The 57,671-nt window shown below is 43.3% G+C and carries 56 protein-coding genes and 1 pseudogene (1 of these 57 running past the window's edge); 8 read left to right on the top strand and 49 right to left on the bottom strand.

What is annotated here, in order from left to right; translation table 11 throughout:
* Positions 1–143: 143 nt before the first annotated feature.
* On the bottom strand, positions 144–950 hold the full coding sequence (locus G5B12_RS03935; RefSeq protein ID WP_174087777.1) for an alpha/beta hydrolase: 807 nt from the start codon (positions 948–950) through the stop codon (positions 144–146).
* Positions 951–1,220: 270 nt separating this feature from the next.
* Between G5B12_RS03935 and G5B12_RS03940 the strand changes: the two genes are divergently transcribed.
* The gene (locus tag G5B12_RS03940) at positions 1,221–1,700 is read left to right on the top strand and encodes a cyanase (RefSeq protein ID WP_021978103.1); all 480 of its coding nucleotides are present in this window, start codon (positions 1,221–1,223) and stop codon (positions 1,698–1,700) included.
* Between the two features lie 54 nt (positions 1,701–1,754).
* On the opposite strand, the gene G5B12_RS03945 is transcribed toward G5B12_RS03940, so the two are convergent.
* From G5B12_RS03945 to G5B12_RS17390, 12 genes are all read right to left on the bottom strand, one after another.
* Positions 1,755–3,563, bottom strand: a complete 1,809-nt coding sequence (locus G5B12_RS03945; protein ID WP_021978104.1) for a Na/Pi cotransporter family protein — start codon at positions 3,561–3,563, stop codon at positions 1,755–1,757.
* 323 nt (positions 3,564–3,886) lie between these two features.
* Positions 3,887–4,498 carry a hypothetical protein gene (locus G5B12_RS03950; RefSeq protein WP_021978105.1) on the bottom strand — a complete coding sequence of 204 codons (612 nt, stop codon included), beginning with the start codon at positions 4,496–4,498 and terminating at the stop codon, positions 3,887–3,889.
* Positions 4,499–4,593: 95 nt separating this feature from the next.
* A complete protein-coding gene (locus tag G5B12_RS03955) occupies positions 4,594–5,619 on the bottom strand; it encodes an LCP family protein (protein ID WP_118064506.1) in 1,026 nt (341 codons plus the stop codon).
* Between the two features lie 58 nt (positions 5,620–5,677).
* A complete protein-coding gene (locus G5B12_RS03960) occupies positions 5,678–6,700 on the bottom strand; it encodes a hypothetical protein (protein ID WP_330597608.1) in 1,023 nt (340 codons plus the stop codon).
* A 19-nt stretch (positions 6,701–6,719) separates the two neighbouring features.
* Complete coding sequence (locus G5B12_RS03965; RefSeq protein WP_021978108.1) at positions 6,720–7,424, bottom strand: polysaccharide biosynthesis tyrosine autokinase; 705 nt, start codon at positions 7,422–7,424, stop codon at positions 6,720–6,722.
* 22 nt (positions 7,425–7,446) lie between these two features.
* Entirely contained in the window at positions 7,447–8,229 is a 783-nt protein-coding gene (locus G5B12_RS03970; protein WP_021978109.1) for a YveK family protein, read from the bottom strand.
* A gap of 476 nt (positions 8,230–8,705) precedes the next feature.
* Positions 8,706–9,284: a hypothetical protein gene (locus tag G5B12_RS03975; protein WP_021978110.1), complete on the bottom strand. Its 579-nt coding sequence runs from the start codon at positions 9,282–9,284 to the stop codon at positions 8,706–8,708.
* Between the two features lie 121 nt (positions 9,285–9,405).
* The gene (locus G5B12_RS03980; RefSeq protein WP_021978111.1) at positions 9,406–9,792 is read right to left on the bottom strand and encodes a hypothetical protein; all 387 of its coding nucleotides are present in this window, start codon (positions 9,790–9,792) and stop codon (positions 9,406–9,408) included.
* Between the two features lie 174 nt (positions 9,793–9,966).
* The gene (locus G5B12_RS03985) at positions 9,967–10,275 is read right to left on the bottom strand and encodes a hypothetical protein (protein WP_021978112.1); all 309 of its coding nucleotides are present in this window, start codon (positions 10,273–10,275) and stop codon (positions 9,967–9,969) included.
* Positions 10,276–10,874: 599 nt separating this feature from the next.
* Entirely contained in the window at positions 10,875–11,021 is a 147-nt protein-coding gene (locus tag G5B12_RS03990; protein ID WP_174087779.1) for a hypothetical protein, read from the bottom strand.
* Between the two features lie 624 nt (positions 11,022–11,645).
* Complete coding sequence (locus tag G5B12_RS03995; protein ID WP_244096036.1) at positions 11,646–12,476, bottom strand: zinc ribbon domain-containing protein; 831 nt, start codon at positions 12,474–12,476, stop codon at positions 11,646–11,648.
* A complete protein-coding gene (locus tag G5B12_RS17390; RefSeq protein ID WP_244096037.1) occupies positions 12,446–12,829 on the bottom strand; it encodes a hypothetical protein in 384 nt (127 codons plus the stop codon). The genes G5B12_RS03995 and G5B12_RS17390 overlap by 31 nt, the downstream gene beginning before the upstream one ends.
* Before the next feature lie 519 nt (positions 12,830–13,348).
* Here G5B12_RS17390 and G5B12_RS04000 point away from each other — a divergent pair.
* Positions 13,349–14,263 (top strand): RluA family pseudouridine synthase, encoded by a 915-nt coding sequence (locus G5B12_RS04000; RefSeq protein ID WP_174087780.1) that lies wholly within the window; start codon positions 13,349–13,351, stop codon positions 14,261–14,263.
* 82 nt (positions 14,264–14,345) lie between these two features.
* Here the strand turns inward: G5B12_RS04000 and G5B12_RS04005 are convergent, their stop codons facing one another.
* The 4 genes from G5B12_RS04005 to G5B12_RS04020 form a co-directional block, all read right to left on the bottom strand.
* Complete coding sequence (locus G5B12_RS04005; protein WP_021978116.1) at positions 14,346–15,110, bottom strand: type III pantothenate kinase; 765 nt, start codon at positions 15,108–15,110, stop codon at positions 14,346–14,348.
* Positions 15,111–15,150: 40 nt separating this feature from the next.
* The gene (locus G5B12_RS04010; RefSeq protein WP_021978117.1) at positions 15,151–15,792 is read right to left on the bottom strand and encodes an ECF transporter S component; all 642 of its coding nucleotides are present in this window, start codon (positions 15,790–15,792) and stop codon (positions 15,151–15,153) included.
* A 170-nt stretch (positions 15,793–15,962) separates the two neighbouring features.
* A complete protein-coding gene (coaBC, locus tag G5B12_RS04015; RefSeq protein ID WP_119247904.1) occupies positions 15,963–17,174 on the bottom strand; it encodes a bifunctional phosphopantothenoylcysteine decarboxylase/phosphopantothenate--cysteine ligase CoaBC in 1,212 nt (403 codons plus the stop codon).
* A 14-nt stretch (positions 17,175–17,188) separates the two neighbouring features.
* Complete coding sequence (locus tag G5B12_RS04020) at positions 17,189–17,788, bottom strand: peptidylprolyl isomerase (protein ID WP_118064474.1); 600 nt, start codon at positions 17,786–17,788, stop codon at positions 17,189–17,191.
* Positions 17,789–18,316: 528 nt separating this feature from the next.
* Here G5B12_RS04020 and G5B12_RS04025 point away from each other — a divergent pair.
* Positions 18,317–18,796: an S-ribosylhomocysteine lyase gene (locus tag G5B12_RS04025; protein WP_021978120.1), complete on the top strand. Its 480-nt coding sequence runs from the start codon at positions 18,317–18,319 to the stop codon at positions 18,794–18,796.
* A gap of 119 nt (positions 18,797–18,915) precedes the next feature.
* Here G5B12_RS04025 and G5B12_RS04030 read toward each other — a convergent pair whose 3' ends face one another.
* From G5B12_RS04030 to G5B12_RS04040, 3 genes are all read right to left on the bottom strand, one after another.
* Positions 18,916–19,413, bottom strand: coding sequence for an SH3 domain-containing protein (locus G5B12_RS04030; protein WP_021978121.1), 498 nt, complete (start codon positions 19,411–19,413; stop codon positions 18,916–18,918).
* A 122-nt stretch (positions 19,414–19,535) separates the two neighbouring features.
* Positions 19,536–20,540: an XdhC family protein gene (locus tag G5B12_RS04035; RefSeq protein ID WP_174087781.1), complete on the bottom strand. Its 1,005-nt coding sequence runs from the start codon at positions 20,538–20,540 to the stop codon at positions 19,536–19,538.
* Positions 20,541–20,558: 18 nt separating this feature from the next.
* The gene (locus G5B12_RS04040) at positions 20,559–21,713 is read right to left on the bottom strand and encodes an aminotransferase class V-fold PLP-dependent enzyme (RefSeq protein WP_021978123.1); all 1,155 of its coding nucleotides are present in this window, start codon (positions 21,711–21,713) and stop codon (positions 20,559–20,561) included.
* Between the two features lie 81 nt (positions 21,714–21,794).
* Here G5B12_RS04040 and G5B12_RS04045 point away from each other — a divergent pair, with 81 nt between their 5' ends.
* Positions 21,795–23,015, top strand: a complete 1,221-nt coding sequence (locus tag G5B12_RS04045; protein WP_021978124.1) for a dicarboxylate/amino acid:cation symporter — start codon at positions 21,795–21,797, stop codon at positions 23,013–23,015.
* A 112-nt stretch (positions 23,016–23,127) separates the two neighbouring features.
* On the opposite strand, the gene yedF is transcribed toward G5B12_RS04045, so the two are convergent.
* From yedF to G5B12_RS04075, 6 genes are all read right to left on the bottom strand, one after another.
* Complete coding sequence (gene yedF / locus G5B12_RS04050) at positions 23,128–23,739, bottom strand: sulfurtransferase-like selenium metabolism protein YedF (RefSeq protein WP_021978125.1); 612 nt, start codon at positions 23,737–23,739, stop codon at positions 23,128–23,130.
* Positions 23,740–23,805: 66 nt separating this feature from the next.
* A complete protein-coding gene (locus G5B12_RS04055) occupies positions 23,806–23,997 on the bottom strand; it encodes a hypothetical protein (protein ID WP_021978126.1) in 192 nt (63 codons plus the stop codon).
* A gap of 2 nt (positions 23,998–23,999) precedes the next feature.
* Positions 24,000–24,644, bottom strand: coding sequence for a GTP pyrophosphokinase (locus G5B12_RS04060; protein WP_118064454.1), 645 nt, complete (start codon positions 24,642–24,644; stop codon positions 24,000–24,002).
* 123 nt (positions 24,645–24,767) lie between these two features.
* The gene (locus G5B12_RS04065) at positions 24,768–26,015 is read right to left on the bottom strand and encodes a DUF1015 domain-containing protein (protein WP_174087782.1); all 1,248 of its coding nucleotides are present in this window, start codon (positions 26,013–26,015) and stop codon (positions 24,768–24,770) included.
* Positions 26,016–26,105: 90 nt separating this feature from the next.
* Positions 26,106–27,080, bottom strand: coding sequence for a choloylglycine hydrolase (bsh, locus tag G5B12_RS04070; protein WP_174087783.1), 975 nt, complete (start codon positions 27,078–27,080; stop codon positions 26,106–26,108).
* 46 nt (positions 27,081–27,126) lie between these two features.
* Positions 27,127–28,500: an MATE family efflux transporter gene (locus G5B12_RS04075; protein WP_021978130.1), complete on the bottom strand. Its 1,374-nt coding sequence runs from the start codon at positions 28,498–28,500 to the stop codon at positions 27,127–27,129.
* A gap of 362 nt (positions 28,501–28,862) precedes the next feature.
* Here G5B12_RS04075 and G5B12_RS04080 point away from each other — a divergent pair, with 362 nt between their 5' ends.
* Both G5B12_RS04080 and G5B12_RS04085 read left to right on the top strand, forming a co-directional pair.
* On the top strand, positions 28,863–29,162 hold the full coding sequence (locus tag G5B12_RS04080) for a BMC domain-containing protein (RefSeq protein WP_021978140.1): 300 nt from the start codon (positions 28,863–28,865) through the stop codon (positions 29,160–29,162).
* Positions 29,163–29,178: 16 nt separating this feature from the next.
* Positions 29,179–29,469 (top strand): BMC domain-containing protein, encoded by a 291-nt coding sequence (locus tag G5B12_RS04085; RefSeq protein WP_021978141.1) that lies wholly within the window; start codon positions 29,179–29,181, stop codon positions 29,467–29,469.
* Positions 29,470–29,728: 259 nt separating this feature from the next.
* On the opposite strand, the gene G5B12_RS04090 is transcribed toward G5B12_RS04085, so the two are convergent.
* From G5B12_RS04090 to G5B12_RS04155, 14 genes are all read right to left on the bottom strand, one after another.
* The gene (locus G5B12_RS04090; RefSeq protein WP_118064443.1) at positions 29,729–30,313 is read right to left on the bottom strand and encodes a nucleotidyltransferase family protein; all 585 of its coding nucleotides are present in this window, start codon (positions 30,311–30,313) and stop codon (positions 29,729–29,731) included.
* A 3-nt stretch (positions 30,314–30,316) separates the two neighbouring features.
* A complete protein-coding gene (yqeC, locus tag G5B12_RS04095) occupies positions 30,317–31,051 on the bottom strand; it encodes a selenium cofactor biosynthesis protein YqeC (RefSeq protein WP_174087784.1) in 735 nt (244 codons plus the stop codon).
* Positions 31,052–31,069: 18 nt separating this feature from the next.
* Positions 31,070–31,900 (bottom strand): selenium-dependent molybdenum cofactor biosynthesis protein YqeB, encoded by an 831-nt coding sequence (yqeB, locus tag G5B12_RS04100; RefSeq protein WP_118064472.1) that lies wholly within the window; start codon positions 31,898–31,900, stop codon positions 31,070–31,072.
* Positions 31,893–32,714: a DUF975 family protein gene (locus tag G5B12_RS04105; protein ID WP_021978145.1), complete on the bottom strand. Its 822-nt coding sequence runs from the start codon at positions 32,712–32,714 to the stop codon at positions 31,893–31,895. The genes yqeB and G5B12_RS04105 overlap by 8 nt, the downstream gene beginning before the upstream one ends.
* A gap of 3 nt (positions 32,715–32,717) precedes the next feature.
* Positions 32,718–33,317 (bottom strand): histidine phosphatase family protein, encoded by a 600-nt coding sequence (locus G5B12_RS04110; RefSeq protein ID WP_174087785.1) that lies wholly within the window; start codon positions 33,315–33,317, stop codon positions 32,718–32,720.
* On the bottom strand, positions 33,310–33,690 hold the full coding sequence (locus G5B12_RS04115; protein ID WP_174087786.1) for a bifunctional adenosylcobinamide kinase/adenosylcobinamide-phosphate guanylyltransferase: 381 nt from the start codon (positions 33,688–33,690) through the stop codon (positions 33,310–33,312). The genes G5B12_RS04110 and G5B12_RS04115 overlap by 8 nt, the downstream gene beginning before the upstream one ends.
* Positions 33,691–33,717: 27 nt before the next feature.
* On the bottom strand, positions 33,718–34,494 hold the full coding sequence (gene cobS, locus G5B12_RS04120; RefSeq protein WP_174087787.1) for an adenosylcobinamide-GDP ribazoletransferase: 777 nt from the start codon (positions 34,492–34,494) through the stop codon (positions 33,718–33,720).
* The gene (locus G5B12_RS04125) at positions 34,491–35,018 is read right to left on the bottom strand and encodes a bifunctional adenosylcobinamide kinase/adenosylcobinamide-phosphate guanylyltransferase (RefSeq protein ID WP_118064437.1); all 528 of its coding nucleotides are present in this window, start codon (positions 35,016–35,018) and stop codon (positions 34,491–34,493) included. Before G5B12_RS04125 ends, cobS begins: the two co-directional genes overlap by 4 nt.
* 1 nt (position 35,019) lies before the next feature.
* A complete protein-coding gene (gene cobT / locus G5B12_RS04130; RefSeq protein WP_118064468.1) occupies positions 35,020–36,072 on the bottom strand; it encodes a nicotinate-nucleotide--dimethylbenzimidazole phosphoribosyltransferase in 1,053 nt (350 codons plus the stop codon).
* A complete protein-coding gene (locus G5B12_RS04135; RefSeq protein ID WP_021978151.1) occupies positions 36,072–36,500 on the bottom strand; it encodes a GtrA family protein in 429 nt (142 codons plus the stop codon). Before G5B12_RS04135 ends, cobT begins: the two co-directional genes overlap by 1 nt.
* Complete coding sequence (locus G5B12_RS04140; protein ID WP_118070121.1) at positions 36,481–37,428, bottom strand: glycosyltransferase family 2 protein; 948 nt, start codon at positions 37,426–37,428, stop codon at positions 36,481–36,483. The genes G5B12_RS04135 and G5B12_RS04140 overlap by 20 nt, the downstream gene beginning before the upstream one ends.
* The gene (locus G5B12_RS04145) at positions 37,425–40,199 is read right to left on the bottom strand and encodes a YfhO family protein (protein WP_174087788.1); all 2,775 of its coding nucleotides are present in this window, start codon (positions 40,197–40,199) and stop codon (positions 37,425–37,427) included. The genes G5B12_RS04140 and G5B12_RS04145 overlap by 4 nt, the downstream gene beginning before the upstream one ends.
* A gap of 115 nt (positions 40,200–40,314) precedes the next feature.
* On the bottom strand, positions 40,315–43,860 hold the full coding sequence (nifJ, locus tag G5B12_RS04150; RefSeq protein WP_118070123.1) for a pyruvate:ferredoxin (flavodoxin) oxidoreductase: 3,546 nt from the start codon (positions 43,858–43,860) through the stop codon (positions 40,315–40,317).
* Positions 43,861–44,110: 250 nt separating this feature from the next.
* Positions 44,111–44,524 carry an RrF2 family transcriptional regulator gene (locus G5B12_RS04155; RefSeq protein ID WP_021978155.1) on the bottom strand — a complete coding sequence of 138 codons (414 nt, stop codon included), beginning with the start codon at positions 44,522–44,524 and terminating at the stop codon, positions 44,111–44,113.
* A gap of 335 nt (positions 44,525–44,859) precedes the next feature.
* Between G5B12_RS04155 and G5B12_RS04160 the strand changes: the two genes are divergently transcribed.
* Positions 44,860–46,500 (top strand): ABC-F family ATP-binding cassette domain-containing protein, encoded by a 1,641-nt coding sequence (locus G5B12_RS04160; protein WP_174087789.1) that lies wholly within the window; start codon positions 44,860–44,862, stop codon positions 46,498–46,500.
* Between the two features lie 144 nt (positions 46,501–46,644).
* Here the strand turns inward: G5B12_RS04160 and ybaK are convergent, their stop codons facing one another.
* The 8 genes and pseudogenes from ybaK to G5B12_RS04200 all read right to left on the bottom strand — a co-directional run.
* Positions 46,645–47,124 (bottom strand): Cys-tRNA(Pro) deacylase, encoded by a 480-nt coding sequence (gene ybaK, locus G5B12_RS04165; RefSeq protein WP_021978157.1) that lies wholly within the window; start codon positions 47,122–47,124, stop codon positions 46,645–46,647.
* 24 nt (positions 47,125–47,148) lie between these two features.
* On the bottom strand, positions 47,149–48,387 hold the full coding sequence (locus tag G5B12_RS04170) for a TM7S3/TM198-like domain-containing protein (RefSeq protein ID WP_174087790.1): 1,239 nt from the start codon (positions 48,385–48,387) through the stop codon (positions 47,149–47,151).
* Between the two features lie 123 nt (positions 48,388–48,510).
* Entirely contained in the window at positions 48,511–49,719 is a 1,209-nt protein-coding gene (locus tag G5B12_RS04175; protein ID WP_021978159.1) for a transglutaminase domain-containing protein, read from the bottom strand.
* Positions 49,720–49,802: 83 nt separating this feature from the next.
* On the bottom strand, positions 49,803–51,704 hold the full coding sequence (locus G5B12_RS04180; protein WP_174087791.1) for an NlpC/P60 family protein: 1,902 nt from the start codon (positions 51,702–51,704) through the stop codon (positions 49,803–49,805).
* A gap of 258 nt (positions 51,705–51,962) precedes the next feature.
* Positions 51,963–52,559 (bottom strand): zinc dependent phospholipase C family protein, encoded by a 597-nt coding sequence (locus tag G5B12_RS04185; protein ID WP_118064427.1) that lies wholly within the window; start codon positions 52,557–52,559, stop codon positions 51,963–51,965.
* A gap of 203 nt (positions 52,560–52,762) precedes the next feature.
* On the bottom strand, positions 52,763–53,695 hold the full coding sequence (gene metA / locus G5B12_RS04190; protein WP_021978174.1) for a homoserine O-acetyltransferase MetA: 933 nt from the start codon (positions 53,693–53,695) through the stop codon (positions 52,763–52,765).
* A gap of 120 nt (positions 53,696–53,815) precedes the next feature.
* A complete protein-coding gene (ligA, locus tag G5B12_RS04195) occupies positions 53,816–55,777 on the bottom strand; it encodes an NAD-dependent DNA ligase LigA (protein WP_118168547.1) in 1,962 nt (653 codons plus the stop codon).
* A gap of 85 nt (positions 55,778–55,862) precedes the next feature.
* A pseudogene (locus G5B12_RS04200) lies at positions 55,863–56,513 on the bottom strand (pseudouridine synthase); the annotation flags it as partial.
* Between the two features lie 108 nt (positions 56,514–56,621).
* Between G5B12_RS04200 and G5B12_RS04205 the strand changes: the two are divergent.
* Positions 56,622–57,158: an N-acetylmuramoyl-L-alanine amidase family protein gene (locus G5B12_RS04205; protein WP_174087792.1), complete on the top strand. Its 537-nt coding sequence runs from the start codon at positions 56,622–56,624 to the stop codon at positions 57,156–57,158.
* A 59-nt stretch (positions 57,159–57,217) separates the two neighbouring features.
* On the opposite strand, the gene G5B12_RS04210 is transcribed toward G5B12_RS04205, so the two are convergent.
* Positions 57,218–57,671: the 3' end of an SH3 domain-containing protein gene (locus tag G5B12_RS04210; protein WP_021978177.1), read on the bottom strand. The gene runs 467 nt beyond the window's last position; only the last 454 of its 921 coding nucleotides appear in the window; its start codon lies beyond the right edge, outside the window — the gene reads right to left on this strand; the stop codon is at positions 57,218–57,220.

Genomic DNA, 57,671 nt, shown 5'->3' on the forward strand with positions numbered 1-57,671 from the left:
TAATAATTCCTGCATAAATAACACCCCTTTTTCTTTTATTTTACTAGAAAAGGGGTGTGTTCACAATTTATTTACTCATGCGTTTGTCGTATATTTAACCCCACCTGGCTTTGCTATTACATATAAAACAGTTTGTTTCTTTTTCAGATCCGTACTTCCATCCACCGGATCATATCCCCGATCACTTCGTCTTTACAGTATTCATTCAAAATCTCATGGAAAAGTCCGCCGTAGATCTTCATCTGTTTATCTTTTGATCCTGCTTCTTTAAAGAAATCATAGGTATCCTGTACACTTACCAGACCGTCTTTCTCACCGTGTGTCATAAGAACCGGATAATGAAACTCTGCTTTTTTCTCCTTGAACCAGTCAAGTCCGTCACAGATCGCATAGCATAAGCCTGCTGTAAAAGACTGTTTATTATATGGATCTTTTCCGTACCAGTCTACCACTTCCTGTACAGAGCATACACCGGAGCCCAGCTGATTGGTAAGACGTGTATGTACATCCATTCCTCCCGGCACTCCACGGATCAGATTTCCGTTATCTGCAGTCAGTGCACCGCTGGTAATGATTCCCCGGAGCTTTTTGTCCGGATATTTGGCTCCATACAGAGAAACGGTAAATCCTCCCATGCTGTGTCCGAGAAGGAACACCGGAATATCCGGATTTTCTTCAATGGCCATATCCACCACTACATTGGTATCATCCAGAAGTTCATTAAAATCCGAATAAAAAGTCTCCTCACCTTCGGATCGTCCATGTCCTCTGTGATCAAAACGGTAGGTACCGATTCCTACTTCATGAAGCTTCTCCGCAAAATAATCGTACCTGCCCTGATGCTCACAGAGACCGTGAACGATCACGATCACAGCCTTATTATCTGCTGCCGTTTCCTTTTTCAGATACAGTTTCGTTCCGTCAAACGATGTGATCATATTCTCACCCATAGTAAAAACCTCCTTTTTCCTGCTGTAAGATACGCATCCCCATTATACGTCTCACGCTGTCTCATAGATTTATCATACCATGAAATCTGTATTTTGATAACCCCTGATTCCAATTATCAGCAATTATATATTTTTTATGGTAAATAGTAATAAATAAAGCATTGACACATTCTGTTCTCTGAACTATAATTGTTTTGTACAGCGAGGTACCTTTTTAAGGCATCTCGTTTTTTTGTTATATACAATTATTTATTTAAGGAGGAATCTATTATGACACCAATGAATAACGCTGATTATCTTACCCGACTGGAACATGCTGACGAACTGGAAGCTTTAAAAGCAGCAAAAAAAGCTTCCGGGCTGACTTACGAACAATTAGCCGAACTCATAGGAGTCAATAAAGTATGGCTCGCTTCTGTATTTGAAGGACAGCAGTATGTTCCGGAAGAATATACCCTGAAACTTGCAGAAGCGCTTAAAATCAGTCCATCCGCTACTGCATTTCTCAACAGCCATCCGTATAAAGGAAATACTGATCCGATTCTTTACCGGCTTCATGAAGTCATTGATACTTACGGTCCCGCTATCAAAGATATCATTCATGAACAGGGCGGAAACGCCATCATGAGTGCCATTGATTTCGGTCTGGATGTAGATGTGACCGAAGACGCGGAAGGAAATCACCGTGTTATCATTAAATTCGATGGTAAACTTCTTCCTTATGCTAAAAAGGGAAAATATCCGTGGTAGGAACAAAAACGCCAGTTTCGAGTTAATTTGAAACTGGCGTTTTTTTGCAAATCTTTATTCTACTTCTTCCGGCTCCATGCTGAGCACATGACCTTCCTGATTTTCGATATCGTATTTCTGTCCGTACTCCTTGAAGTACTGATAATATTCCACACTGTTGGTCGGATAAATCTTGGAATCATGGATATGAAGATCCGAACCGGTTTCTCCACTCTTCATAAGCGCAACCATAGCACTTGCACAGTGCGTTGCGATACGGCCAAAACTGTTCAGGATATCACTGAACACCGTTCCTTCTTCCAGTCCGCATTTGCCCTGGCTCAGGCGCTCTGCGTGGCGCATTTTCAGCATATCACAAAGTCCTGTGATCACAGCTCCCAGAGGTGCTACTCTCTGTGCCATTTCCTTATCATCTTTCATAAAAGCATTGCAGGTTATGTTGATATCCTCACGGACCGCTTCCATAACAACATTCAGCTCATCCCAGGCTTCCTGAGAAAAATTCGTGTGATTATCATGCATCTCGCTGGACATATGTGCAATATAAGAAGCATGATCACCAATACGCTCAAAGTCATTGATCGTATGCAGATACAGAGAAGTCTGTCTTGTCTGTGCAGAATTCATCTCTCTCTTGGTCAGCTGGATCAGATATTCTCCAAGACGACTTTCATACTTGTCGATCAGATCCTCTTTTCGCTGAACCTTATCGTATTTATCCTGCTGATAGTCATTCAGAAGGTTCATAGCTCTGTTGACATTTTTGCGGAGTTTCTTGGACATTCCGTTCATTACACGGTGGCACTGTGCGATGGCAAGGGCCGGGTAATTCAGAAGACGCTCCTCCAGAAGATCAAAGTCCGCCTCATCTTCCAAGTCCTCTTTGTTATCCTTCACAAGCCAGCATACCAGCTTCTCGATCTTTGGAATGAACGGGAACAGCACGATAACTGTTGCCAGACGGAAGACTGTGTTCAGAAGGGCGATCGCTACCGGTGTCATCGTCATATCCATAAATGTAAAATGTACAAATGCATTCACTGTGTAGAAGATCACAGACCACATGATAAGACCAAACAGATCATTGATCAGATACACAAGAGCAGTTCTCTTACCGTTCTTATTTGCACCAATCGCAGAAATAAGGACCGGACATGCAGCACCGACACCAATACCAAGAACGATTGGAAACGCACTTGCAAATGTCAGGATTCCGGTTACAGACAGCGCCTGAAGTACACCGACTGTTGCAGATGCGCTCTGCAGTACCGCGGTAAATGCAATACCAACCAGGATACCTGCGATCGGATTGGAAAACATAGTCAGCATCTTGATAAATACCGGGCTCTCACGCAGTGGGGATACCGCACCACTCATCATCTGCATACCTGTCATCAGGATTGCAAAACCAAGCATGATATTTCCTACATTCTTATGTAAGGTTCGCTTACAGAACATGCGGAAAATAATGCCAACAACTGCCACAACAGCTGAAATTGTTGCTGTGGAAAGAATACTTGCGATACCATTGGATCCTTCGATATAAGAAAGACATAAGATCCAGCCGGTGATACTGGTTCCGATATTCGCTCCCATGATGATACCGATCGCCTGTTTCAGCTTCATCATACCGGAGTTTACAAAACCGATTACCATAACTGTCGTCGCGGAAGACGACTGGATCACACTGGTAACACCAGTGCCAAGTGCGACACCCTTCAGTGGAGTATTGGTCATCTTATAGAGAAACGCTTCGAGCTTATTTCCAGCTGCCAACTTCAGACCATCGCCCATTAAGGACATTCCAAACAAAAATAATGATACTCCACACAACAAAGATAAGATCATTGAAAAAATTGCCATAATTTTCTCCTTTGTCATACTCGCTTCCTGTCAGCATCTGCCAGGAGCCGTGTTATCCCGAAAATGTAATTTTACATTTCCTTAATCTGGATTTTTCTTATTTTTAACATTTTCCCATTTATTATGCCACATCGCTTCCCATATTACAACAACTGATTTATTTCAAAAATAAAAAAAATTTGAAGACTGTCCTTTGATTTTCAAAAGTCAGCCTTCAATCTGAGTATTTTTGAGTAATTATTCACAAAATTTATGCCATATAGAAAAAACAGCTCCACGATATTTGTTCCATATCGCAAAGCTGTTTTTATTATTTTTGAGAATTATTTTGTTGTGTCTGCTTTCGCATCGGCAATAACTGAGAAGTAGCAAAGATCATCTAATGCAACTTTGAGTGTTTTATTCTCTTTATCAACACTGATCGGATCTACAACTGACCACTCATTTTTCTCTGCGTTATAGCATAACAACTGAATGTTCTCCATGTCATCTGTGATGCTTGGGATAGAAATTTCAACCTCATATTTGCCATCTGCATTCTTTTCAGCTCTGGTAGCATCAAGAACTTTAAACTGTGTAAAGCCTGTAACGAAATCTTTTCCGTCAAGTTTCTCGATTACTTCCTCAAGTTTTGCTTTCAGAGTTTCATCTTTCTCATCTGTTGCAAGAGCCTTCAGAACATCGATGAATTCAGGCATATCCATTTTGCCTTCTCCAACTTTCTGGAATGCTTCTGCAATTGTCGGATACTTCTGCTGAAGATCCTTAACTCCTTCTGTATCTTCGATCTTCTGAATGATCTCATAGATCTGAGACTGCTCCTGGCTTACCGTAACATCCTTAGTACGACTTCCGTCTGCGCTGACACAAAAAGCACATCCTACACTGAGAACTGCTGCTAACGCAAGTGCCATGAATTTCTTTGCAATTTTCATAATGCACCTCTCCTTTTGAGTGAAATATTTAGATAATAGCACTTTCTGTACTATCAATCTCTTAGATATAAGAATAAATCAAACTGAAAAAAATATCAATCATTTTTCTCATAAAACATGGAAATAATCATTTCTGTCAATGCATCTTCATCAATATGATATTCATCAAAATTCTCTCCTTCAGTTCCCTGTCCCGGAACTGTCTGAGTATCGGAAATACCATTCTGTGAAGCAACGAGAAGTTTTGCAAAAACATCATTTCCCATACTGGTTACTGTATAATCTTTAATACTGCTGTAAAGATCAGCAACGAATCCGGCATTTTGACTCGCCTCATCCTGGCATTTTTTCAACAGAGCCTGAATATAAGTTTTCTGACGTTCCTGTCTTACAAGTGCACTCTGACTCTTTTTTGTATCACGATAGTGTACAAACTGCTCTGCATTTTCACCTGTCAATGTTACGGTTGAACCTTCTTTAAAATCCGGATTCACATCCTCAAGACTGCTATCTGGTACTGTAATCTCCACACCACCTACAAAATCTGTCAGAGCCGCAATTCCGTCCATATTCATAGAACAGTATCCCTGGATCGGGACACCATCCAGCATATTGGAAACTGCTGTTTTCATAAGCTCACAGCTTTTCTGTTTTCCATCGCCATACGCATACTGGATATTAATATGATCGGTAGTCATACCAAGACTTTTTCCACTTGGATTGAATACTTCAATTTTTGTCATGGAATCTCTTGGAATAAACAGAACTTTCAGTTGCTCTGTTGCTCTGTCCATGGAAACCAGAAAAATGGAATCCGCCTGACCGGCATCTTTCTGAGATTCATATGTATCAACATTTTCTCTGGTATCAATTCCCATAAACAGGTAGTTACTCAAATGGTCATTATATTTGTAAGTGCTTCCCTGATACTCTATGGTATCTGCGTCATTCTGTGTCTGACTTCGTTCTGCCTGACCGGAAACTTTCATTTCGGATTCTGTTTTTGTCTGTTTCCAAAGATAATATACGCCGACGAAAACAGCTGCCAGAATAATTATTATGATCAGCACAGTCAGATATATTTTTCTCTGATGTGCAGTGTTTCTTCCTGAATTCTTCATTTCCTATCCTTCAGTCTTATTCCATGGATATCCATAAAACAAATTCTTCGCCTGTATCTTAATTTTTGCTGATATAATTTAATTCTTCCAGTTTTTGGAGGATTGCCTCAGCCATTGCCTGCTGTGCTTCCTTTGTGGATGCAGGCTGTGGTGTCACAGATGCCAGGCTGATATAATGTTCTCCCCATTTCTGACTGAGCACCTGATCCAAAGCATCTGATGTCACAGTGCCATCCATTGGTCTGGTTCCCACTACAAGGAATTCTTCCTTATCCTGGAATGTATTCAGAATATTCTCCTGCTGCTCTGCAAGTTCGGCCGGGTCATGATTCCAGCCACCATAATATCCCATAAAAATAACCGGGATACAGTCCAAATCATTTCTGGTTGTCTCTTCTTCTGTCAGGTCACGGATTCCAGTTTCTGTTACATTCAGCTGTGCACCATTAGCAGCCTGCTGATGTTTGGTGATATATCCCTGGATCGTATCGTCACTTACTCCCGCCATTTTCATCATGGAAAGAGTTCCACCACCCTGAAGCGTTTTATTGATCACGGTAAGGTTGCTGTATCCATTCTCTGTGAGAAGTTTCTGAAGTACTGCCATATAGGAATAGGTATTTGATTCCTCTCCATTGATCAGATCATCTCCCCAGCACACAATACCTGAAATTTCTTTTTTTGTGTCTGCGGTATCAGCTGCTGTTTCATCCGTGCTGTCTGTACTATCCGCAGATTCTGTTGTATCAGAATCAGTTGCTGCATTTGCTTTTTTGTCATCTGCCTTATCGCTGCTGTCTGCTGAATCCGCATCGGACTTAGCATCTACACTGTCAGAAGACTTTGAACTATCATCTGCCGCCCCGTCTTCTTTCTCCAGCTGTGAAGCGTGTTCTTTTACAGTCTCATAATCTTCAATACCCTTCTGCTCACTTCCGGCAAGCTTTTCCAGACGGTGTGCTTCCGCTTTTTCAGATTCACGGCTCATCATAAAAATAGAGCCAAGAACTCCGATCAGCAAAATACAGATGATTGCCAACAGTATATTAAGTTTTTTACTGTTTCTTTTATTTCCGTTCACTTTTTCCCAGCTTTCTTTTTTATTTATTCTCTTCTTCCGCCCGACGGTAATATTCTCCATAATGTTTGTAATAGAAGGAATAATATTTATCCGCTTTCGTGTCGATCTTATTCATAACTGCACCAAGAATCTGACAGCCGCTTCTTTCAAGCTGTGAAAGTGCTCTCTGTGCATCTTTATATCTGACATTTCCCGGCTCGATCAGGAAAACAGCACCATCACAATATCTTCCGATCACTGCCGCATCAACAACAGTTCCAATTGGCGGAGTGTCGATCAATATGTAACTGTAGTATTCACGGACCTTCTTCAGAAAAACCTGAAAGACATTTTCACTGAGTAAGCCTGACGGGTTCGGTGCAGAAGGACCACCAAAAATGATATCCATATTCTCAAAATTGGTTTCATAAATAATATCATTGATATTTGCCTGTCCACTTAAGAACTGAGAAAGGCCCCGTACCTCTTCTTCAACCCCGAGACGGCCTACATAAGCGGTTTTACGGATATCCGCATCCAGAAGAAGTACCTTCTTTCCGATACTTCCAAGTTCCTGTGCAAGACTTAAAACAACATCACTCTTTCCCTCATTTGGAAAACAGCTTGTGATCAGAATTGTCTTTATGCTCTGGCCGGACAGCTGAATATTCGTACGCAGCGTTTTGATCGCTTCATTATAGTAATAATTATTTTTACGTTTATCTGTTAACGTGATTTTCTTCATTGTTCAGATTCCTCCATTTGCTTTAGCGATGACTTTTTTTCTTATTCTTTTTACTTTTTACATTTACAAAGTCTTTTCTGTCAGGAACCTTTGCAAGTACGGAAATTCCCAGATATTTCTCAATATCCTCTTCTGTCTTGATCGTATCATCCATTATCGTAAGAACTACAACAATCGCCGCACATGCTACAAATCCGAGAAGGAAACCGATTTCTGCATTTTTCTTCACGCTTGGTGATGTTCTGATCGTAGCAATCTTACCAACCTCGATGATCTTAGGCGGAACAACTTCCATTTTGTCTCCGATAAAGGAAGATGAAACATTGGCAACTTCATCTACGATTTCCTTTGCAAGAGCGGAATCCGCATTATTTACTGTGATCTCCAGAATACGAGTATCTGTTGGATTGTTAATGGAAATCGTCTTTCTCAGATCTTCTGCTGTCATATCCAGTTTCAGATTCTCGATAACTTGTTCCAGAACCGGTGTACTGGTAATCAGTACCGTATAATCGCTGGTCAGGCTAGCTCCCAGCTGCAGATCCGCCAGAGAAGTCAATGTAGTTTCCTTGGAAAGTACCAACATACTGGATGTGGAACTATAAATTGGTGTCATCATAAACTGCGTATATGCTCCGGCACCACATCCACCGATCAACGCTACCATCAGAATCAGCAGGATTTTTCTCTTCAGAGCCTGAAGAATCTCTCTTAAATCAATTTCCACTTCATCATCATTGACATCTGATGCAACTACCGCAGGTATTTTACTGTTTTCTAATTTACCGTCCAAATTGTTCACCATTGTAATTTCCTTTTCCTTCTTTAATAATGTAATACTTCGTTACTGACAATTCTTCACAGTAACATATTTTTTGATAAACCGAATATATTCTACCGTAGGATGCCCCAAAAGTCAATTGTATGATCCGATTTTCACGTCAGATTTTCGTGTTTGAAAGAAATTCGATCAGACGGGACTAATAAAATATTCCACAAAATATAAAGCTCTATGAATATGTTCAAACACCATGGTCTGTTGTCTGAAATTCATTTTATCAAAGCATAAATTGCGTTTATTTATCACAAATAAAAAATATTACCCCGAAATTGTATGTGATTAGTCAAGCGGATATTCGCAATCCGCTTCGCTACTTGCTCATAACCAAATAACTGCTCCGCAGTTTATCAGGAAGAGCTTGCACTCCTCCTGATACAAGCAAGTCCCCACCCACTGCTTATTGCTTTTCGCAATTGAAGCAGGGGACTTACTTGATTTGGTTAAAGTTTTCTGTCGTCTTTTTCCTTGTGGATACTTCTGACAAATTCTTTAATTTTTCTGAGCCAGCCCGGTGTCCTCTCAGGATTCTTACTTCTATTGTTCATCTCCTCTTTATGGATATACTCCATAAATGCCTCAAGATCATTGACATACCTGCCATTATGATTTCTTGAAGTTAATAGTACTGCCGGCGTGCATTCTGTTCCAGGTACTAATTGTTCTATTTCATCAAATAATTCTTTAAAACGATCACCGGGAACCATATATATGTAATTGAATTTTGTTTGGTCAGAATATACAATATCAAATTCTATTCCTCCGATATCCGTACAAAATTCATTTTCCTGCTTTTCTATAACAGCAGATATCATTCCAACTATACGCTCATACTGGGCTTTAAAAAACGGTTTATCTATTTTATAACTCCATTTTATTTTTGGATTGAACCTGGTTTCAATTTCCGGATTGTATTCATATGAAATTGAATCTTCTGTAAGGATCAGTTTATCAGTAAAAGCATCCTGCACAGGTCCAAAACCAGATGAACTTTCTATTATAATCTGAATAATATCTTTCATAATTCCTCCAGTTGATTATTGTTATACAACTCAAGTCCAGCGGATATTCGCGATTGAAGCAAGGAGACTTCCCTGATTCGGTTGACTACTTCTGATATAAATATTATCTATGATCAGATTTTTATTTCAAATCCTCGTGTTTTGAAGGAATTTCAATCAAACCGAACTGATAAAACATTCCATAAAGATAGGAAACTCCACGAATATCCCCCAACGCCTTAGGCCGTGGCACCATCGGTTTACCCGCTGTCTTTTCAAACGCTTTCATCACAGAACTCCACGCCAGGCTTTTACTGTTTTTTCGCCTGTCAATCCATAATTCTTTCGTCAGCTCGCCATTTCTCCCCTTCTTCAACTGATAGGTAAACGGGAGCCCGGAAACTGTCTGAAATTCATATCCCTGAAAAGCAAGAATACACTCCCAGAGATGTTCCGGGTCGTGGTATTTCTGTAAGTCTTTTATTGCCTGTTGCTGTTGCTGATATTGTTGTAAGTCTGTGTATTGCATAAATGTTATTGTCCTTTGAGTTGGTATAATGTTGTTTTCTACTAATTATAGCAAATCTCTTAAATAATTCAATCTCTTTACAACGGTGATAAAATATAGTGCAAGAGCTGATAAAATGCTATACCATAAAACATTAACTTTGTTATACACCCTGTGTCAGAATAAACATATTATCTAGTAGCTTTTTTTACGATATTTATTTTTTCCTCCCAAGACTGCAATGTCCGTAAAGACGTCATATTTCATAAGATCGTCTTGCGTTACTATTATTTCCCTTAGACAGTCTTCGAGACAATCTTTCATGCACGGCTCAGACACAATCGCCTCATATAATTTACCAATCGTTAAATTAAAATACCAATATGTCCACTCATTTTTATTATTTATCAACTGTGCTTCTGGTTTCAATTTCACTGCATTTATTACATTAACCTCTCTTAAAATTCTTCGTTCTTTATTTCGATTATAATCTCCTACCCACATTACCTTACCTGCAATACAATCCTGATAAAATCCTGTTCTCCTAACATAAATAAGGTAATATCTATCCGTACTATCAATAATATTTTTCGGTACAGTTCCGCTTTCGGCTAAAATTCTATTAAAGTTATCATCAAAATTCTTATCTGTTTTATAAAAATAATCCTGGTATTCTATCTTATACAGATCACATAATTTTTTCGCCGTTTCCTCTGTGACAATTGCATTTTCTTTTTCTATCCTTTCTAAATTTCTTACTGTACGTATTCCTTGGATAATTTAAAGCATTCTCTCAAAATCCTAAGATCTGATTTACATTGAAATCTGATTTTATATTTCATTTTTAATTACATTCCTTCAATTGTCTTTCATCCAGCGCTAAATGTTAACTGTATTATAACAATTTTCATATTATTCCTCAACGACACGTTTCCATTAGTCTCAAGAGCCTTGAACCCCTTATATTTACTGTATTTTTGGACATTTCAAATTTCTCACCGTGTGACCATTTTTATCATTTCTTTCGGTAAGTGCTTCAAAACATGGCGTAGTGCAACATAACAGTTTTTCTGTTATGACATCTACATCATTGTTTGAGGCACTTACACACGTTTCTCGATCACTTTCATTTCCCCGCCACAGATATCGCTCTTTTCTTCTGGAGGAATGATGTATTCCTCAATCTCTTCCGGAAAGCCTGCCAGCATCTCTGCACGTACACCCGGCTGACGTGCTGTACGTTTATACAATCTTACTGCAATCTTTGCCTTCGACAGGTTTAGCGTAAGCGCAAAATATTGCTATGTTACTCATGAATTACGCTTGCACCAAAATGATAGATGCAATCCTTATAACATTCCTTTATTTTTGTAATAATCATACAAACAACCCGATCATTCTTATTGCAACCTACACAATGATTTAGTCATCTCTTATGATGTCTACACAATGGAATATTAGCAGTTTTCGACCGTTACTCAACGACACGCAGATAAATGCAGTTATCAGTATTAACGCCCTACTGCACAAAACATGATTTTCACAGTAAAATGCAGCGCATATTTATGCAAAAAGTCGTATATTTGTATGTATATTCAACTCCACCATAGGCCATCAGACCACGACTGATTTTGCCCCGTAGACATTTTTAGGGGACAGTAATTACAATAAAATTGCAATCCACATTCGGAATATCAAACTTCATTTCTATAACTTCGAACACACCCCATCCACCCACAAAAGGAGGCCACATGGTTCTCTGGCGACGCCTGCGGGGGCCGCCGGGCGGTATTCAACCCGAAGAGGTTGCGTCACTGGCGCTTCCTCTTTTGCTGATTTCTCAGCATCTATATAAGAGGCATTTCTGCCGCTTATTAACTTTTTGATCCAGATCTTTTCTGAAAGCTTTGCTGGCATTTGCAGGCCAGGTTTCTGGAGCCGTTCAGAAAGCGGTTGATCTGGTGGCCGTTCTGGCAGATGAACAATTTGCTCTGTTTTTTTCCGGGTGAACCGCAGATTGAGCAGTATTTTTCTGTTCCATCGGCGCGTAGTTCCAAAACAAGGATTCCTTCTGCCCAGGCTTTATATTTCAGATAATTTCGTATCTTTGTGCTCAGATGAAGCGGGGAATCATTGCCGCTTCTGTACATGGTCATACGGGAAAAATCCTCATCATATTCCGGAAGCACAATAATTCCTGCCTGGTTCTCTTTGCAAAAATCCAGAATTTCTCTGCTTACCTGATGTGCATAATGCTCGTTCAGGTGTTTATAACGCATGTAATATTTTTTATTTGGCTGATCCACGTTGTCTTTATCCGTAAAAACTTTGGATGCTTCTATTTTTTTCAGCAATGTTTTGCAGTGATAACGATATGCATTTCCTCCGTGACAGTTTTTCACACTGACTGGTCTGGACCGTTCATCCAGCACACTGCATACCGCAAAACTATCCGTATTTGTAAAACGCACACCACATACTCTGCAGCCTTCTTTCATCCGTTCTTTTGCAGTCCTGGCATCCGAATTTTCCTGCTTCACAGGAACATGCAACATCAGCCATTTTCCCTCGTGAACCAGAGTCGGTGAAAGTAACGCCGAATTTGCCGGAAAAGAGCGTCCTGTAAGTCCGCATTCCGTCCAGATCCATTTCTTTCCATTCCAGAGTTTCAAAACTACAGAAGTGGATGTAAGATCTCTGTACATTCCTTTAAAAAAGTAATATTCGCTTCAATCTTCTGTGGAAAACATCCGGAAGCAGCCGATGTTTTTACTGCCATAGACGCCTTATTCATTGCGGACCGTCGAAAGTAAACCGGAAGTTTTCCCCCTGGTGGAAGATATTCAGGAACTCTTCCATCTTTTCCAAGAACCGTTAATTTCTCCAGCTGTCCCTGGATCGTAAGAAGATTTTCTGTCCAGAGTTCATTTCTGTCCTTTAAAAGCTCATAATAAAAAACAACTGCCTCGCAATATAACTTCTCTGTTTCCGCAAGTATCTGCTTTTCAGAACAGAAAAGCCGCATGCGCCATGTCCTGATACTGTATCCTGTCTTCATGGAATCACTTTCTGCTGTTATTGTTCGCTTAATATTTTCATAAGCGAAAAAGCAGCGAAATCTCTTATATTAAGCGGCTTTTCCAGTTATGTCAGTTCTATATCTGACCACTTATTGACTACTTTAAAAAAATAGAAAATACGTAGAAACATTGATTTTACAAGGATTTGAGTAAAAGAAAAGTGACCACTAATAAGATTTTGGATGTATGATCAAAGATTTTTTTGGCATAAATTGTTGAAAATAGTTGTAGAAATCGTCATTTTTAGCTTATAAAGCGTCATTTGCACGCCTTGACAAAGGAAAATGACGATGGTATCATTACAAAAGGTTGTAGAAATATGTCTTTTTAGTCTGTGACTTATGAAGATATTTTACGACACCATTTCTCCCGGGCAGTATCTAAACTCCCTGCTGCATCCGTCTGGTAAATTATTCTTTCAAATGTTATACTGTTAACACAGTGTTATTTCCACTATAATAAACATCAAAAAATCCACCCCAAAAAAGGAAACACATATGCAGAGAATTATTACCTATACCATCTTATCCGGAGATTCCGAAACTTCCGTTCTTTCTTTTCTCAGAAAAAATGGTTTTTCCAAACATATATTGACAACTATGAAGCGTGCAGAGCATGCGATCCTGCTGAACGGGCATCCGGCTTTTGGCAGGACGGTTCTGAAAGAGGGGGATGTTCTTCGGATCCTTGTCCCGGAAGAAAACGGAGCAGCTGATAACGGATCGGCTGCTTCCATCATCCCGGTGCAGCTGCCGCTGGATATCCTGTATGAGGATGAAGATATCCTTGTCCTGAACAAACCTGCTGATATGCCTGTGCATCCTTCTGCCGGGAACTACGAGAATACTCTTGCCAACGGAGTGGCCTGGTATTATAAACAGCAGGGGGGAAATTTTGTCTACCGCTGTATCAACCGGCTGGACCGGGACACTACCGGTGTCCTCGTCCTGGCAAAAAATCCCTTAAGTGGTGCACTTCTGTCTGCTCAGATGAAACAGCGCCAGATCCGCCGCACTTACCTGGCTCTTACAGATGGAATTCCACCGGAAAGAGGAACCGTTTCCGCGCCCATTGCACGAATGGATGACTCCGTTATCACCAGAGAAGTAAACTGGGAGCATGGAGAAACTGCGGTAACTCATTATGAACGCCTTGCTGTCAGTAACGGCTATTCTCTTGTGGAACTTCATCTGGACACGGGACGTACACATCAGATCCGTGTCCATATGAAATACATCGGCTGTCCTCTCCCCGGAGATTTCCTTTATCATCCGGTTTTTGACCGGATCAGCCGGCAGGCACTCCACTCTTTTCAGTTGGAATTCTGCCACCCCATCACAAAAAAAACTCTACGTTTTCTGGCCCCTGTACCGGAAGATTTCCAGAAAGCATTTGCAGAAAAAAGCCTGTAAAAATAAACAAACACAAAAAAACAGCTGCCTTATGTGCATTACATTCCCTGCACACAGACAGCTGTTTCGCCATTTCTGTTAATTATTTATTTTTCTCATAAATCACAAGCAGTCCTTTAAGCAGAAGATCCTCATCCAGGATGATCTCTTTCTTACAGTGAGAAACGATCTTCTTTGCAAGGCCACCAGTTGCGATCACGGTTGCCTTTTCTCCAAGTTCCTCTTCCACACGGTCAACAATTCCGTCAATAGCCGCTGCATTGCTGTAGAGCACACCGCTCTTCATGCACTCGATGGTATTTTTTCCAAGTACATGTTTCGGTGCGTCAATACTGATCCCGCTAAGCTGGGATGCTCTGGCTGTCAGTGCGTCCAGAGATACACCTACGCCTGGCATGATCATACCACCGATATACTGTTTCTTATCATTGACAACGGAGACGGTGGTTGCAGTTCCCATATCGATCACAATAAAAGGGACCGGATACTCGTTCAGACCAGCTACCGCATTTGCCACAAGGTCCGCTCCAAGCTGTCCCGGATTATCCATCATGATATTCAGGCCTGTTTTTACTCCAGGTCCCAGTACCATAACCTCTTTTTTCAGGATTTTTTCTGCCGCCAGCTTGGCAATATTGGTGATCTGCGGAACAACGGAGGAAATAATACAACCTTCAATATCTGTTTTTTTGATGTGATAAATATCCAGCACTGTCTTGAGATCAACGGCATATTCCAGTTCTGTCTTGGTCCGCACAGTGGAAAGCCGCTCAATAAAGTATGTTTTTTTGTCATCAATACATCCGACAACAATGTTTGTGTTTCCAATATCAATTGCTAAAATCATAATTTTCTTTTCCCGTCTTTTTATAAAATAATGAAACGTTTTATGCCTTTGCTTTCTCACGGCTAATCTGTGTGGAAGGGATCAGATGTGCTTTGGAAAGAGCGGCTCCTACTGCACCGGTGATCACGGTGGAGGAAACCATCTCACATACAGCATTGATTCCTACCATCAGGCAGCAGCCGATGATAATGTTATGGCCACCCATCAGATTTTTAACATATTCAGTATTTCCGAACAGTCCTACAAGTGCTGCCATAAAGAACAGCGTATTCAGAAATGCGGAAAAAAATCCGGTCACAGCACAGGCTACATAAGTATTGCTGACTTTACGCATACCTCTGAAGATGTATCCCAGGCAGATACCATCGAGAAGTCGTGGTACAAATCGCTGGATAAAAGCAAATACCGGATTGATACCAAAAAGCACAACTCCCATCGCACTGGAGCCCCCCACTCCGATACACTGCAGAAAGCTGGTGAGGCCGAAGATCGCACCTGCTACGGCTCCTCCTACAGGACCGAGAACTACTGCACTGATCGCTACCGGGATCACGTTAAAGGAAATAGCCAGTGGTCCGATATTCAGATATCCCAGTGGTGTGTAAGCCATAAGCAGTAAAATTGCTGCCATCAGGCCAAGTAACGTAAGCTGCGCTGTTGTAAATCTGTTGTTGTTTTTCATTTTTTCTTCCTCCTTGTTACCGTTCCGTCTCAGAAATCTTCCGGAACACAGCATATCCCGGTATTTTCTTTACGGATACAATACGGTGATGGAAAGCGGTCCGGATTTTTCTCTCCTTCAGAATCCGCTTTACTCATTTAAAAACCTGATCATCTGAATTTTTGATCTGGTTATTTCGTGGTATTCCTGCACGTAATAAGTGCAAGAATTTTATCCAGGATTTTAAGGGCTGCATCCTCCTTACTCATAAGAGGGAGTGACACTTCCTCATCCTGTGTAATCAGGGTCAGAACATTGGTATCGCCCTGGAATCCGGCACCTTCAACCTTTAAGTTGTTCGCTGCTACCATATCCAGATTTTTCTTTTCAAGTTTTGCCCTGGAATTACCGATCATATCTTTTGTTTCCATGGAAAAGCCGCAGAGGAACTGTCCGGTTCTCTTGTGCAGGCCCAGATATTTCAGAATGTCATCTGTCCTCTCAAGCTCTATGGAAATCTGATCATCTTTCTTTTTGACTTTATCTTCACAGACCTGCTTCGGACGGTAATCCGCCACTGCTGCTGCTTTTATGATAATGTCCTGCTGATCACTTAAGTCTGTTACTGCCTCAAACATATCTCTGGCCGTTGTCACAGGAATCACATTTACAAAGAGTGGTGGCTGGATGGCGGTAGGTCCACTTACCAGCGTGACCTCCGCTCCCCGGAGCATAGCCATCTTTGCAATTGCGTATCCCATCTTTCCGGAAGAATGATTGGTAAGGCAACGGACCGGATCGATCGCTTCCTGTGTCGGTCCTGCTGTTACCAGAACTTTTTTGCCGGCGAGATCTTTTTCAAAAGCGACTTCTTTCAGAATGTATTCCAGAAGTGTCTCCGGCTCAGGCATTTTCCCTGCACCTGTATCTCCGCAGGCCAGATATCCACTTGCCGGTGTCAGCACTTCATAACCATAGGATAACAGCTTCTTAATATTATCCTGCACAATAGGGTTTTCATACATGGCAGTATTCATGGCCGGTGCAAAAATTTTCTGGCATCGACAGGCCATAACTGTTGTTGTAAGCATATCATCGGCAAGGCCATTGGCAATCTTGCCGATCACATTGGCACTGGCCGGTGCGATCATTACGACATCTGCTTTCTTTGCAATGGAAACATGTTCTACCTGGAACTGAAAATTCCGGTCAAAAGTATCCACCAGACATTTATTTCCGGTCAGTGTCTCAAACGTGATCGGATTGATAAAATTCGTGGCATTCTCCGTCATCAGCACATGGACATCTGCATGAAGCTTCTTAAGCGCACTTGCCAGATATGCGATCTTATATGCGGCAATACTTCCTGTGATCCCAAGAAGTACAGTTTTCCCTTTCAGCATCCCTCTTCCTCCTGTCAGTCAACCATGCGGATACTTTCGATCACCGGCTGCTGATCCTTGGCAATCGTTCCATTGCCATCAGATGGCTTGGCATCCTTACAGATCTTGTCAACAATATCCATTCCGGATGTTACATGGCCAAATGCAGCATAATCTCCATCCAGATATGTAGAATCAGACTGCACGATAAAGAACTGAGAGCTTGCGCTGTCCGGGTCTGTGCTGCGGGCCATGGAGATGGTTCCACGTACATGGGAAATATCGTTCTTCACACCATTATTGGAAAATTCTCCTTTGATCTCCTCATCTGCTCCGCCGGTTCCGTCGCCCTTCGGATCGCCACCCTGGATCATAAATCCATCGATGATCCTGTGGAAAGTAAGCCCGTCATAAAAGTTATCCTGTACCAATTTAACAAAGTTGGTTACAGTGATCGGGGCTGTATCCGCATCCAGTTCCACATCGATCTCTCCGTAGTTCTTCACTGTGATCGCTGCATGGTAGGTACCAGTAAGCTGCTGGCTGGTATCGATCACTGTAGTTCCTGCTGCGGAAGCTTTATCTGAACCATCATCAAATTCCGTTTCCGTACTGTCTTCTGCATTCTCTTCCACGGATTTTGTATCTTCAGCAGAATCTTCCGCGGATTCATTTTCAGCTGTGTCTTTTGAATCTCCTGACTCCTCTTCCCCGCTGTCTTCCAGTGAATCGGTAAATCCTGCCTGCTCAGCTTCCTCCTCGGAAACTGCTTTCGCTGCGGTTTCATCATCTACAGCAGTCTGTCCCTCTGTGCTCTCTTCCTCAAGAGTCATCTCCTGCTTCTGTGAAGCTGTATCCGAACTTCCGCAGCCCGCCAGCATTCCTGCTGTAAAAACTGTTGCAAATAATACTGATAAAACTTTATGTTTCACTTTATAAATCCTCCTTATCAGATCCCGGAAACTCTGTTATATTTTCTGTTTTTTGTTTTCCGGATGAGCTTTCCCGCTCTCCCCCTGTAAGCTTTTCTCAGTTTAACATTATCCTTTCACAAAGTCAACTTTACACAATCCCTCACTTGTATCTGTTTCCGTTCTCTGCTAAAATAACTGTTATGGTATCTTATATCATATAAGTTTTATTTCAGAAAGCGAGGAATCATCATGGAAAAAATCACAAGTTTTACCATAGACCACATCAAGCTTCAGCCTGGTGTATATGTTTCACGGAAAGATCCTGTAGGCGATCAGGTGATCACAACCTTTGACATCCGTATGACCTCTCCCAATGAGGAGCCTGTTATGAATACAGCCGAACTTCACGCTATGGAACATCTGGCTGCTACATTTCTCCGTAATCATAAAGAATTCGGACCGAAAGTAATATACTGGGGACCTATGGGATGCCGTACCGGAAATTATCTTCTTCTTAACGGAGATTATGAATCCAAAGATATCGTTCCTCTTATGATCGAAATGTTTGAGTTTATCCGCGATTTTGAAGGTGAGATTCCTGGTGCTTCCGCAAAAGACTGCGGTAACTACCTTGACATGAACCTGGGTATGGCCAAATATCTTGCAAAGAAGTATCTGAATGAAGTCCTTTATGATATCAAGCCGGACCGTCTTGTATATCCGGAATAGATCCCGGAAGATTTTACGAAAATAAAACAGACATTTACATTCTGTAAACATAAAAAACCCGGCATCTGCACTGGTTATTTACCAGAATACAGTTACCGGGGTTTTCTTTTCTGTGTGCTTTACTGTGCTGCCGCTGCAGTATCTGTCGTCGCTGCTGCCGCACCTGCCGGCGGTGTCGTGCTGACATAATCACCGGATGCATAACAAGTCTGTCCGTTATAGTCTACACGGATCCATCCATTGTCACAGATTCCTGTGCATTTCAGAGATTCTCCGGAAAGTACACCTGCCACGAACTCTGCGTCTGCGCTGGCATCGGAACGTAAATTCACACCTTCTACTGCATAATAGGTTGCATCCTGAGCCTGTACATTAATTCCGCTTGGTGTCTGTTCGGTTGCTGCTGCCTGGGCAGTAGGATCAGCTGCTGCTGTGGAATCGGCTTCCGCAGTTGCCTCCGGTGTCGGAGTAGCGGTTTCTTCCGGTGCTTCTGTGGGTTCCGGAGTTGGAGTAGAATCCACAACAGTCACAACAGCATCGGTACCTTCCGTAAATCCACATCCCTGTGCCATAAAAGCAGCACCTAGGATCAGCGCCAAAATACATTTTTTCTTCATTATTTATGGTCCTCCCTTATACGCCGGTATGAAATCAACTTCCCACCCGGCATCTTCGTCCAATCACATTACCATCAAATATACACGATTTTGGCATATTATGCAAGTCCTGCCCCATTCTTTCACACATTTACAGGCTCAAAAAGCACTTTTACAGTTCCTCCGCAGATCATTCCCATATCTCCCACGCCCTGTCCAAGTTCATAAACTCTGGTTTCTGTTGTATGCACATTCACTGCATGTTTTCCGGCTTCGAATTCTACTTTTCCGCCGCCAATGCTTCCTGCTGTTCTTCCATCCCGGAACACGAACATCTTACTTCCTGTTCCTCTTGGCGAAGATCCTTTCTTCTCGATAATGGTAACCATAGTCCCTGAAACTCCACAGCGCACAGCCGCTTCTACATCCTCATCACAGTATGTACGAAAATGTCTGTTTTTTTCCTGCACGATTTCTGCCATGATACTTACCGCGATCTCCGCCGGCATCTGTCCCCCAATAGGAAGGCCAATAGGGGCATGGATGCTGTTCACCTGTTCTTCCGTGAATCCCTCCTCAAAAAGTTTCTCTCTGGTGATCCGTACTTTTGTCTTACTTCCGATCATCCCGAAATAGGCAAATGGTCTCTTAAGGATCTGTCTTGCACAGGCGGAATCTCCCAGATGCCCTCTCGTCACAACCACATACCAGGCATTTTCGTAAGGAGGGATTTTTTCTGATAAGGTTTCAAAATCGCCTGTGATCCGTTCATCCACCTGAGGGAAACGCTCCTGCGTCACAAAATCTTCCCTGTCATCCATTACCGTTACATGAAATCCCAGAAGTTTTCCAATCTCAGCCACAGGAAGTGATACATGGCCGCCTCCGAGAATGATCAGCCTTGGATTCTTCTCATAAATCTCTACAAAGATCTCCTGGTTCTTTACTTTCACTACGCCTGTCTCCACCGCGGCAGTTACTGTTTCTTTCAGAAAATCTTCGGCTGCTTTTTCTCCTGTTTTATTATCCGGATAAAAGAAGCAGTCTTCTTCCGCAAGATATTTAAGTCCTGCATATTCTCCGCCAAGGATGATCCCTGTTCTTGTACGTCCTCTTTTTTCTACCACATCATATATTTTCTGATACATAACCTCAGTCCCTTCTTCTCAGTCCTCAATCTCTGATGCAAGTTTCCTCACTGCCATGGCAGCCATATCGATCTCTTCTTCTGTGTTAAAATAAGAAAAGCTGAATCGCACTGCGCCTGTTTTTTCTGTTCCCAGAGCTTTATGCATAAGCGGTGCACAATGTCCGCCGGACCGAACACTGATCCCGTATTCTTCTCCAAGTGCCATTCCAACTTCCCCGGAACCTTCATCTCCAATGTTCAGTGTCACCACAGGAGATCGGTCTTTCTGGGAAAAATCTCCGTACACCGTAACTCCCGGAATTTTTTTTACCTGGTCATAAAAACGCCACATCAGCATCTGTTCTTTTTCCCGGATCTGGTTCACTCCTGTTTCCTGGATCCATTCAAGAGCTGCCCGTAATCCGGCAATTCCGTGACTGTTCAGTGTCCCGGCTTCCAGTGCTTCCGGCATATCTCCCGGGTGTTCTTTCTGAAAAGTCAGGATTCCGCTTCCGCCCACTTTCAGGGGTTCTACATGAACCCCTGGGCGAACACAGATCGCTCCTGTTCCCTGTGGTCCCATAAGACCTTTGTGCCCCGAAAAACATAAAATGTCAATATGATCTTTTTTCATGGAAATCGGAAAGACTCCTGCTGTCTGTGCAGCATCCAAAACAAAAAGTTTTTTATGTTTTTTTGCGATCTCACCGATCGCACGGATATCATTCCTGTTTCCGGTAAGATTTGATGCATGGGTGCATATGATTGCTCTCGTCTCCGGCCGGATAGAACTTTCCAGTTCAGTAAGAGAAATCATTCCTTTTCGATCCGCCGGAAGAATGGTCAGATCCAGTCCTTCTTTTTCCAGCAGATAAAGGGGACGCAGCACACTGTTATGATCCATCTCCGTACAGATCGCATGGACTTTTTCTCTTTCCGGATGCAGGATCCCAAACAATGCTGTATTTAAAGCTTCTGTTGCGTTTGCGGTAAATGCCACACATTCCGGTCCTTCTGCATCAAACATCTGAGCGATCCTGCATCTTGTATCAAAAATAAGCCTTGAGGCTTCCATTGCTTCTCCACTGCTTCCTCTTCCACTGTTTCCGGCCTGCTGCATGGCTTCCACCACTGCTCTGGCAACACAGTCCGGTTTGTGAAAACTTGTAGAAGCGTTATCCAGATAAATCATGTCAAATCTCCTTGTGCTTTTTATAAAATAATCATATAATTGGTTTTGGCTTTATTTTATACTATCAGAGGAGGTTTTCCAATGAAAAAAGGATCTTTTTTCAAAAGTCTGCCTTTTAAACTCCTTGTGGCTGTAATCCTGGGTATCCTCTCCGGGCTTGTTCTGAACCGGTACAGCACAAACGGAATTTCCATGGCAGTTCTTAATATTGTTGTTACAGTCAAGTACATTCTGGGCCAGATTATCACCTTCTGTGTTCCGCTGATCGTTCTTGGTTTTATCGCTCCATCCATCACCAAGCTTGGCAAAAATGCTTCTGTAATGCTGGGCGTTGCCGTTGTCCTTGCCTACGGTTCTTCCATAGGTGCGGCACTTTTTTCCACAGCATCCGGATTTTTTATTATTCCACATCTGTCCATTCATTCCTATGCAGCAGGGCTAAAACAGCTGCCTGAAGTAATCTTCGAACTGGAGATTCCTCAGATCATGTCGGTTATGAGCGCTCTTGTTTTTTCGGTTATGATCGGTCTGGCTGCCACCTGGACAAAAGCGAAACTGGTCACCGGTCTTCTGGATGAGTTCCAGAAAATCGTTCTGGCTCTGGTATCAAGGATCATCATTCCCATTCTTCCGCTGTTTATCGGCTCTACTTTCTGCGGACTTGCCTATGAAGGTACGATTACCAGACAGCTGCCGGTTTTCCTGGAGATCATCGTGCTGGTTCTGGCCGGACATTTCATCTGGATGGCTTTTCTGTACATACTGGCCGGAATCTACTCCGGTGAAAATCCTCTGGAGGTTGTACGCCATTACGCACCTGCTTACCTGACTGCGGTAGGAACCATGTCTTCTGCCGCAACACTGGCTGTAGCACTTCAGTGTGCATCCCGGGCCAAACCGCTTCGCAAAGATCTTGTAAATTTCGGAATCCCTCTGTTTGCAAATATTCATCTCTGCGGTTCCGTTCTTACAGAAGTTTTCTTCTGTATGGCTGTTTCCAAGATCCTGTACGGCTCTGTTCCGACACCAGGAACTATGGTTCTGTTTTGTCTGCTTCTCGGTGTATTCGCCATCGGCGCTCCCGGTGTCCCCGGCGGAACTGTTATGGCATCCCTTGGCATCATTACCGGTGTGCTGAAATTCGACAGTTCCGGTACTGCACTGATGCTTACTATTTTTGCCTTGCAGGACAGCTTCGGAACTGCATGCAATGTAACCGGAGATGGTGCCCTGACACTGATGCTTACCGGTTATGCAAAACGTCATAACATTGAAGAACAGAATATTGATATTGAATTATAAAAGTTTCAAAAATGCCGCAGAATCCAAAAAATCTGCGGCATTTCCATATCATAAAGCGGACATTCCTGTTTCGCTTTGCTATCTTCCAGTAAACGACATCCTTTTATCCATTTTATGGGCGGATCACTTTACCTGCTTTTGTAAGTTTCTCTGCAATGGCATACATATTTGTTACAGTTCCCACTGCCGGTTCCTTCAGTCCATAAAAATTCACACAGGTTCCACATGTCAGGATCTCACATCCCTGCTCCTGCAGAGTTTTCAGATCTTCAATGCATGGGGAATCCGAAGCAGTAAGCTTCGCCCCTCCATTATAAAAAAGCATTACAGACGGCGGCGTCTCAAGCTGTGTCAGGGCATACACAAAGCCTTTGATAAGGATTGCTCCAAGCTCCGGATCTCCGTCTCCCATCTTATCGGAAGTGATGGCCACTGTATAATCCCCCTGTGGTACGGCTGGTGTGCAGACAATTTCCGGTTCTGCAGCAGTTCTGGCCTGCACGTCGGATTTCACTACCATATGGATCTCATAACCGTCCTCCGTCTTTCTGGAGACAAAACTGCATCCGGTACTTCCGGCAAGTCTGCTTAAGTTGTTTACCGCGGTCTCATTATCTACAAGAACCTGGATCTCATCCCCCTGTTCCGCTTTATCCAGGATCTTCTTGGTCATTACTACAGGAATCGGGCACTGTTTGCCCATTGCATCTACTGTATGTTTCATATTTCTTTCCTCGTATTTATATTGTTTGATCGGCAGGTTTCTTATTTCTGTTCCTGTCCGTATCTTTTATTTCTGCTCCAGTTCATGTGCCTGTCTGAAAATCTCACAGGCTCCTGTATTCACACATCGTTCATGTGCACAGTCCATAAAAGTCAGCTCTCTGCTTCCGTCTTCTCTCCGTGTATACTCGCAGCATACCGTCTCTCCACTGTTCATAGTGCGGCAGAATCCGGAAATAAACTCTTCTTCAATTTCCATTTCTATCCCTCAGTCGGAGATTCCACAACTTCGGAAGGTGCAATCTCCTCCAGCATTCCTGTTTCGTTATATGCTTCAAACTGTTCCTCGATTTTTCCCAGGATATCTGCATACTGACAAAATGCCTCTGCCAGCTCTTCCCTGTGTTCCGGAAGTTTCTTATAACAGACCCGGTGCTCCATACTTGCCCACAGATCCATGGTCATGGTACGCAACTGTATCTCTACCGGAAAATATTCCATCGTATCCAGATAATAGACAGGTACGGCAATGATCACATGATAACTCCTGTACCCGTTAGGTTTCGGATTCTGTATGTAATCCTTCTCCCGGATAAAAATCAGTTCACTCTGTCTTTTCAGAGCATTTACAAGGTTATAAATATCATCTATAAAATAGCAGATCACACGGATCCCCGCAATATCCCGGAGATAATCCTTGGCGTTCTGCACACTGTCCGAATGCCCCAGCTTTTCAAGCTTCTTCTCGATGCTTTTTTTGGCTTTGATCCGCTCCTGGATATTATGGATCGGAGATACGGACGACTTCTGGTACAGACTTCCATTGAGCACCTCGAGCTTAGCCCGCATGATCTGACATGCATTCTGATATGGCTGGATACAATCGTAATACTGTTCGTTTGTCATGAAAACCCCTCTTTCTCATTTGCTCACCATAGTTTATATCTTATAAAATAAATGTGAGCAATCTGTAGTGATTTCCTAAGATTTTCCTGACGAGTTTATTAAAATTTTATAAAAAAGCAATCATCAGTCTGAAAGTTTATGGATAAAAAGACCACTTCGAAGCTTTGGCTCAAACCATGTACTCTTAGGCGGCATCAGTTTCCCTTCATCCGCAATATTCATCAGTTCTTCCATGGAAGTCGGATACATGGCAAAAGCAGCGCCGCCAGTTTCATCCGCAACCGCAGCCAGATCCTTCAGTCTGTGATTTCCTCCCATAAAACAGATTCTCTCATCTGTACGCGGATCTTCAATTCCAAGTACCGGTCCCAGAACCTTATCCTGAAGAATGGATACATCCAGCTGTCCTACACTGTCTTTCTTCGCATAAATATCCGGATACGCTTTCAGATGAAACCATTCCCCATCTACATAGAAACCAAAGCAATGTTTTTCCACCGGTTTACATGGAAATCCCGGCATTGCCATCAGTTCAAAATTAAACTTCATACTTCCGATAAAAGCTTTCGGTTCCATGCCTTTAAGATCTTTCACAATCCTGTGATAGGGAAGGATCGTCAGCTGATCATAAGGAAATACCACAGACAGGAAAAAGTTAAACTCTTCTTTTCCTGTATAATCCGGATGTTCTTTTCTTCGTTTCTGTCCTACTTTTACGGCAGACGCTGCTCTGTGATGTCCGTCTGCAATATAGATGGAAGAAATTTCACCAAAAAGGCGATTGATTTTCTGAATCTTTTCCTCTTCATCCACGATCCATACCCGATGTGTAATTTCATCTTCCGAAGTAAAATCATATACCGGTTCATGGCTGTTTTTCCAGTTTTCCATCAGTACAAGAAGTTCTTCCGGATATCTGCAGGCAAGAAAGATCGGACCAGTATTGGCATCGCAGATATCCACATGGTGGATTCTGTCCTGCTCTTTATCCTCTCTTGTCAGTTCATGCTTCTTGATCACGCCATTCATATAATCATCGATAGAGCTGACGCCCACGATTCCTGTCTGGGATTTTCCCTTCCGGATCAGTTCATACAGATAATAATTCGGTTTTTCATCCTGTATCAGAGTTCCCTCTGCCTGAAAGCGATCCAAGTTTTCCTTTGCTTTCCGATAGACTTTTGCATCATAAAGATCGATCCCTGGATCCAGATCCATTTCCGCTCTGTCTACATGGAGAAAAGAGTACGGATTTTTTTCTCCAATTTCACGCGCTTCCTCTCTGCTCACTACGTCATAGGGAAGTGCTGCCACTTTCTCTGCTTTTCCCTCAGCGGGTCTTACTGCCCGAAATGCCTGAAATAAAGCCATTGTGTTTCTCCTCTCGTTCCTGCCCGTTTACTTCGGACAGTCATAAAATCATCCTGCTTATTCTAGCACATACAAAAAAGCTCTGCAATTTTAATTCTGCAGACAGATTTTTTCGCCCTGAAGAACCGGATATCTCACAGGCACAGTCCCATCCAGATCTTCATGGTGCATATGAACTGCAGAAATCTGATGATTTTCGTAAGTTGTATAATAATAAATTCCCTTATCACAGTTACAGCAGGAGGTATAAAGAGTGATCTCATATTTTCCTGGTTCTACCTCACAGCAGCCTCTCTGCTGGTCAACAGACCCCAGGATATGAAAGAACTGGCTGACGCTTTCTTCCTCGGAATCTCCGGAAAAAGAATGGTCTTTCACAAACGCTACTCTTGCAAACCTGGATGCGGAGGAAAGATCTCCCGGAAGTCCCAGTGCTCCCATGCCACGGCTGTAGGTTTTTAATCCCAGAGATTCGGAAAAATGATTTTCCGGCTGTCTGGGAGAAAGATGCATATAATTATTCAGCATAAACATCTGCTGGTCAAAAGGCGGATTATTCGTAAGAACGCCTGCCGGATTATCCCAGACATGAAGGCCGTCTGCCATGGATTCCACTGTGATTGCTTCTTCTTTATCCGCTATGATCCAGTGAAGCTGTGCACAGGGAAGCATTTCACTGAACGGAGTTTTTACAAGATTGATCTTTTTCAGGAGATCTTTTGCCTCCTGCACAGTGGCACATTTACTAAGGATCCACGGAATGAATTCAAACTGCGCCACATTTTCTTTTCCATTTTCTACCTCATTATATACAGCGTTTCCAACAAAATTAAGGCCTGCCATTCCAAGACCTTTTTCATTGACAGCATCATAATAAAGTGGATAATCTCCTGCTACGTGAGCCATGCCTATAATCGCATAATGGCTGGAAAGTTTCTCCATATGCCGAAACTCAAATGTATAATTTCTCGGTGTGATGGTGATCTCATCTCCATAAGAGAATTCGTAATCCAGTGTTCTTCCGAAGTAAAAGTCTTTTGTCTTATAAGTTGCTGCTGTACACATAAACTGTTCTCCTTTTTATTATTTTATTTGTTCTGTCTGCTAAAGTTTATTTGTTCCCGGTTCCTGGTCTTTCATTCAGTTCCGGCAGAACCGTTGCCAGCATGGTAAAAAAACATGCACATCCTCCTACCAGATTGGAAATCGGCTCTGCCCAGAATACACCGTCTGTTCCCAGGCCTTTCACATAGGGGAGCAGGATCGTCAGTGGAACTACTATGATCGCTTTTCGAAGCAGTGAAAAAAAAGTGGCTTTTTTTGCTTTTCCAAGTGCCACAAATACACTCTGGCCGGTAAACTGCAAAGCCATAAAACAGAACCCGAAAAAATAAATATGAAGTGCCGGAACGCCCTTTTCAAGAAGTTCTGGATCACTGTTGAATATACGGATAAAAAATTCCGGCATCAGTTTCAGGATTCCCCAGCCTGCCAGTGTATAGATAACACAGACTGCTGTGATAAATTTAATTGCTTTTTTTACCCTGTCATAGGCTTTTTCTCCATAATTAAAACTCATAACCGGAGAAGCACCTGTGGTCAGCCCGTGAACCGGCATGGTAAAAATATCACGGACAGAGTTCAAAACGGTCATCACTCCCACATAAATATCTCCACCCCAGGTCTGGAGTGTCGCATTACAGACTACCTGCACCAGGCTGTTGGTAAAAGCCATAAAAAATCCGGACATTCCAAGACTTACGATGTCCCTCACACGTTTCCAGGAAATTTTGAAGGCACTTTTTTTCAGGTTCAGAACTGCTTTTTTCCCACATAAAAAACGTAACACCCATACTGTGGAACAAAACTGGGAAATGATTGTCGCCACAGCTGCCCCTCTGACTCCCATATGAAATCCAAAAATAAAAAGCGGGTCCAGGATAATATTTAACACTGCTCCGATCAGGATTGTAAACATTCCTGTGTTTCCAAATCCCTGGCTGTTGATAAACGGATTCATTCCCAGTGTGATCATTACAAACAGTGTCCCCAGAAGATAGATCTTTATGTAGCTGGCAGCATAGGGAAATGTGACATCACTGGCCCCGAATGCATAAAGAATAGGCCTGTAAAAAGCAAGCCCCGTAACAGTAAGAACTGCCCCAGCCCAGATCAGCATGACAAATGTGTTTCCCATCAGCATCTCCGCTTCTTTTTCATTGCCTCTTCCCCGTTCCATGGAACAGAGTGGGGAGCCGCCATTTCCAAACAGATAGGTAAATGCGGTAATCAATGTAATAATCGGAAAACAAAGTCCCACTCCCGTCAGTGCGGTAGCTCCAATCTCCGGAATTCTTCCGATATAGATTCTGTCTACAATATTATACAGAAGATTCAGAATCTGCGCGATGATCATCGGTACAGCAACCTCCATAATATTCCGGTAGACATTTCCATTTGAAAAATCTGTCTGATGCGTCTGCATTTTTTCACCTTCCTGATATTTCTAAAATTCACAGATTCCTGGGTCAAGCGGATATTCGCAATCCGCTTCGCTACGTAGCTCTACACCAAATAACTGCTCCGCAGTTTATCAGGAGGCGCTTGCACTCCTCCTGATACAAGCAAGTCCCCACCCACTGCTTATTGCTTTTCGCAACCCCGCAGGGGACTTACTTGATTTGGTTAAATTCCGGAATCTCTTTTTTCAAACATAACTATACTATATATTTCTTGCCATTTCCACAAAAAACGTATATAATAAAACCATAAAAACGGTAATGATTCCAGGCGAAATCGGTCAAAAAACCACACAACAGAGAATCAGCCCGGATGGAGGTATATTTTATGGATAACATTTACAGCGGCATGGCCGTAGGTGTCTTTGAACTGGATAACCTGGTTGCCTGTTTTGTTGCTCTTGATGCTGCTTCCAAGGCAGCTAATGTTAAAATTCAGAGTGTTGAACGTAACCGTCTGAAAAGCGGTGCCTGTGTAAAGATGCGTGGTTCTGTCTCTGATGTGAATGCAGCTATGGAGGTCGCTCTGGAAGCAGCCAGACCTCTTGGCAAGGTCGTTTCTCATACTGTGATCGCTTCTCCTTCTGAGGATACAGAGATTGCGCTGAAAATGACGATCAACAAGTAAAGGGGGGGACTGATTTATGAATTATGGTGCTTTTGGTTTGGTTGAGGTTGTCGGCAGTAGCAATGCGATTCTTGTGATCGATCAGATGCTGAAGACTTCTGATGTTTCTTTTCTTACATGGCAGACGAAATGTGGCGGCCACGCGACTGTTTTTTTGACTGGTGATGTTTCTGCTGTGACTGCTGCTGTAGACAGTGTGAAGGGGAATCCTCCCTGTGAGATCGTGGCTTCTGCTGTGATTTCCAATCCTTCTGAGGAGACAGTGCGGCTGGCTGAGGAGGAAGCGGTTAGGAATCATTTTATGTAAGTATAATAGTATAATATAAACGTACGCAGGGAACCGCCCTGGCGTATCGGGAAAGGCTTCGTCGTCCGCTGAATTCTAAGGCGCTGCGGCTTCTGCAGAACATCCCGATACGCCAGGGCGGTTCCCTGCTGGCTTTCTTTTTTCCGATAATACATCTAGCCGACTATTTATGTACTTGTACATATAAAAAGCGTAAGTTATAGCCAAAAGCCTCTCGCTGCCACTACTAAATTCCAGGTGCCGCACGCCAGACGGTACCTCACCGGCGTCCGTCCGCCACATCCACATCCATTACTTCCCTCCCATCCACCACCCTCATCACAGCCACATCCTTCCGATTCCGCACAACCACTCTCTTCCCTCCAACATCCCCCTCAAGTCCCATCAACTCTCCATAATACCTCTCCGAAAAAACACAGGGATTTCCAAGTTTCCCATCATACTCCACACAAGCAATCCCTTTCCCCTCTTTCAAAAACACCTCCAAAAGCGCAAGGATCGTCTCTCCCCGAAGCCATGGCTGATCAGAGACTGTAAAAAGGCAGGCATCCATCTCTCGATTTCTACTGAGTCCGATTTTCAGAGAAGAAGAAATCCCCTCATCCGGATGTAAATTATAAAGCACCTGCGCTCCACATTTTTCCGCTTCTGCCGCTATCTCCTCATACTGAGTTACCACCGTAATTTCACAGGTATGCTTCTGCTCTTTCAGCGCTTTTCTCACCCTCATAAGTTCCGAAAGAATATGCCGGTACATCGGTTCTCCTTCAATGGTATACAAAAGCTTATTACTCCCAAACCGTCTGCTGTTTCCCGCTGCCAGCATGATCAGTCCCAGCTTCATCTCTCATTTCCTCCTTATTCCATGAAACTTCCGGCATATTTCCTGCCGTTCCATTATCTTTTTCAGGCTTCCACACACTGCTTCTATGCCTGCTTCCCGACACTTCTTAATGATATTTTCAGCCACACCTGAAGATTCCAGCACATCTGCCTTATTAAAATATACCAGAAAACTTTTTTCACCCACATTTTTACGCAATCCATTTTCCGATGACGCAATCTTTACAACATCTTCCCACATCACTGGCTCATCTGTCTTTTTCCGTAGAAATTCCGCTACATCCTCCGGACGATGTGCAATATCACAGATCTTTTTTCCAATGCAATCCAGCCCTGTCACACCCACTACAATATCTGCAAATTCCGGAATTATCGGTTCGTGCACAGCAGGAACTTTCAAAGGTAATCTCCTCGCACCATCTGCTTCTACAAGAAGAAGATCACAAAAACCGGACAACCTTTTCAGGGTTTCCGGTTCAGGACCGGAAATTTTCGGCTGTCCGGCTTTATGTTTCGCCGCGATCACATATCCATATTGTTCTATAAGCCTGCAAAGTTCCTCTGTATCCTCTGCATCTGCAAAAGGACGGTCCTCTTCCCATGCCATGTGGGTGGTCGTTGTCACGATCACACGTTTTCCCTGTCTGGAAAATTTTTCTACCAGATAAAAAATCAGGCTGGTTTTTCCTCCACCTCCTGTAAAAGCAGCTGTCAGGGTCCCTTTCTCTTTTCTGTTCATGACATACTCCACATATTTTTAGTTTTCTTCTGTTTTAACATCAGGAAGTATCCCGCAGGAAAGCAATACTTCCAGTACCCCTCCGGCAATGCATCTTGCTTTATCCGAAATAGTAAAACAGTTTTTTTTCTGTTCCGCTCTCGGATCGATATCTGCAATTTTCATCCCTTTAAAAACAGGATATCCGTCACGGATCAGCCCCCGGATCACGCCGGATATCGTTGCTTTCACAGGAACGTTCCCAACCATGGCAATGATCTGGTCTTTTTCTACGATATCTGCGATCCTGCTGATATTCTTCATTTCACCGGCTGCCGGTGAATGGATCACTCTTTCTTTTCCGATTCCCGCGATCAGACCAGGCACACCTGTATTTGGAAGCGCACTGCCTTCTTTTATGATCCTTCCCAGATTGTGGCCCCGCATGGTTTCGATCACATAATCCACATCTTCTCCTGCGGTAAACCCAGGTCCAAGACCTACTGTCACTGGTGCCATATCTCTGTTTGTCCCGAGATTTTTTTTGGCGAGGATCGCATCGATCACTGCTGCCGGCGAAAGTTCCCGGATATGTTTTCCCTCCGTATCTGTCAGAAGGGGAATTTCTCCTTTTTCCCAGCAGCTTTTGCACTGTGCCGGAATTTCCGTTTCCGGGATCCTTCTGCACACAACGCCTTCCACTTCCGAAGTTCCGTCATAAACGGCTTCACAGAAAGCTACATGACGGCGGATGGCGCTTGGCCGGTCGCATTCCAGGATCAGAATGTGATAGCCGCTCTGATGAAGTTTATGGATCACGCCGGTAGCAAGATCGCCGCCGCCACGTACAAGGATCATTCTGTCAGTCATAATAGTAGTTTCCATTTCCATACACCCGCTGTCCGTTATTTCCCGGCATCCCTGCTGCCAGAGCATCGTAAAGTTCCGCATAGGTCGCATCCTGATATGGAGATACATAGAACAGACCTACCAGTCCAAAGGTGATCGTGGAAAGGATATTCCATGGAATAAAGGAAAGATCCAGAACAAACGTATTCCACTTCTGTCCATACATCATATCACGGCTTCTTGCAAAAACTTCTTTTCTGTCCATATCCGGATATTCCGCAAGAAGATACGGAACCATCTTATATTCATAAGACTTTATGATTCCCGGGATAATAAACAGTAAAGACCAGAGAAATGTAAACAGATCCCGGAAAAACATGGTTTTTACCACATTTCCATAATATCCGGAACGAAATGCGCTGAGCAGTTTGCCGACACCTGGAACTGCGTACAGATTTTCAATATAAAAACTGCGACCTCCTACTTCAAATACATTGCACACAAAAATCTTAAGTAATGTCCCGATCAGTGCCGCGGCAACCACTACCCCGGCTCCTACCAGCGCAAAGATCAGTGCCCACGGAGAATACGATCCGCCAAACATATGACCTGCATAGGAACTGAAACCATTGGAATTATAGGTATTAACCTGATAACTATAATCCGAATTCATTACATTGCTGGCGCCACTTTGAACTGCGCCTTTTCCACCGGATGCCAGCACAATGGCAAGCACCAGACTGACCAGAACTGCTGACCAGTAATTTTTACGAAAAGCCTGTTTTGCACGCCATTTCAGATCACTGCGTGTCCAGCTGATCATCTGTCCATTCATTTTTTAACCCTCCATATATGCTTCACAGACTGTAAACTCCCTGCGTCCTTTTTGCCAGAGATCCTGGTCCAGTTCAACCAGATAACCGCCGCCGTTTTTTACATGCCATTCATAAAACGGTCTGTGTCTGTCCGCATATTCTTCCATAATATTCATAATGGTTCCACCATGGATCACCAGCGCCGCTGTATCCACATTTTTACGGATACACTGTGTCACGGCTTTCTGAAATCCTGTCAGGCTGCGATATTTAAAGCCTTCTCTGCTCTCTCCGCCCGGAAATGGCATTGTTCCATTGCTGTCGATCCATTTCTGATAATTTTCATTTCCGGCAAGCTCTTTGTAATTTTTATTCTCAAACTCTCCAAAATCACATTCCGAAAGTTCTTCTATAATGTGGAGCTTCTTTCCCGGAAAAAAAATTTCTGCCGTTTCCACACAGCGGAGAAGTGGACTTACAAACAACTCCTCCGGCATGGGATAGGAAAGTTTTTTCAGAAATTCCCGGCCTTCATCGCTCAACGGCTCATCCGTTGTACCGATATAACGCGAAAGCTTGTTTCCCGGAGTCTGACCATGACGTATCAGATATAATTTAAGCATTTTTCAGCACCATCCCGATCCCACATACAACTCTTGTAACCCTGCTGCTCTTTCCCGCAAGTTCCGTACAAACACGGCCTACAGCCTCCCGATACTGCCGTTCAAAAGCATCGGCCGGAACGATCCCGTATCCGACTTCCTCACTGACCAGGATTACACCCGGATTTTTCTCCGCAAGTTTTTCTGCAAGACCGGACAGATCCTCACCTGATTTCAGGCACTTTCTTATGTACTGATGAAACCCAAGAACCCCTTCTGCTTCCAGAAGTTCCTCTTCTGTAAGCTCTGCACCACATTTCCATTTTACATCGGGAAACTTTTTTTCTGCATAACTGCTTTTTCCCTGATAAGCACCGCCGATTATCATTTCCATATCTTTTTACCTCATTCCATCTTCATTTCACAGAATAACAATGCCACTTATCCCAAGTACCAGAGCCATCACAACCTCACAGATACAAAGGAAAAAACCTGAAAGATCTCCAGTCGTTCCTCCAAAATATTTCATAGCCATGTGATGATACCACCAGAATACCAGCAGTGCCGTTACTGCCGCAAGCGCACCTTTTACCGGATTGATCCATATCATCAGTACTGCCAGTGCTGCAAGCATTACGATCAGAACATTTCGTGCCACAATCTCCAATGCATTCCTGGAAAACTCTGCTACGGTTCCATTAGTCCTTGCTTTTGGAAATATGATCACGCCAATTCCGGAAAGGCATCTGGACATCATAAATCCAATACTCATGATACAGATTCCATCGTGATCACCAAGTAGCTGGCTCCAGGCACCCAGCCACAGGATAAAATAAACGCAGGCTGTGATAATGGCAAATGCTCCTGCATGCGAATCTTTCAGAATCTCCAGCCTTCTTGTACGCTCCTGCCAGGAACTTAACGCATCCGAAGTGTCCAGAAGTCCGTCCACATGGATCCCACCTGTAACAAAGACCGGGATCACCGTAAGGATCACTGCAAGAAAAAACGGTTCCATCTGTGCATGACTTCCCAGCACACATCCCACAAGCCAGATCAGAATACCAATGGCTGTTCCCACAAAAGGAAAGAAACACATCATATACTTCATGTTTTCTTTATTCCAGTCTACCATAGGTGTGGGAATCTTGGAAAACATGGCAAATGCCGCTTTAAAACTATTCCATACACTTTTCATGCTTTCTCACCGCCTTTATGCCAGACCGGGATTCCGTAGACCACTTCTACAACAGCATCCGCCATTTCAGCCAGATTGCAGTTGATCTGTCCCAGCTGTTCCTTATACTTTTCGGATTCTCCTTCATAGAGAATTCCATCGGAAAAAATTTCGTTGGTAACGATCACCACGTGTTCTGCCTGTGAAAGAAGATTTCTTACTCCTTCTGTGATCTTTTCGGAAACCTCCGGATGAAATCCATCTTCCCGGAACATTTCATTTGCCACCAGATTGGACATACATTCAAGAAGCACTACACAATTCTTTGGAAGTATCAACTCATCCAGCTCTGTGTATCTCTCAATTGTCTCAAATCCTTTTCCTGACCGCATCCGGCGATGTCTTCGAATGCGGCGGTGACTTTCTTCATCAAAAGCCTGCATGGTGGCAATATAGATCCTTCTCGACTCTCCAAAAGAAAGGACTCTGTCCTCCGCAAAAGCAGACTTTCCGCTTCCGCTGCCTCCTGTTACAACAACCAGCATCTTATTTCAGCTCCTCATACTGTTCTACATTGATATCTCCAAAAGTACTCATGGAATTATATACTGCACAGGAAAGATCCATCAGTGGAAATAAGGCAACCGCTCCGGTACCTTCTCCAAGGCACATTCCCGCATGGATGATCGCTTCTTTATCCAGTTCTTTCAGGATCAGGTGTGCTGCCGGTTCTTTGGATACATGAGAAGCAATGATATAATCACTGACCTGAGGGCAGATTTTTACTGCGATCAGGGCAGATACACAGGAAATAAATCCATCCATCACAACCGGCATACCTAATGCCGCTCCACCGATAAACACACCGGTCATTCCTGCGATATCCAGTCCACCAACCTTTGCCAGCACATCGATCACATCTGCGCGGTCCGGATTGTTCAGGGCAATGGCCTTTTTGATCGCGTTGATCTTTCGCACAAGCCCCTCACCGGAAAGTCCGGCTCCTCTTCCTGTCATATCTTCTACCGGTTTCCCGAGAAGTACAGATGCCACAGCACTGCTGGTGGTCGTATTTCCAATTCCCATTTCACCGGTGGCAAGAACCTGGTATCCTTTTCCCTTCAGTTCCTCGGCCATGGCAATTCCCGCTTCAATGCCCTGGATCGCCTGTTCTCTCGTCATGGCAGGTTCTTTCGTCATGTTCCTGGTTCCGTAGGCAACCTTAAGATCTGTACGGACTTTTGTATCCGTTACCATTCCAACATCCACAGGGAAAAGTTCCGCACCACACTGCCGGCACATCACACAGCAGGTTGTGGTTCCCGCCAGGAAATTTTCGGCTACAATTGCGGTAACTTCCTGTCCTGTCTGAGTCACGCCTTCCTCTACAACACCATTATCTGCACACATGGCAACTACTGCTTTTTTTTCCACACGGACATCCGGTGTTCCTGTGATCCCGGCAATCTGTGTCAGCATATTTTCAAGTTCGCCCAGGGAATGCAGAGGTTTTGCAATACTGTCCCAACGCTGTTTTGCCCCTTCCATGGCCTTTTCATCCAGCGGACGGACTTTTTTTACTGCTTCTTTTAAAGTCATCATTTGCTACCTCCCGTTTTTTTACCTGTGGTAAAGATTATAAATTTACTAAATATATAATTCAGCACCAGCACAATAAACTGGGTGCAGAATTTTGCAACCATATCGTGAAATCCCAGCACAACTGCCAGCAGCCAAACACCTCCAACTTCAATCACCATTGTCACAAGACGCGCACTTACAAACTTCAGGAAAGGCCGGATATGATCCGCAAGAGTTGCACACTGATCATGAAATACAAATCTGGAATTCACAACATATGCAAACAGGATCGCCAGGATGATCGATACTACATTCGCCGCCATCAGAATAATGCCAAGCTCTCTCATAATATAAAAGCTTACCAGATTTACCAGCGTTGTACAACCACCCCAGAAAATATAACGGATCACATCATTTTCATATAATTTAAGAATCCGTTTTTTCATTTTCATGACCTCCTTGTATGATTCTGGATACAATATATCTTGGCCGGCGCTTCACTTCTTCATAGATCCTTGCAATATAATATCCGATAATTCCAAGGCTCATCATCACCGCACTGCCGATAAACAGCATCACGATCAGCAAAGTCGTGTAACCCTCTACTGCATGTCCGGTAAAATATCTCACCAGTGAATAGATCAGCAAGAGCAGAGAACATATGAAACAGCCACCGGCTCCTATCGTTACAAACTGCAGCGGAAGCGTTGTAAAAGCCACGATATTGCGAAATGCATAACGGATCAGGCTTCCGGTAGACCATTTAGACTCTCCTGCTTCCCGCTCCTGCACCTCAAAAAGCACAGATGTACTTTTAAATCCAACCCAGGATGAGGTTGCCCGAAAAAACATGCTCCGCTCTGGCATAGAAAGAACGCTTTCCACAGCTTTCCGATCCAGAAGTTTAAAGTCTGAAGCATTCTCCATATTAAATCCGGTTGCCCTGGACATGATCCTGTAAAAAAATCCTGCACTTTTTCTGTGAAACACAGTTTCTGTTCCACGGCTCTTTTTTATCCCTTCTACAACTTCATAGCCCTGTTCCCATAACCGATACATTTTTACAAGAACTTCCGGCGGATGCTGCAGGTCACAGTCCATAACAGCCACTGCGTTTCCTGACGCCTGAGCCAGTCCTGCGACAATTGCAGCTTCTTTTCCAAAATTTCTGGAAAAATGTACACCAGTCACATTTCTATCTTTTTCTGCAGTTTCCTCAATTATTTTCCATGTCTGGTCCGTAGAACCATCATCTACAATAACCAGTTCGTAATTGATTTCGGCTAAATCCAGGATTTTTTTCAGCGTCCGGCAGGTTTTTGCCAGCATCTGTTCTTCATTATACGCAGGCAAAACCACCGATAATCTGCTCATTTTTCCTGATTTCCCCTTTCTCTTTGTTTCTTTGGCCTCCGGTAAAAGATTCCGATCATCAAAAACAGAAACAGCCCTGATACACTCAGGTACATTCCCGGTATCACATATGGTGTACAGTAGGTAAGCTCAATGCTGTGTTTTCCTTTTTTCAGCTCAACCCCCATATACATACTGTTCGCCTGAACCAGTTTTGCTTTCTTTCCGTCCACATATGCTGTAAATCCTGCATTATATGGGATTGAAAACACGAGGAACTTATCTGAAGATACTTCAATATCTCCGGTAAGTTTATTAGTTTCGGTCTTTATATTATGAAGACTTTCTTCTCCAAGCCGGTCTGTCTGTTTTTCCACAGAATCCATAGGCTGGCATACCAGATAAAGATCATCAAATGTATATTCCCCAGGAGTAGAAAATGTCAGCGTTATAGTTCCTGCGCTGTAATTTTTATACCCCATATTCAGAAGAAAATTATGGCGGCCACTGTATCCGTTATATTTGTCTGTAAAAATCCGGATGGTTTTGTCCACCGCTCCCAGAGAAACCTCTACTGCGGATTCTTTACTTTCTTTCCAGTAGCGCCAGTTGTCATCTTCGTGAAGTACCGTATTCTTCTCATATTCTGTAAGAGAATCCCACTTTCTGTCACTGATCCGGGCACGCGGTGAATATGCGTTGAAATCCAGATTTTTCGCCACAAGATAGACTTCTGCATCCGGTTCTCCCTGATATCCTATAGAAACCTTGGCATTTTTCTTTGTTACAATGATCTTTCCATCTTTGATCTTACAGCCTTTTCCTGCTTCCAGTGTAAAATCTGCTTTCTTGTCATCAAAGGTAAGGTCTGTTTCCGGAAGGCTGCTGCTTTCAATGACAGCTCCCTGAAGAAGAGCCTGCTGTTTTTCTGTTACAGAAAGTTTTTCATATTTTTCCCTTGGGATCCAGGTATCATACGTATAGCCCAGAGGAAGCGCATCCTCATCTTCGTAGATCCTGTACTTCTTTGTAGTAACAGCTTCCTGATCATATCCATAAGGAACGTAGCCATATCCGTTCTTTTTGATGGCAAAATATTTCACAGCAGCTAAACGGTCCAAAATGGTCCTTCCGTCCAGATTATTGTAATGATAATCCCATGGTGTATTCAGGTACATTTCATCGAAGAAACGACTGATATTTCCATTGGCCACACTGAAATAATAAGAAGTACTGTTAGTTCCCATATACATGGCAGTATTTACGTAAGAGCCCGTTTTGTACTGATCATAACGGCTGACTGAAGAATCTTCCAGCTTCTGGATCGCTTTATCCGGCCCGGACTGCAGTGCCTCCAGTGCTCCGCCCTTTTCTTCAAACTCTGACAGATAATCTTTTTCATAAGAATACTGATATGACACATTCAAAAGAATACTTGCTATCAGTACAGTAACGATCATTCCACAGAGATATTTTCCCTGCACAAAAATATTTCCATAGGAAACTACTGTAAACACAGCCAGAACCAGCAACATTACAGCCATGATATTCCGCTCTGTACGGGCTGTTTCCGAAAAAAGTGCAAGCACACAATATCCCAGCAGCATAATAAAAATCCGTCTTTTTTCCTGTATCTGTAAGGCAAACAGTTCCGGATATGCCTGCACCAGAATATAGGCGATCAGCATTCCATATGCCCAGATCCAGCGGTTGGATACATAGGAAAATCCATTGAGCACATGTCCTGCAAAAGGAATCAGCAGGAACAGATTTAAAAGTACAAATCCCAGTTTCAGTCCTGTATATTTTTTTCTTTTGGAAAAAATCACAAACACGCCTGCCATGGCAACTGCGGAATATCCAGCAACTCCCCACTGGATCATATTCTCACCAATCAGACAGCCGAGATATTTTTCGTAGTAAATGCGGTCATAAAATAACGGGACATAATTCTGTGCCTGAAAACGTTCTGTTCCAAACAAAGTCATCACCACAGGCAAAAAAATCGTCGCAGCGATCATCAGTGCCACCAGATAGAAACCTGTAAATTTCAGGAACCACTGAAATACATCTTTCACGGAACGTTTCCGGAATAAACCGAAATACCGAAATGCCGCATACAGCACCATGAAGATACTGATCATATAAAAGAAATAAAAACTTGACATTGCCGCTACAGCCGTCGCACAGATAAAAAGGTGCGGCTTCTCTTTTTTATAAACTTTTTCAATTCCCATAAGAACCAGCGGCAGGTAGATCATAGGATTGGAAAAGTAAGGATGTTTCATAGACGCATAGATCGTCCATCCCGCATAAATATAAACAAGACTTCCGATAAATGTGGCCTGTTTCGGATTCTTGCGGTAAAAACAATAAATACTGAATGTGATTCCCGCAAGATAGATTCGAAGAAAGATCAGAATCTCATACAAAATCTCCGTATTTTTTTCCGGTACAAATACAGAAAGTAATGTCAGGGGATCACCGATCACATAATAATGAAGTGTTGTCAGAATATCAGATCCGAAACCAATATGCATATCCCACATAGGGAAGAAAATTTTATGATCTATTACCAGTGTTTTCAGTACATTCCGCAGATATTTCCCATAATAGGCAAGTGCATTAATATGCTGCGGAACACCGTCATGGCTCCAGATCAGTGATTTTCCGTTGAAATAAAAACAGCCATAAATAAACAGTGAGATCACTGCAAAAACTATCGTATACAGAATATAAAAATCTGCTTTTTTCTCTTTTCTGGATTTCTCCTTCGAAAAAAATCTTCTCATGTTGTATATCTCTCCTGTATATGAAAAAGGCCTGCGGTGCGCTAAACACCGCAGGCCTGTCACCTAATGCTTAATCAGCAAGCACACTGTATAAACAGTAACTATTGATCAGTAATTAGTCTTCTTTCTTATCTGCTCCGTAAAGAGTGATAAGTTTCTGCAGATACTCATATCTAGCCTGAGCCTCAGACTCGTTCTTAGCGAACAGTCTAGCAGCTTTCTCAGGATTCTGACGCTGCAGAGAGTTGTAACGAACCTCACCGTTCAGGAAGTCCATATAGTTCTCCATATCCGGTGTCTTGGAATCAAGGCTGAACTTGTTCTCAGCAGCCGGGTTGAATCTGAAGTTGTGCCAGTATCCGCACTTAACTGCCAGCTCTTCCTCTGTCTGAGCTTTGCTCATACCTTTCTTGATACCATGGTTGATACATGGAGCATAAGCAATGATCAGGGATGGTCCCGGATATGCCTCTGCCTCTGCAATTGCTTTTACAGTCTGGTTGAAGTCAGCACCCATGGAGATCTGTGCTACGTATACATAGCCATAGCTCATTGCGATAGATGCCATATCTTTCTTCTTAGTCTCTTTTCCGCCTGCTGCGAACTGAGCGATCGCACCTGTCGGTGTAGACTTGGAAGACTGTCCGCCTGTGTTGGAGTAAACCTCTGTATCGAATACCATAACGTTGATGTCGCGTCCGCTTGCGAGAACGTGGTCAACACCGCCGAATCCGATATCGTAAGCCCATCCGTCACCACCGAAGATCCACTGGGATTTCTTGGAGAGGAAGTCTTTCTGTGCAAGGATCTCTTTAGCCTTGTCACATCCACAAGCCTCAAGAGCTGCAACGAGTTTCTCTGTAGCTGCACCATTTGTTGCGCCTACAGCGTAAGTATCCAGCCATTCCTGACCAGCTGCTTTAACGTCCTCGTTTGTTCCGTTAGCTACAAGGTCTTCGATCTTTTCTTTCAGACCGCCACGGATCGCACGCTGTGCAAGAAGCATACCATAACCAAACTCTGCGTTATCCTCGAACAGAGAGTTGGACCATGCAGGACCCTGTCCCTTAGCGTTTGTTGTGTATGGTGTAGATGGTGAAGAGTTACCCCAGATAGAGGAGCATCCTGTAGCATTTGCAATGTACATTCTGTCACCAAAGAGCTGTGTGATCAGCTTAGCGTATGGTGTCTCACCACAACCTGCACAAGCGCCGGAGAACTCAAGGAGTGGCTGTTTGAACTGGCTGCCTTTTACAGTTGTCTCTTTATATTTAGCGATAACGTCTTCCTTCTGAGGAAGTGTTACACCGTAATCGAAGTATTTCTGCTCTCCTGCGTTAGCTTCAAGTGGAGCCATCTCAAGAGCTTTGTTGCCTTTCTTTCCTGGGCAGACATTTGCACAGGAACCACATCCTGTACAGTCAAGAGCGGATACAGTCATTGTGAATGTATAGTCTTTCATTCCTGTAAGCGGAAGTGTCTTGATTCCCTCTGGAGCGTTAGCTGTCTCATCTGCTGTCATGGCAACCGGACGGATTGCAGCATGCGGGCAGACATATGCACAACGGTTACACTGGATACAGTTGTCCGGAACCCATACAGGAACGTTAACTGCGATACCACGTTTCTCATATGCAGCTGTTCCGGATGGTGTTGTACCATCTACATAATCCTTGAATGCAGATACCGGGAGGCTGTTACCTTCCTGAGCATTGATCTTGCACTGGATGTTGTTTACGAAGTCCTGAGCTTCCTGAGCACCGTGGGATGCGTGAGACATGAAGAGTCCCTCGTCCTCAGCGTTCTTCCAGCTCTCCGGAACCTGAACCTCTACGACCTGTTTAGCGCCGGCATCGATAGCTGCCCAGTTCTTCTTAACAACGTCATCACCCTTACGTCCGTAAGTAGCTTTAGCAGCGGCTTTCATAAGCTCGATAGCCTGCTCCTCAGGAATGATTCCTGTAAGTTTGAAGAATGCGGACTGAAGGATTGTGTTGATACGTGTTGGTCCCATGCCAGTCTCAATACCGATCTTAACACCGTCGATGGTGTAGAATTTGATATTGTGGTTAGCGATGAAAGCTTTAACCTGTCCTGGAAGATGTTTCTCAAGTCCTTCCATATCCCAAGCACAGTTCAGAAGGAATGTACCTCCGTCAACAAGCTCCTGTACCATGTTATATTTGTTAACATAGGACGGATTATGACATGCAACGAAGTTTGCTTTGTGGATCAGGTATGTGGATTTGATCGGTTTCTTACCGAAACGAAGGTGAGACATTGTAACACCGCCGGACTTCTTGGAGTCATAATCGAAGTAAGCCTGAGCGTACATGTCTGTGTTATCACCGATGATCTTGATAGAGTTCTTGTTAGCACCTACAGTACCATCAGCTCCAAGTCCCCAGAACTTGCAGTTTGTTGTTCCCTCTGGTGTTGTAACAAGTGGTGCACCTGTCTCAAGAGAAAGGTTTGTAACATCATCAACGATACCGATTGTGAATTTCTCTTTCTCAGTGTTCTCATATACTGCTACGATCTGTGCAGGTGTTGTATCTTTGGAACCAAGTCCGTAACGTCCTGTAAAGATCTTAACATCGCTGAACTTGCTGTCGCGAAGAGCTGCAACAACATCAAGATACAGAGGCTCGCCAAGAGCTCCTGGCTCTTTTGTTCTGTCAAGAACAGAGATCTGCTTAACTGTATCCGGGATTGCATCGATAAGAGCCTGTGCACAGAATGGTCTGTAAAGACGAACTTTAACAACACCGACTTTCTTACCAGCTGCCATAAGGTAATCGATTGTCTCCTCGATGGTATCGTTTACGGAACCCATAGCTACGATGATGTGCTCAGCGTCAGCAGCTCCGTAGTAGTTGAACAGTTTGTAGTCTGTTCCGATCTTCTCGTTAACTTTGTCCATATACTCCTGAACGACTGCCGGAAGAGCGTCATAATATGGATTACATGCCTCTCTTGCCTGGAAGAAGATATCCGGGTTCTGAGCGGAACCTCTCTGACATGGATGGTTCGGATTCAGAGCACGGTTACGGAACTCTGCGATTGCGTCCATATCTGCCATATCTTTCAGATCTTCATAGTCCCATGTCTCGATCTTCTGGATCTCATGAGATGTACGGAATCCGTCGAAGAAGTTGATGAACGGAACTTTTCCTTTGATTGCTGCAAGATGAGCAACCGGTGTAAGGTCCATAACCTCCTGTACAGAAGACTCACAAAGCATTGCACATCCAGTCTGACGACAGGCCATAACGTCGGAATGGTCACCGAAAATACAAAGTGCGTGGGAAGCAAGTGCACGGGCAGATACGTTGATAACTCCCGGAAGCTGCTCACCAGCAATCTTGTAAAGGTTCGGGATCATAAGCAGAAGACCCTGGGAAGCTGTGTAGGTTGTAGTCAGGGCACCTGCTGCCAGAGAACCGTGAACAGCACCTGCTGCACCAGCCTCAGACTGCATCTCTGTAACCTGTACTTCCTGTCCAAAGATGTTCTTTCTTCCCTGAGTTGCCCACTCGTCTGTTGCCTCAGCCATTACAGATGAAGGGGTAATCGGGTAAATAGCAGCTACATCAGAAAAAGCATATGATGCATGAGCGGCTGCATGGTTACCATCCATGGTTTTCATCTTTCTTGCCATTTGTTTATTCCTCCTTAAAGGTTTGTTAAAAATATATTTTTAGGCTGTCGAAGGCCTAAAATTCCATTGGTTATTATAGCATAGATTCCCAGTTATGTCCATTTTCTTTCACTGTTTTTTGTATATTATCATGTACAAACGTTGTTATCTTTTTGACAGAAAAAAAGAGCCGGTCAGAAACTTTTTCATTGCTCCCTCCCCGCTCTTCTTATTATCTTATCATACGCTTATTTCCGCCTGTCACAGCAGTTTACTGCTCCTCTTTCTCAAAAAGATCTTTCATGGATTTCCGCCGGAGCATCGCCCACAGCTGTCCCTGAATCTCTTTCAGTTCGTCATGAGCATAACATGGCACACCGTCCTGGCCGTTTCTTGAACATTCACATTTTCCATTCAGGCACTCAATAATCGACATGTCGGAATCAATCGCACTATATATATCATATAATGTCAGATCCGCAGGATCTCTCTTCAGGGCATATCCGCCATGAACTCCGCGATATCCTTCCACAATTCCCGCATTCTGAAGTTTCTTCAGTATTTTGTAGGCAAAAGGTGCTGTAATCGCCTCCCTCTCGCAGATCTCACTGACGCTTAAACGCGTCTCCCCCATCAATGCGCGGACAACCCGCATCGCATAATCGCTTTCTCTGGTGATAAACATCTCTAACCTCTCTTCTGTTCAACTAAGCTGCTGATTTATGATAATTTCCGCCCCTGTCTGTACCGACACGTTCCCGGGTGTTTCATTCGTGTCAGGATACATCCTTGATTTCGGGCTACTCTGTTTATCATATACGTCAGTATAACGCATTTTTTTCAATAATAAAAGGTTATTATTTTCCTGTAATCCATTGTAAACCCGCTGTTTTCCCTCTATTTATATAAAAAAGAAAAATACAGCTTGCAAATTTTTCAGTTTACGGTACAATAGGAAACGATTGTAATGTTATACTATGTAATTGAAACGATTTTTATTAATGAAAAAAGAGGTATGATATGATTTCAGCAAACAACATCACACTGCGTGTTGGAAAAAAAGCACTTTTTGAAGACGTTAACATCAAATTTACAGAGGGCAACTGCTATGGATTGATCGGCGCCAACGGCGCAGGAAAATCTACATTCCTCAAGATCCTCTCAGGCCAGCTCGAACCAACGAAAGGTGATATCGTAATCACACCTGGACAGAGACTTTCTTTCCTGCAGCAGGATCATTTCAAATATGATGCCTACCCTGTTCTGGATACCGTTATCATGGGTAACGAAAGGCTTTATCAGATCATGAAAGAAAAAGAAGCCATCTACGCAAAAGAGGATTTCACAGACGAAGATGGTATCCGTGCCAGCGAACTTGAGGGTGAATTTGCAGAGATGAACGGATGGGAAGCAGAATCCGACGCCGCCACTCTTCTCAACGGTCTCGGTGTCGACACAGAGTTCCACTACACACAGATGGCAGATCTTACCGGTAGTATGAAAGTCAAGGTCCTGCTTGCCCAGGCTCTTTTCGGAAATCCGGATATCCTTCTTCTGGATGAGCCTACCAACCATCTGGATCTTCCTGCTATTGAATGGCTGGAAGAATTCCTGATCAACTTTGACAATACCGTCATCGTAGTATCCCATGACCGTTATTTTCTGAATAAAGTCTGCACACATACTGCTGATATTGACTATGGAAAGATTCAGCTCTATGCCGGAAACTATGATTTCTGGTTTGAGTCCAGCCAGCTTCTGATCAAACAGATGAAAGAAGCCAATAAGAAAAAAGAGGAAAAGATCAAAGAACTTCAGGAATTCATCTCCCGTTTCAGCGCCAATGCTTCCAAATCCAAGCAGGCAACTTCCAGAAAACGTGCTCTGGAAAAAATCCAGCTGGATGACATGCGTCCTTCCAGCCGTAAATATCCATATATCGACTTCCGTCCAAACCGTGAGATCGGAAATGAAGTTCTTATGGTTGAAAATCTTTCCAAGACAATTGATGGTGTCAAAGTTCTGGATAACATTTCCTTCACACTGGGTCGCGAGGATAAAGTTGCTTTCGTAGGTGCCAACGAGCAGGCGATCACAACTTTCTTTAAGATTCTCACAGGTGAGATGGAGCCGGATGAAGGTAATTATAAATGGGGTGTCACTACTTCCCAGGCATATTTTCCGAAGGACAACACTCAGGAATTTGATAATGACCTCACGATTACAGACTGGCTGACACAGTATTCCGAGATTAAGGACGCAACTTATGTCCGTGGATTCCTTGGTCGTATGCTTTTCCCGGGTGAAGACGGTGTAAAACGTGTCCGTGTTCTTTCCGGTGGTGAAAAAGTTCGCTGCCTTCTTTCCAAGATGATGATCTCCGGAGCCAATATTCTGATCCTGGATGAGCCTACCAACCATCTGGATATGGAATCCATTACTGCACTTAACAACGGACTGATCAAATTTCCGGGTGTAATCCTTTTCACATCTCATGATCATCAGTTTGTACAGACAACCGCAAACCGTATTATGGAAATTCTTCCTAACGGCAAACTGGTTGATAAAATCACAACTTATGATGAATATCTTGCCAGCGATGAAATGGCCAAGAAACGTCACGTCTTCCATGTTAATGAAGAAGACGCTCAGGATAACTAAATCTTTCATAACCAATTTTGATGTATGCACTTCCCCTGCCTGCTTATGCAAAAGCAGATGCAGGGGATTTTTATCCATAAAAAAACTCCTGCCGCAAGTTTTCCTGCGGCAGAAGCTTTTTTAGTATTTCTTTTTAGCAATCCTTTACTCCATTGTGATCGGAGCAAGTTTCCCCTGAGTCACATCCAGAAGGTCTTTAAGCGGAACTTTCAGAGTAAGTCCTACTCTTCCGCCGCTCACATAAATTTCCTCGAAATTCTCCGCCGACTGATCAAACACAACCGGATAATTCTTTTTCATTCCAAGCGGACTGCACCCGCCTCGAATATAACCTGTAATCTTCGTAAGATCTTTTACGTGGATCATGTCTACTGTCTTTTCTCCAACAGATTTCGCTGCCGCTTTACGATCTACTTCTTTCTCAATCGGTACCACAAATACATAATAGCCGCCGCTCTTTCCTTCCATGACCAGTGTTTTAAAAGACTGGTCATGAGGCGCACCGGTAAGATCCGCGCAATGGATCCCATCTATAAATTCTCCACAGTCATATGTGATCGCCTCATATTTTACTTTTTTCCGGTCAAGCATTCTCATCGCATTGGTCTTTGCTTCTTTTCCCATTTCTGTCACTCCTCAGGTTTTCTCTTACTTATCTTCCCATTCGTCATAATCTTCCGGATCCAGATCTGCCATATTTTCTATGTCCATCTGCCGTCTTCTTTGCTGCTGTTTTTCAAATTCAGCATATGTATTTGGATTTTGTGCCTCTTCCCTGTCCGGAATATCATATGGATCATAGTCTTCATTCATATCGATTTCTTCATAACCGGACTCTCTGTTATACCTTCGGCTCCTGGCACTATAAGAATTGCGACCTCTTCCAGGATCAGGTGAATAACTTTTTGAAGAGGTACCTGCCCTCCTGCGTTCTGAAGACGTAGTTCTGTCAGAAGCAGATCTCCTTCCACTGTAGGAACTGTTTCTGGAATTTCCACCTCTTCGGCTGTCAGAAGAACTGTTTGGATTTTCTCTTCTGCCTCCTGCCTTTCTGCCGGCAGAGGTTCTGCTGTCTTCGCCTCTGTTCCTTCTTCGCTCATCCGCAGAATCTCTACGTTCTGAACGATCCCCGTATCTTCCATCCCGACCGGAAGTTTTTCGGGAATGCCTTACCTCTGTGTCTGAATTACCCGTCCGGTCATCCCGATATCCACCTGCGGACTTTCTTCCACGATCATCCGGTGCATATCCGAAATCGTGGTTTCTGTTTTCCGGTATGTTCTTTCTTTTTCTGCTCCTCTCCTCTTCGTAGGGTTCGTCCTCGTCTTCGCTCTCCTCCTCTTCATCTCTGTCCTTATTAATGGCAAACTGGATCAGCATACCAAGAAGTGCAATTCCCACAGCCATACCAATTCCATAAGGAAACTGTGCAAGGCCTCCCATCTGAGCGATGGATAAACCAGCCAGAACTCCGCCAAGAACACTGGTTCCAATAATGATCACACCTTTTGCATAACGCATGGCAAGTGCACCAAGTCCTACACCGATCAGAATGCAGAGAAAAAAGGAAAAAGAACTGGTTGGATGGATCAGGTAAATACTCAAAGATATTCCGATACCAAATCCCAGTACAAAAATACCTGCTCTGTAGACCAGGAATGAAACGATTGCCAGTACAATGCCAAATCCGGCCATGGCCCCTGCAATTATCATTTTATCCTGCACACCTGATATATATGTTGCGGCAAAACCGGCACCTGCACCAATGAGGAATCCAAAGATCATCATCCAGAAACGTAAGATACGGTACCCGAGAATACAGTTCAAAAGTCCAAACACACAGAGCACTCCATATACGATCATCATAAGCTGTCCAATCTGTTCCATACCTCCTGTCCTCTGTATAATGTCAAACACCCTCGATAACATATCCATATTCATTCGCTTACTCCTCTCTTCCTGAATTCATTATTCTGCCTGAAAATCTGCCGATCACTTCATGATCTTTATTCAGAAAATCAGATATATGGTATAAAAATTATCCAGCACGCCGTAATGGTATTCCACCTGCCCAAGGCCATTCTGCTTCATATAATACTGAGCTACATTCTGCACTTCCCCATTATCCAGAAGTTCATTGCAGGCTGCAGCAAATGCCTCCTGATTGCTGAATTTAAATCGAACTACCGCAGCGCCATTATCCAAACGCATTTTGCAGTAATCATAAATAGTCTCCCAGTCATATCCGTCAAAACATCCCTGATTCAGAACATAGAAGTTCATGTCTTTTGCAGTACAGTCCGGAACAGTAAGTTCCTCCGATCTTATATATTTTTTTTCGTATTCTTCTGGAAAAGGGCAAAGATAATCATAAATAATCGTCTTATGTTCTTCCAGCTGTGCAGCATTCCCATTAAGAAAATCCGGCTGGTCACCATTAGTAGCATCTACATAATAATACTCTCCATCCAGTTTTACAATATTCCATGCATGCCCTTCTGTACTTCCCTGCGTGCTTCCATCTACATAAATGCACGGAACGCCTATTCTTTCCAGAAGATATTGAACTGCACCTGCATATCCCGCACAAACTGCCTCTTTTTTCCAGAAGACACCTGCAATACTCTGATCGTCATCACTTGCCTGATATTGGGTATTATCAATCACATAAGTATAAACAATGCGGACTTTTTCATAATCACTGGCATCTGCCGGAATCAGACTGCTTACTTCCTGAAATCCAGCCTCCATGGCATTCTGAATCTCACTGATCTCACTTTCTGTATAAATATATCCCGGGGTAAAAGTGCAGTAATCACTGTCTGAATAAGTTGTTTTATAAATTTTTTCGTGGTTATGCACCCAGAATATCTCCGGATGATCCTTCAGAACCGCATGATAGCATCTGTCAATACTGTCATCCTGGGAAAGGGTCAGATAAAAGTCCTTTTCCCGTGCGCGAATGCCCTTCAGGAGTTCTCTGTAAACTCTCTGTTCTTCTTCATTTAACTGTTTAAAATAATATTCCTGATGTCCTTCCTCACTCTGTGCCACTTCCATCTGACGTAATTCTTCTACCTCTTCCGGTTCTCCCGACAAAACGCTCTTCGCAATAGAACGGATCTGATCCAATGTTCCGGCCCGAACGTAAAAAGGCTGCAACATAACAGATAATACGGTCAAAATTACCACCAGCCGGCAAAAAAATCCCTTTTTCATTTTTTATCCTCTTAATATCCTAATACCGATTGTCAGAAAGGGCAGCCTCCCGCAGGAGACTGCCCTTATTTATCTGCTGTCTCTTAATTCTCCAATTCCAATGCTTCTGCATCATCAAAAGTCTCTACCGCATCATCGATAGATTCCGGATCCAGAGTCAGATCTTCAATCTCATCTTCATCCTCATCTTCCTGCAGAGAATTGTTTTTAAAGTCCTCAAGAAGATTATCAGAAAGAGTATCATTGGATGAAAGTGCGTCTTTCAGTGCTGTTGACTTCACAACATCTGTAAGAATATTATTCGTGCCATCTTCTGTCGTAGTGTTTTCTGCATTTTCACTGCCAGACTCAGTTACTGCTGTATCAGAATAGAACGCCGGCTGTCTGATATAACGGAAGCTTGCGCTGTATGCCTCACCTACTGTTACTCCATTTTTACTGGAAGAACAATGTACCGCGATCCAGTCTCCGGAATCCGTCTTGCCACACAAAATTCCAACATGGTTGTCACTGCCCGCTTCAGGTCCTCTCTGAAATACAAGATCTCCCGGCTGTGCATCTGCCTCGCTGACAACATTCGCTTTCTCCCACTGATCGGAAGTTCCGTCACCAACTGCCGCCTGCATTCCCTGATCCTGATAACCGTTGATCACTGCCCAGGTAACAAAACCACTACAGTCAAGACCATACGCCCGCAAAGTTCCTGAACTCTTGCTTCCATCTGCTGAGACTTTCTCAACGGTTCCCCAGCTCGGATCCTCTCCAAGGACAGTAGACTTACCACCCCAGAAATATCCAACTTTACCTACCAGAGAATAAGCAGCCGTAATAACATCTACACGGTCCTCGGACACGTTATCGCCAACGCTCTCGCGGACAAAACCTTTCGATGCAGTAACAACCGCACAAAGAAGTTTACAGTCTGTCTCTACATATTTCTTAAGAACGGTTCTATCCTGCTTTGCAATATTATTCTTCTTAATATAATAATTGATCTTACGGTTTCCATAAGATACCTTGGTGATATCCTGTTTATCTCTGACGATCGGATTCATTTCCTCAAAGATCTTGGACAGATCTGCTTTACAGGATGAGTCCATTGTAAAAGATGTCTTACCGCTTTTACTTTGCTGATAAATATAAACAGCCAGGATATCTTGCCAGTTACGTACCAGCAGTGTATCATCGGTCAGTTTATTTTTTTCTTTATATTCTTTCTCGATTTCATCCATGACAGATGTAAAATCATCAGAAAATGTCAGATTATAATTATTCTTAAGGCTGTCCAGATAAAAATCTTTACCTGCGTGAAGGTTGGAGACCATGTTTGTCACATAAACCGGATCTCCGATCTGAGTAGCCGTAGCATTATTTCCATCTGTAATATCTGTAGTTCCATTATTGGAATTATTCTTGTTATCCTTATCCTGTAATATCGCTGCAAGCTTCTGCTCTGCATCAGTCAGTACAGAATAATTCGTAACCTTAGCTTTTTCTGCATCAGTCAGTGCATCATAAGCAGCTCGTGCAGCTTCAATCTCATCTTTTGTATCAGCTGTGATCATCTTTCCTGCCAGTGCATTGATCATATCTATAACTGTCTGTACCCTGGTATCATCCTGCGGTGCCTCTGTTGGCTGTGGTGTCGCTGTCGGTTCCGGTGTCGCTGTTGGCTCCGGTGTTGCTGTTGGTTCCGGCGTTGACGTCGGCTGTGGTGTTGCTGTTGGCTCCGGCGTTGCTGTTGGCTGCGGATCTGGTGTTTCCGTTGGCTGTGGTGTTTCCGTCGGTTCCGGATCTGGTGTTTCTGTTGGTTCCGGATCCGTAGGAATTTCCGGTTCTGTCACTTCCTCACTGCCCTCAGAACTCCCCTCATCAGCCGCAACAGTTTCTGCCATGTCAGCAGCTCTGACCCCGGCTGGGCCTGCCAGTACCATAGCTGATATCATCGTGATGCATAAAAACTTATTAAGGTACTTGTTTTTCATATTTATTAAGATGCTCCCTTCTTTCCTTGAACATCCCTTTACTTCCCCTATAATAAAGGTCTGCCTTAAACCATTTTAGATAACCTAAAGTTTAACTCCACTTATTTTAGCATAGGAATTTTATGAAATCAACCGTTCTGCCGGGATATCCTTGTCAATTTATTTATTTTTCACTTTTTATTCACATTTTTATAAGAACATTTTCGTACTGCAAAAAAGCTGCAACGCTTTCGCGCAGCAGCTTTTTGTCGTATACTGTCAGATTGCCGTTACCGGCCGGCCTTCCATATGGAACTGTCTTCTGAGACAGAGCTGAAAAATCCCCTGTATTACCTGATAACACACTCGAAGAATAAAGCGGATATCATCTGCAATACAACGAGGGCTCTCCAGATAGCACGCATGCCTCTCGCGGATATATCCCACAAGTTCCTCAAAACTGTCAAAATGCTTCGCCTCTTCCAGCTGGCTGTCCGCATTTCCACTTAAGATACACTCCTTCAGACAATTCTTCAGTTCCGCTTCATAGGAATTATGTTCTGCAAGACTTCCTTTATATGTTCTGTTATGAGGAAAAGTAAAGTAATCTGCCATATAATGCATGACCTCTCCGAATCTGCGCCAGTAAACTCTGGCATTATCTTCTTCCGGATTTCGCTCAATCAATTCCCGCATCTTTTCCTGAAGCTGACTGAATGTTCCAAAAAACTCATGTCTGGTAGTAAGAAACGACGGTCTCAGATCCGGCATAATATTGCCCAGGCAAAACGCTTTTCTGTGTTGCTGGAGGCTATACACCTCGGACATCTGGTCTGCCAGGTATCTGCCTAACAGTATATGTGATTTTTTACGCAATTTTTCCCTCTTCCTTCTTTCATGATTCAGAATATGGCCGAATCCATCAGTAAAGTAGTCCTGCCGGCCATCGACTGAAATCTGTAAACAATACATTTGTCAGAACCAACTTTACTATAGCACCATTTTTCTAAATAAGCAAATAAAGTTTGCGTAAAGTTTCTGTTTTTTCACTCAGCTCAACCATACGGGTTTCAGCCCTCTTACAGTTCCTTAAAATCCGGTGTTCCATACAGGTCGTATGGGGTGCTCTGGTATACGTAATAATTCAGCCAGTTTGTATACAGATTGTTGGCATGTGCTCTCCAGGTAAGCAATGGCTTGTTATTTGGATCATCGTCCTGGTAATAATTTTTGGGAATGTCGATCGGGAGTCCCTTGGCAAGATCACGTTTGTATTCTCCATCCAGAGTTACACGATCATATTCCGGATGTCCCATGACAAAAATCTTACGTCCACCTTCTGCCATTGCCAGAAACAACCCCGCCTCATCGCTCTCTGCCAGTACCGTTAGATCTTTGCATGCATGGATATCAGCAATAGGAACTTCCGTATGTCTGGAATGAGGTGCAAGAAACACATCATCAAAGCCACGCACCAGCGGAATCTTTCGATTTAATACTTTATGCCAGAAAAGGCCAAACATTTTTTTATCCAGAGGTTTTTTCTCAAGACCATAAAAATAATACAGGCTCGCCTGGGCCGCCCAGCAGAGAAAAATGGTAGAAGTTACATGCTTCTCTGTCCAGCCCATGATTTCCGTCAGTTCCTTCCAGTAGTCTACTTCTTCAAACGGCATCTGTTCAACTGGTGCTCCGGTAATGATCATTCCATCAAATTTACGTTTCTTTATGTCTGTAAATGTTTCATAAAATTTATTAAGATGACTGAGGGAAGTATTCTTCGCCTCATGGCTCTCCACAGCCATAAAAGTCACATCAACCTGCAGTGGTGTGTTGGAAAGAGAACGCAGAAGCTGCAGTTCTGTCTCCTCTTTCAGAGGCATCAGATTCAGGATCAGAATCTGGATTGGACGGATATCCTGATGCATGGCACGTTTTTCATCCATCACAAATATATTTTCTCTCTCAAGGATCTCCTTTACTGGCAGATCCCCCTGTGTTTTGATCGGCATTGTTAGCCCTCCTTTATATATGTAAAGCGGTCTTTCTTATTTTTTATATAGAAACCGCTCTGCTGTTTTTACCGTAATGTAGATATCTTTAATCCGCATTTCCCGCAGTTTTTATCATAATCACTGCTTTCCCACAAGATTCAGAAAATCTTCTTCTGAAAGGATCGGGATTCCCAGTTCCCTGGCTTTTTTGTTCTTGGATGAACTGGACTGGATATCATTGTTGATCAGATAATTTGTCTTCTTGGTCACAGACCCCGTCACTTTGCCACCCAGAGACTCGATGAGTTCTTTGGCTTCACTTCGATTTCCGAAATGTACCAGGCTTCCCGTGATCACAAAATTCATTCCCGCAAAAATCTGTTCCTGCTTCGGTCCTTCATCCTGAATATGCAAAAAGCTCATAAGATGATCCAGACGACGGTTATTCTCTTCATCCTGGAAATAGGAAACCAGATTTCCGGCGATCACAGGTCCGATCGTATCAATTTCACTGATCTCTTCCAGGCTGGCATGACGGATCTTTTCAAGATCATTATTAAAATAGCGGCAGATCACTTTTGCATTGGCAAGTCCAATATTTGCGATTCCAAGACTGTAGATCACTCTCGGAAGCGTTGTTTCTTTCGCCCGTTCAAGGCTTTCTATAAGATTATCATAGGATTTCTGTCCAAATCCTTCCATCTCTACAATTTCATCCCGGTATCGGTTGATCTCAAAAATATCACCAAAATCGTGAATAAAACCACGGGCGATAAATTTCTCCAGTGTCGCTTCTGAAAGTCCGTCGATATTCATTGCATCTCTGCTGGTAAAAAGGCCAAAAGACTTGATTTTTTTGGCTGGGCACCCCGGATTAACGCAAAAAAGACATTCCACATCATTTTCTTTCTTCACAACAGTTTCCTGTCCACACGCCGGACAGATATGCGGAACCGGTGCATTACCACTTCCTGTCAGATTCTCCGCGATCTGTGGAATGATCATATTCGCCTTGTATACACGGATCGTATCCCCGATTCCAAGTTTCAGCTCTTTCATAATGCTGATATTATGCACACTGGCCCTGCTTACCGTCGTGCCTTCCAGTTCTACCGGTTCAAAAACAGCTACCGGATTGATCAGGCCTGTTCTGGACGGGCTCCACTCAATTTCCAGAAGTTTCGTATCACGCATCTCATCTGCCCATTTAAATGCCATGGCATTTCTGGGAAATTTAGCTGTAGTTCCAAGAGATTCTCCATAGGCAATATTGTCATACAGAGCCACCAGTCCATCTGATGGAAAATCATTCTTCGTAACTGCTTCCGCAAAATAATCCATAGCTTCATCCAGAGTATCTGCTGTAACTTTACGGTACTCTACCACATCAAATCCCTGGGCATTCAGCCACTGAAACTGCACTTCTCTGGAATTCTGGAAATCCACACCCTCTGCACTCACCAGAGAGAATGCATAAAACCGTACATTCCTCTTTGCCGTAATCTCATTATTCAGCTGACGCACGGAACCACTGCAGAGATTTCTGGGATTTTTGTATTTGGCATCTGCATCACCGATCGTTTCATTGATCTTCTCAAAATCGGAATACGTAATGATCGCTTCTCCACGAAGTACCAATCTTCCTCTGAACGAAATCTTAAGCGGAATATTTTTGAAAACTCTTGCATTGTTGGTAATGACCTCTCCCACAATACCATTTCCTCTGGTAACTGCCTTTACCAGCTCTCCGTTTTCGTAGGTGAGCACTATCGTAAGTCCATCCAGTTTCCACGAAAGAAGCGTTGGATGTTCTCCGACAAACTCCCGCAGTGCTTCCCGATCCTTTGTTTTATCCAGAGAAAGCATCGGTCTCTCATGTTCTTCCTTGGGAAGCTGATCTACCGCTTCATAGCCGACATTAACGGTCGGACTGTCTGCCAGAACGATTCCTGTCTCTTCTTCCAGTGCGCTCAGTTCGTCGTACAGAGCATCGTACTCCACGTTTGGCATGATCTCCCTGTCTTCCTGATAGTACGCCCTGGACGCTTCCCGGAGCTTTTTTCCCAGCTCTTTCATTCTTTTTATGGATGTTTCGTTCATGGCCTTCCTCCGTCTTTCTTTCTGTTTTTGCGGAGGAAAGCATTTCCTCCAGCTGTTTTCTCTCTTCCGGCCTGATCTCACGGTATTTCCCCGCTTCCAGCCCGTCAATATGCAGGTTCATGATCCGAACTCTTTTTAATGTTGTGACTTTATATCCAAAATATTCACACATACGTCGGATCTGACGGTTCAGTCCCTGCGTAAGAATAATCCTGAAGCTGTTCTTTCCGGTTTTTATGACTTTACAGGGACGTGTAACTGTGCCCAGGATCGGCACTCCACTGCTCATTCCCTGTATAAACGCTTCTGTTACCGGTTTATTCACTGTTACACAATATTCTTTCTCGTGATAATTTCCCGCTTTCATGATACGGTTCACGAGATCTCCCTGATTGGTCAGAAGAAGCAAGCCTTCTGACTCTTTATCCAGACGTCCTACAGGATAGATCCTCACCGGATAGTTCAGATATTCTGTCACTGTCATTTCATTGCGCTGCTGTTTGGTACTGCAGACGATCCCTCTTGGTTTATGAAAAAGAAGCAGAATCTTTTTTTCCTGTTTCTTTATTGGTTTCCCGTCAATGCAGATCTCCTCATCCGGAAAAATCTTTTCTCCTGTGGAAACGACTGTTCCACGAACAGTTACCCGTCCAGCCTCCGTCAGTCTGTCTGCCTCTCTTCTTGAACAGACACCTGCATCACTTAAATATTTATTAATTCTGATTTTTTCGTCCATTATTCTATTATATATTTTTTCCCTAGTATTCGCAACCGGTTATTTTCCTTGTATTTTTCTGACAGGTATTGTATGATAAACAAAAATGTAACAGTCAGGAGGAAAATCATGTCAGACCGTACACCTCATCTGAACCGACTGCTGATCTTTATTATTATTATTTTGTGTCTGATCTGTGGACTTCTTTTTACCCAGTCATCTGCTGGACCGTTCGGAAACAGCCATACTTCTGTAATCGCAGAAAATACAGGCGATATTGCTGTTCTTTCTTCCGACAAAGACCAGAACATTAAGCTGAATATATCTGGTACCGACATCTCTGTTTCACCTTCTGCCACTCCATCTCCAACCCCTGTCAAAGAACAGGATGCAGAAAATGTTTCTCCTGAAGCGGAAAGTGGAACCTGGACAGCAGATGGAACAAACTGGAAATTTATGGTAAATGGAAAGGCCTATACAGGCTGGCTTACAGATACCGATGGCCACAGATATTATTTCAACAAAAAAGGGATCATGCAGACCGGCTGGCTTGAGACAGGCAAAAAGCGCTATTATCTGGACGAAGACGGAATCATGCAGACCGGCACCATTACGATAGACGGTCAAAAGTACACATTCGCTTCAAATGGTTCTCTGAAAAAATAAGATCAGCATGGCAAAAAAAATGCAGGCTCTTCAAAAGAACCTGCATTTTTATTACATTTCTACTCCAACAGACTGCTGTGTACATATCCGGTCTGTCCATCATAATCGACCTGTATCCAGTCACCTTCCTGCCCCTTCTTTTCAACTTCCGTTCCTGCAGAAAAGCCACCGATAACTTCACCCTCTGGATCTGCGGAAGCACGAACATTACAATCTTCTGTGACTGTAAGCATTGTTCCTGCATCTGCAGAAGCACTGGCATCATCACCCAGGCCCTGAAGAAATTCTGCCAGAGAGGAATCTCCTGCCTGTGCTGCTTCATAATCAGCCTTCACTTTCGCAATAAGATCCTGAACATCTTTCTCTGACTCCAGTTTCTTCACATATGCACTGATATCTGCGTCTTCATCAGCTCCACCCTTGATCTTCAGATTTCCGTCACTGTCAGTTTCCACATAAAACTGGCTCAGCGCCGGAACCGGAGTCTCAATTCCTGTACAGATATAGTTAAAA

The organism is Blautia sp. MSK.20.85 (assembly GCF_013317245.1).
In the GTDB taxonomy this organism is placed as follows: domain Bacteria; phylum Bacillota; class Clostridia; order Lachnospirales; family Lachnospiraceae; genus Blautia_A.

What these genes read in the sequence shown, in the direction of transcription:
- G5B12_RS03935 (WP_174087777.1), bottom strand. Translation starts at nt 950, where the DNA reads ATGGGTGAGAATATGATCACATCGTTTGACGGAACGAAACTGTATCTG.
- G5B12_RS03940 (WP_021978103.1), top strand. Translation starts at nt 1,221, where the DNA reads ATGACACCAATGAATAACGCTGATTATCTTACCCGACTGGAACATGCT.
- G5B12_RS03945 (WP_021978104.1), bottom strand. Translation starts at nt 3,563, where the DNA reads ATGGCAATTTTTTCAATGATCTTATCTTTGTTGTGTGGAGTATCATTA.
- G5B12_RS03950 (WP_021978105.1), bottom strand. Translation starts at nt 4,498, where the DNA reads ATGAAAATTGCAAAGAAATTCATGGCACTTGCGTTAGCAGCAGTTCTC.
- G5B12_RS03955 (WP_118064506.1), bottom strand. Translation starts at nt 5,619, where the DNA reads ATGAAGAATTCAGGAAGAAACACTGCACATCAGAGAAAAATATATCTG.
- G5B12_RS03965 (WP_021978108.1), bottom strand. Translation starts at nt 7,424, where the DNA reads ATGAAGAAAATCACGTTAACAGATAAACGTAAAAATAATTATTACTAT.
- G5B12_RS03970 (WP_021978109.1), bottom strand. Translation starts at nt 8,229, where the DNA reads ATGGTGAACAATTTGGACGGTAAATTAGAAAACAGTAAAATACCTGCG.
- G5B12_RS03975 (WP_021978110.1), bottom strand. Translation starts at nt 9,284, where the DNA reads ATGAAAGATATTATTCAGATTATAATAGAAAGTTCATCTGGTTTTGGA.
- G5B12_RS03980 (WP_021978111.1), bottom strand. Translation starts at nt 9,792, where the DNA reads ATGCAATACACAGACTTACAACAATATCAGCAACAGCAACAGGCAATA.
- G5B12_RS03985 (WP_021978112.1), bottom strand. Translation starts at nt 10,275, where the DNA reads ATGTGGGTAGGAGATTATAATCGAAATAAAGAACGAAGAATTTTAAGA.
- G5B12_RS03995 (WP_244096036.1), bottom strand. Translation starts at nt 12,476, where the DNA reads ATGTACAGAGATCTTACATCCACTTCTGTAGTTTTGAAACTCTGGAAT.
- G5B12_RS17390 (WP_244096037.1), bottom strand. Translation starts at nt 12,829, where the DNA reads ATGAAGACAGGATACAGTATCAGGACATGGCGCATGCGGCTTTTCTGT.
- G5B12_RS04000 (WP_174087780.1), top strand. Translation starts at nt 13,349, where the DNA reads ATGCAGAGAATTATTACCTATACCATCTTATCCGGAGATTCCGAAACT.
- G5B12_RS04005 (WP_021978116.1), bottom strand. Translation starts at nt 15,110, where the DNA reads ATGATTTTAGCAATTGATATTGGAAACACAAACATTGTTGTCGGATGT.
- G5B12_RS04010 (WP_021978117.1), bottom strand. Translation starts at nt 15,792, where the DNA reads ATGAAAAACAACAACAGATTTACAACAGCGCAGCTTACGTTACTTGGC.
- coaBC (WP_119247904.1), bottom strand. Translation starts at nt 17,174, where the DNA reads ATGCTGAAAGGGAAAACTGTACTTCTTGGGATCACAGGAAGTATTGCC.
- G5B12_RS04025 (WP_021978120.1), top strand. Translation starts at nt 18,317, where the DNA reads ATGGAAAAAATCACAAGTTTTACCATAGACCACATCAAGCTTCAGCCT.
- G5B12_RS04030 (WP_021978121.1), bottom strand. Translation starts at nt 19,413, where the DNA reads ATGAAGAAAAAATGTATTTTGGCGCTGATCCTAGGTGCTGCTTTTATG.
- G5B12_RS04035 (WP_174087781.1), bottom strand. Translation starts at nt 20,540, where the DNA reads ATGTATCAGAAAATATATGATGTGGTAGAAAAAAGAGGACGTACAAGA.
- G5B12_RS04040 (WP_021978123.1), bottom strand. Translation starts at nt 21,713, where the DNA reads ATGATTTATCTGGATAACGCTTCTACAAGTTTTCACAAACCGGACTGT.
- G5B12_RS04045 (WP_021978124.1), top strand. Translation starts at nt 21,795, where the DNA reads ATGAAAAAAGGATCTTTTTTCAAAAGTCTGCCTTTTAAACTCCTTGTG.
- yedF (WP_021978125.1), bottom strand. Translation starts at nt 23,739, where the DNA reads ATGAAACATACAGTAGATGCAATGGGCAAACAGTGCCCGATTCCTGTA.
- G5B12_RS04055 (WP_021978126.1), bottom strand. Translation starts at nt 23,997, where the DNA reads ATGGAAATTGAAGAAGAGTTTATTTCCGGATTCTGCCGCACTATGAAC.
- G5B12_RS04060 (WP_118064454.1), bottom strand. Translation starts at nt 24,644, where the DNA reads ATGACAAACGAACAGTATTACGATTGTATCCAGCCATATCAGAATGCA.
- G5B12_RS04065 (WP_174087782.1), bottom strand. Translation starts at nt 26,015, where the DNA reads ATGGCTTTATTTCAGGCATTTCGGGCAGTAAGACCCGCTGAGGGAAAA.
- bsh (WP_174087783.1), bottom strand. Translation starts at nt 27,080, where the DNA reads ATGTGTACAGCAGCAACTTATAAGACAAAAGACTTTTACTTCGGAAGA.
- G5B12_RS04075 (WP_021978130.1), bottom strand. Translation starts at nt 28,500, where the DNA reads ATGCAGACGCATCAGACAGATTTTTCAAATGGAAATGTCTACCGGAAT.
- G5B12_RS04080 (WP_021978140.1), top strand. Translation starts at nt 28,863, where the DNA reads ATGGATAACATTTACAGCGGCATGGCCGTAGGTGTCTTTGAACTGGAT.
- G5B12_RS04085 (WP_021978141.1), top strand. Translation starts at nt 29,179, where the DNA reads ATGAATTATGGTGCTTTTGGTTTGGTTGAGGTTGTCGGCAGTAGCAAT.
- G5B12_RS04090 (WP_118064443.1), bottom strand. Translation starts at nt 30,313, where the DNA reads ATGAAGCTGGGACTGATCATGCTGGCAGCGGGAAACAGCAGACGGTTT.
- yqeC (WP_174087784.1), bottom strand. Translation starts at nt 31,051, where the DNA reads ATGAACAGAAAAGAGAAAGGGACCCTGACAGCTGCTTTTACAGGAGGT.
- yqeB (WP_118064472.1), bottom strand. Translation starts at nt 31,900, where the DNA reads ATGACTGACAGAATGATCCTTGTACGTGGCGGCGGCGATCTTGCTACC.
- G5B12_RS04105 (WP_021978145.1), bottom strand. Translation starts at nt 32,714, where the DNA reads ATGAATGGACAGATGATCAGCTGGACACGCAGTGATCTGAAATGGCGT.
- G5B12_RS04110 (WP_174087785.1), bottom strand. Translation starts at nt 33,317, where the DNA reads ATGCTTAAATTATATCTGATACGTCATGGTCAGACTCCGGGAAACAAG.
- G5B12_RS04115 (WP_174087786.1), bottom strand. Translation starts at nt 33,690, where the DNA reads ATGGAAATGATAATCGGCGGTGCTTATCAGGGAAAAAGCAGTTATGCA.
- cobS (WP_174087787.1), bottom strand. Translation starts at nt 34,494, where the DNA reads ATGAAAAGTGTATGGAATAGTTTTAAAGCGGCATTTGCCATGTTTTCC.
- G5B12_RS04125 (WP_118064437.1), bottom strand. Translation starts at nt 35,018, where the DNA reads ATGCTGGTTGTTGTAACAGGAGGCAGCGGAAGCGGAAAGTCTGCTTTT.
- cobT (WP_118064468.1), bottom strand. Translation starts at nt 36,072, where the DNA reads ATGACTTTAAAAGAAGCAGTAAAAAAAGTCCGTCCGCTGGATGAAAAG.
- G5B12_RS04135 (WP_021978151.1), bottom strand. Translation starts at nt 36,500, where the DNA reads ATGAAAAAACGGATTCTTAAATTATATGAAAATGATGTGATCCGTTAT.
- G5B12_RS04140 (WP_118070121.1), bottom strand. Translation starts at nt 37,428, where the DNA reads ATGAGCAGATTATCGGTGGTTTTGCCTGCGTATAATGAAGAACAGATG.
- G5B12_RS04145 (WP_174087788.1), bottom strand. Translation starts at nt 40,199, where the DNA reads ATGAGAAGATTTTTTTCGAAGGAGAAATCCAGAAAAGAGAAAAAAGCA.
- nifJ (WP_118070123.1), bottom strand. Translation starts at nt 43,860, where the DNA reads ATGGCAAGAAAGATGAAAACCATGGATGGTAACCATGCAGCCGCTCAT.
- G5B12_RS04155 (WP_021978155.1), bottom strand. Translation starts at nt 44,524, where the DNA reads ATGTTTATCACCAGAGAAAGCGATTATGCGATGCGGGTTGTCCGCGCA.
- G5B12_RS04160 (WP_174087789.1), top strand. Translation starts at nt 44,860, where the DNA reads ATGATTTCAGCAAACAACATCACACTGCGTGTTGGAAAAAAAGCACTT.
- ybaK (WP_021978157.1), bottom strand. Translation starts at nt 47,124, where the DNA reads ATGGGAAAAGAAGCAAAGACCAATGCGATGAGAATGCTTGACCGGAAA.
- G5B12_RS04170 (WP_174087790.1), bottom strand. Translation starts at nt 48,387, where the DNA reads ATGGAACAGATTGGACAGCTTATGATGATCGTATATGGAGTGCTCTGT.
- G5B12_RS04175 (WP_021978159.1), bottom strand. Translation starts at nt 49,719, where the DNA reads ATGAAAAAGGGATTTTTTTGCCGGCTGGTGGTAATTTTGACCGTATTA.
- G5B12_RS04180 (WP_174087791.1), bottom strand. Translation starts at nt 51,704, where the DNA reads ATGAAAAACAAGTACCTTAATAAGTTTTTATGCATCACGATGATATCA.
- metA (WP_021978174.1), bottom strand. Translation starts at nt 53,695, where the DNA reads ATGCCGATCAAAACACAGGGGGATCTGCCAGTAAAGGAGATCCTTGAG.
- ligA (WP_118168547.1), bottom strand. Translation starts at nt 55,777, where the DNA reads ATGAACGAAACATCCATAAAAAGAATGAAAGAGCTGGGAAAAAAGCTC.
- G5B12_RS04205 (WP_174087792.1), top strand. Translation starts at nt 56,622, where the DNA reads ATGTCAGACCGTACACCTCATCTGAACCGACTGCTGATCTTTATTATT.